Source organism: Peptoniphilus grossensis (assembly GCF_001940285.1).
GTDB lineage: Bacteria > Bacillota > Clostridia > Tissierellales > Peptoniphilaceae > Peptoniphilus_A > Peptoniphilus_A faecalis.
On sequence record NZ_MJIH01000001.1, the window covers coordinates 1 to 57,671 of the forward strand.

The 57,671-nt window shown below is 29.7% G+C and carries 54 protein-coding genes, 1 pseudogene and 2 other annotated features (1 of these 57 running past the window's edge); of the genes and pseudogenes, 50 read left to right on the top strand and 5 right to left on the bottom strand.

Annotation, left to right across the window (positions count from 1 at the left end; genetic code table 11):
* Positions 1 to 348 precede the first annotated feature (348 nt).
* The gene (locus BIV18_RS00005) at positions 349 to 720 is read right to left on the bottom strand and encodes a Fur family transcriptional regulator (RefSeq protein WP_235860737.1); all 372 of its coding nucleotides are present in this window, start codon (positions 718 to 720) and stop codon (positions 349 to 351) included.
* Between the two features lie 196 nt (positions 721 to 916).
* Between BIV18_RS00005 and BIV18_RS10820 the strand changes: the two genes are divergently transcribed.
* From BIV18_RS10820 to BIV18_RS00065, 13 genes and pseudogenes are all read left to right on the top strand, one after another.
* Complete coding sequence (locus tag BIV18_RS10820) at positions 917 to 1,183, top strand: hypothetical protein (protein WP_235860738.1); 267 nt, start codon at positions 917 to 919, stop codon at positions 1,181 to 1,183.
* Entirely contained in the window at positions 1,084 to 1,398 is a 315-nt protein-coding gene (locus BIV18_RS11180) for a metal ABC transporter solute-binding protein, Zn/Mn family (protein WP_268875181.1), read from the top strand. Before BIV18_RS10820 ends, BIV18_RS11180 begins: the two co-directional genes overlap by 100 nt.
* Entirely contained in the window at positions 1,356 to 1,874 is a 519-nt protein-coding gene (locus tag BIV18_RS00010) for a metal ABC transporter solute-binding protein, Zn/Mn family (RefSeq protein WP_268875133.1), read from the top strand. Before BIV18_RS11180 ends, BIV18_RS00010 begins: the two co-directional genes overlap by 43 nt.
* A complete protein-coding gene (locus BIV18_RS00015) occupies positions 1,874 to 2,533 on the top strand; it encodes a metal ABC transporter ATP-binding protein (RefSeq protein ID WP_075658513.1) in 660 nt (219 codons plus the stop codon). The genes BIV18_RS00010 and BIV18_RS00015 overlap by 1 nt, the downstream gene beginning before the upstream one ends.
* A pseudogene (locus BIV18_RS00020) lies at positions 2,533 to 3,323 on the top strand (metal ABC transporter permease). The gene BIV18_RS00015 and the pseudogene BIV18_RS00020 overlap by 1 nt, the downstream one beginning before the upstream one ends.
* A 675-nt stretch (positions 3,324 to 3,998) precedes the next feature.
* On the top strand, positions 3,999 to 5,042 hold the full coding sequence (aroB, locus tag BIV18_RS00030; RefSeq protein WP_075658517.1) for a 3-dehydroquinate synthase: 1,044 nt from the start codon (positions 3,999 to 4,001) through the stop codon (positions 5,040 to 5,042).
* The gene (locus tag BIV18_RS00035; protein WP_075658519.1) at positions 5,035 to 6,270 is read left to right on the top strand and encodes a 3-phosphoshikimate 1-carboxyvinyltransferase; all 1,236 of its coding nucleotides are present in this window, start codon (positions 5,035 to 5,037) and stop codon (positions 6,268 to 6,270) included. The genes aroB and BIV18_RS00035 overlap by 8 nt, the downstream gene beginning before the upstream one ends.
* Complete coding sequence (gene aroC, locus BIV18_RS00040; RefSeq protein WP_075658521.1) at positions 6,260 to 7,345, top strand: chorismate synthase; 1,086 nt, start codon at positions 6,260 to 6,262, stop codon at positions 7,343 to 7,345. Before BIV18_RS00035 ends, aroC begins: the two co-directional genes overlap by 11 nt.
* Positions 7,342 to 8,850, top strand: coding sequence for a shikimate kinase (locus BIV18_RS00045; RefSeq protein WP_075658523.1), 1,509 nt, complete (start codon positions 7,342 to 7,344; stop codon positions 8,848 to 8,850). Before aroC ends, BIV18_RS00045 begins: the two co-directional genes overlap by 4 nt.
* Entirely contained in the window at positions 8,831 to 9,271 is a 441-nt protein-coding gene (aroQ, locus tag BIV18_RS00050) for a type II 3-dehydroquinate dehydratase (RefSeq protein WP_075658525.1), read from the top strand. Before BIV18_RS00045 ends, aroQ begins: the two co-directional genes overlap by 20 nt.
* Positions 9,268 to 11,280: an aminodeoxychorismate synthase component I gene (pabB, locus tag BIV18_RS00055; protein ID WP_083635505.1), complete on the top strand. Its 2,013-nt coding sequence runs from the start codon at positions 9,268 to 9,270 to the stop codon at positions 11,278 to 11,280. Before aroQ ends, pabB begins: the two co-directional genes overlap by 4 nt.
* Complete coding sequence (aroF, locus tag BIV18_RS00060; RefSeq protein ID WP_075658529.1) at positions 11,280 to 12,068, top strand: 3-deoxy-7-phosphoheptulonate synthase; 789 nt, start codon at positions 11,280 to 11,282, stop codon at positions 12,066 to 12,068. The genes pabB and aroF overlap by 1 nt, the downstream gene beginning before the upstream one ends.
* Positions 12,052 to 12,765 (top strand): aminotransferase class IV, encoded by a 714-nt coding sequence (locus BIV18_RS00065; RefSeq protein ID WP_075658531.1) that lies wholly within the window; start codon positions 12,052 to 12,054, stop codon positions 12,763 to 12,765. The genes aroF and BIV18_RS00065 overlap by 17 nt, the downstream gene beginning before the upstream one ends.
* A 70-nt stretch (positions 12,766 to 12,835) precedes the next feature.
* Here the strand turns inward: BIV18_RS00065 and BIV18_RS00070 are convergent, their stop codons facing one another.
* The gene (locus BIV18_RS00070; protein ID WP_075658533.1) at positions 12,836 to 13,177 is read right to left on the bottom strand and encodes a hypothetical protein; all 342 of its coding nucleotides are present in this window, start codon (positions 13,175 to 13,177) and stop codon (positions 12,836 to 12,838) included.
* Positions 13,178 to 13,551: 374 nt separating this feature from the next.
* Here BIV18_RS00070 and ybaK point away from each other — a divergent pair, with 374 nt between their 5' ends.
* The 10 genes from ybaK to ppsA all read left to right on the top strand — a co-directional run bounded on the left by ybaK (position 13,552) and on the right by ppsA (position 24,120).
* A complete protein-coding gene (gene ybaK / locus BIV18_RS00075) occupies positions 13,552 to 14,022 on the top strand; it encodes a Cys-tRNA(Pro) deacylase (RefSeq protein WP_075658535.1) in 471 nt (156 codons plus the stop codon).
* Positions 14,023 to 14,024: 2 nt separating this feature from the next.
* Complete coding sequence (locus tag BIV18_RS00080; RefSeq protein WP_075658537.1) at positions 14,025 to 15,689, top strand: phospho-sugar mutase; 1,665 nt, start codon at positions 14,025 to 14,027, stop codon at positions 15,687 to 15,689.
* Between the two features lie 4 nt (positions 15,690 to 15,693).
* Positions 15,694 to 16,602, top strand: a complete 909-nt coding sequence (locus tag BIV18_RS00085; RefSeq protein WP_075658539.1) for a 1-phosphofructokinase family hexose kinase — start codon at positions 15,694 to 15,696, stop codon at positions 16,600 to 16,602.
* A gap of 8 nt (positions 16,603 to 16,610) precedes the next feature.
* Positions 16,611 to 17,162 carry an isochorismatase family protein gene (locus tag BIV18_RS00090; protein WP_075658541.1) on the top strand — a complete coding sequence of 184 codons (552 nt, stop codon included), beginning with the start codon at positions 16,611 to 16,613 and terminating at the stop codon, positions 17,160 to 17,162.
* Positions 17,163 to 17,230: 68 nt separating this feature from the next.
* Positions 17,231 to 17,383: a hypothetical protein gene (locus BIV18_RS10825; protein ID WP_235860739.1), complete on the top strand. Its 153-nt coding sequence runs from the start codon at positions 17,231 to 17,233 to the stop codon at positions 17,381 to 17,383.
* Positions 17,383 to 18,252 carry a metallophosphoesterase family protein gene (locus BIV18_RS00095; protein ID WP_235860830.1) on the top strand — a complete coding sequence of 290 codons (870 nt, stop codon included), beginning with the start codon at positions 17,383 to 17,385 and terminating at the stop codon, positions 18,250 to 18,252. Before BIV18_RS10825 ends, BIV18_RS00095 begins: the two co-directional genes overlap by 1 nt.
* Complete coding sequence (locus tag BIV18_RS00100) at positions 18,242 to 20,491, top strand: ATP-binding protein (protein WP_075658543.1); 2,250 nt, start codon at positions 18,242 to 18,244, stop codon at positions 20,489 to 20,491. Before BIV18_RS00095 ends, BIV18_RS00100 begins: the two co-directional genes overlap by 11 nt.
* Positions 20,492 to 20,498: 7 nt before the next feature.
* The gene (locus BIV18_RS00105; protein WP_075658545.1) at positions 20,499 to 21,182 is read left to right on the top strand and encodes a metallophosphoesterase; all 684 of its coding nucleotides are present in this window, start codon (positions 20,499 to 20,501) and stop codon (positions 21,180 to 21,182) included.
* A complete protein-coding gene (locus BIV18_RS00110; RefSeq protein ID WP_075658547.1) occupies positions 21,182 to 21,715 on the top strand; it encodes a class IV adenylate cyclase in 534 nt (177 codons plus the stop codon). Before BIV18_RS00105 ends, BIV18_RS00110 begins: the two co-directional genes overlap by 1 nt.
* A gap of 53 nt (positions 21,716 to 21,768) precedes the next feature.
* Complete coding sequence (ppsA, locus tag BIV18_RS00115; protein ID WP_075658549.1) at positions 21,769 to 24,120, top strand: phosphoenolpyruvate synthase; 2,352 nt, start codon at positions 21,769 to 21,771, stop codon at positions 24,118 to 24,120.
* A gap of 137 nt (positions 24,121 to 24,257) precedes the next feature.
* On the opposite strand, the gene BIV18_RS00120 is transcribed toward ppsA, so the two are convergent.
* Genes BIV18_RS00120 through BIV18_RS00130 form a run of 3 tightly spaced genes read right to left on the bottom strand, consistent with a single transcriptional unit; the run spans position 24,258 to position 25,671 of the window.
* Positions 24,258 to 24,560, bottom strand: a complete 303-nt coding sequence (locus BIV18_RS00120; protein WP_211660197.1) for a CC/Se motif containing family — start codon at positions 24,558 to 24,560, stop codon at positions 24,258 to 24,260.
* A 1-nt stretch (position 24,561) separates the two neighbouring features.
* Entirely contained in the window at positions 24,562 to 24,849 is a 288-nt protein-coding gene (locus tag BIV18_RS00125; RefSeq protein ID WP_075658553.1) for a DUF1637 domain-containing protein, read from the bottom strand.
* A 9-nt stretch (positions 24,850 to 24,858) separates the two neighbouring features.
* Positions 24,859 to 25,671, bottom strand: a complete 813-nt coding sequence (locus tag BIV18_RS00130; RefSeq protein WP_075658555.1) for a precorrin-2 dehydrogenase/sirohydrochlorin ferrochelatase family protein — start codon at positions 25,669 to 25,671, stop codon at positions 24,859 to 24,861.
* Positions 25,672 to 25,875: 204 nt separating this feature from the next.
* On the opposite strand from BIV18_RS00130, the gene BIV18_RS00135 reads away from it, so the two are divergent.
* The 27 genes from BIV18_RS00135 to ilvB form a co-directional block, all read left to right on the top strand.
* The gene (locus BIV18_RS00135; protein ID WP_075658557.1) at positions 25,876 to 27,912 is read left to right on the top strand and encodes an S-layer homology domain-containing protein; all 2,037 of its coding nucleotides are present in this window, start codon (positions 25,876 to 25,878) and stop codon (positions 27,910 to 27,912) included.
* Positions 27,913 to 27,990: 78 nt separating this feature from the next.
* On the top strand, positions 27,991 to 29,049 hold the full coding sequence (locus BIV18_RS00140; protein WP_075658559.1) for an S-layer homology domain-containing protein: 1,059 nt from the start codon (positions 27,991 to 27,993) through the stop codon (positions 29,047 to 29,049).
* Between the two features lie 45 nt (positions 29,050 to 29,094).
* Positions 29,095 to 29,775, top strand: coding sequence for a tRNA threonylcarbamoyladenosine dehydratase (locus BIV18_RS00145; RefSeq protein ID WP_169968656.1), 681 nt, complete (start codon positions 29,095 to 29,097; stop codon positions 29,773 to 29,775).
* Between the two features lie 46 nt (positions 29,776 to 29,821).
* A complete protein-coding gene (locus BIV18_RS00150; RefSeq protein ID WP_075658561.1) occupies positions 29,822 to 32,011 on the top strand; it encodes an ATP-dependent helicase in 2,190 nt (729 codons plus the stop codon).
* 10 nt (positions 32,012 to 32,021) lie between these two features.
* On the top strand, positions 32,022 to 34,019 hold the full coding sequence (gene ligA / locus BIV18_RS00155) for an NAD-dependent DNA ligase LigA (protein ID WP_075658563.1): 1,998 nt from the start codon (positions 32,022 to 32,024) through the stop codon (positions 34,017 to 34,019).
* Complete coding sequence (gene gatC, locus BIV18_RS00160; protein ID WP_075658565.1) at positions 34,012 to 34,293, top strand: Asp-tRNA(Asn)/Glu-tRNA(Gln) amidotransferase subunit GatC; 282 nt, start codon at positions 34,012 to 34,014, stop codon at positions 34,291 to 34,293. Before ligA ends, gatC begins: the two co-directional genes overlap by 8 nt.
* A 9-nt stretch (positions 34,294 to 34,302) precedes the next feature.
* A complete protein-coding gene (gene gatA, locus BIV18_RS00165) occupies positions 34,303 to 35,754 on the top strand; it encodes an Asp-tRNA(Asn)/Glu-tRNA(Gln) amidotransferase subunit GatA (RefSeq protein ID WP_075658567.1) in 1,452 nt (483 codons plus the stop codon).
* Positions 35,751 to 37,181 carry an Asp-tRNA(Asn)/Glu-tRNA(Gln) amidotransferase subunit GatB gene (gene gatB / locus BIV18_RS00170; protein ID WP_075658569.1) on the top strand — a complete coding sequence of 477 codons (1,431 nt, stop codon included), beginning with the start codon at positions 35,751 to 35,753 and terminating at the stop codon, positions 37,179 to 37,181. The genes gatA and gatB overlap by 4 nt, the downstream gene beginning before the upstream one ends.
* A 190-nt stretch (positions 37,182 to 37,371) precedes the next feature.
* Positions 37,372 to 38,043, top strand: coding sequence for a response regulator transcription factor (locus BIV18_RS00175; protein ID WP_075658571.1), 672 nt, complete (start codon positions 37,372 to 37,374; stop codon positions 38,041 to 38,043).
* Complete coding sequence (locus BIV18_RS00180) at positions 38,027 to 39,463, top strand: sensor histidine kinase (protein WP_075660346.1); 1,437 nt, start codon at positions 38,027 to 38,029, stop codon at positions 39,461 to 39,463. Before BIV18_RS00175 ends, BIV18_RS00180 begins: the two co-directional genes overlap by 17 nt.
* A 243-nt stretch (positions 39,464 to 39,706) precedes the next feature.
* Positions 39,707 to 40,135 carry a division/cell wall cluster transcriptional repressor MraZ gene (gene mraZ / locus BIV18_RS00185; RefSeq protein WP_075658573.1) on the top strand — a complete coding sequence of 143 codons (429 nt, stop codon included), beginning with the start codon at positions 39,707 to 39,709 and terminating at the stop codon, positions 40,133 to 40,135.
* The gene (rsmH, locus tag BIV18_RS00190; RefSeq protein WP_075658575.1) at positions 40,135 to 41,073 is read left to right on the top strand and encodes a 16S rRNA (cytosine(1402)-N(4))-methyltransferase RsmH; all 939 of its coding nucleotides are present in this window, start codon (positions 40,135 to 40,137) and stop codon (positions 41,071 to 41,073) included. Before mraZ ends, rsmH begins: the two co-directional genes overlap by 1 nt.
* Position 41,074: 1 nt before the next feature.
* Positions 41,075 to 41,482: an FtsB family cell division protein gene (locus tag BIV18_RS00195; RefSeq protein ID WP_075658577.1), complete on the top strand. Its 408-nt coding sequence runs from the start codon at positions 41,075 to 41,077 to the stop codon at positions 41,480 to 41,482.
* 9 nt (positions 41,483 to 41,491) lie between these two features.
* Positions 41,492 to 43,060 (top strand): peptidoglycan D,D-transpeptidase FtsI family protein, encoded by a 1,569-nt coding sequence (locus BIV18_RS00200; protein WP_268875134.1) that lies wholly within the window; start codon positions 41,492 to 41,494, stop codon positions 43,058 to 43,060.
* 23 nt (positions 43,061 to 43,083) lie between these two features.
* Positions 43,084 to 43,914: a PASTA domain-containing protein gene (locus tag BIV18_RS11185; RefSeq protein ID WP_268875135.1), complete on the top strand. Its 831-nt coding sequence runs from the start codon at positions 43,084 to 43,086 to the stop codon at positions 43,912 to 43,914.
* A gap of 64 nt (positions 43,915 to 43,978) precedes the next feature.
* Entirely contained in the window at positions 43,979 to 44,929 is a 951-nt protein-coding gene (gene mraY / locus BIV18_RS00205) for a phospho-N-acetylmuramoyl-pentapeptide-transferase (RefSeq protein WP_075658579.1), read from the top strand.
* A 9-nt stretch (positions 44,930 to 44,938) separates the two neighbouring features.
* Entirely contained in the window at positions 44,939 to 46,258 is a 1,320-nt protein-coding gene (gene murD, locus BIV18_RS00210) for a UDP-N-acetylmuramoyl-L-alanine--D-glutamate ligase (RefSeq protein ID WP_075658581.1), read from the top strand.
* Entirely contained in the window at positions 46,259 to 47,371 is a 1,113-nt protein-coding gene (locus tag BIV18_RS00215; RefSeq protein WP_075658583.1) for an FtsW/RodA/SpoVE family cell cycle protein, read from the top strand. It begins immediately after the preceding gene.
* Complete coding sequence (gene murG, locus BIV18_RS00220) at positions 47,368 to 48,447, top strand: undecaprenyldiphospho-muramoylpentapeptide beta-N-acetylglucosaminyltransferase (RefSeq protein WP_075658585.1); 1,080 nt, start codon at positions 47,368 to 47,370, stop codon at positions 48,445 to 48,447. The genes BIV18_RS00215 and murG overlap by 4 nt, the downstream gene beginning before the upstream one ends.
* A 22-nt stretch (positions 48,448 to 48,469) precedes the next feature.
* Positions 48,470 to 49,327: a cell division protein FtsQ/DivIB gene (locus BIV18_RS00225; RefSeq protein WP_235860740.1), complete on the top strand. Its 858-nt coding sequence runs from the start codon at positions 48,470 to 48,472 to the stop codon at positions 49,325 to 49,327.
* A gap of 102 nt (positions 49,328 to 49,429) precedes the next feature.
* Positions 49,430 to 50,518 (top strand): cell division protein FtsZ, encoded by a 1,089-nt coding sequence (ftsZ, locus tag BIV18_RS00230; RefSeq protein WP_075658587.1) that lies wholly within the window; start codon positions 49,430 to 49,432, stop codon positions 50,516 to 50,518.
* A 158-nt stretch (positions 50,519 to 50,676) separates the two neighbouring features.
* Positions 50,677 to 50,874: a binding site (T-box leader), on the top strand.
* Positions 50,875 to 50,907: 33 nt separating this feature from the next.
* Positions 50,908 to 52,416 (top strand): 2-isopropylmalate synthase, encoded by a 1,509-nt coding sequence (locus BIV18_RS00235; protein WP_075658589.1) that lies wholly within the window; start codon positions 50,908 to 50,910, stop codon positions 52,414 to 52,416.
* A gap of 9 nt (positions 52,417 to 52,425) precedes the next feature.
* Positions 52,426 to 53,793 carry a 3-isopropylmalate dehydratase large subunit gene (gene leuC, locus BIV18_RS00240; RefSeq protein ID WP_075658591.1) on the top strand — a complete coding sequence of 456 codons (1,368 nt, stop codon included), beginning with the start codon at positions 52,426 to 52,428 and terminating at the stop codon, positions 53,791 to 53,793.
* A complete protein-coding gene (gene leuD, locus BIV18_RS00245) occupies positions 53,790 to 54,356 on the top strand; it encodes a 3-isopropylmalate dehydratase small subunit (RefSeq protein ID WP_075658593.1) in 567 nt (188 codons plus the stop codon). The genes leuC and leuD overlap by 4 nt, the downstream gene beginning before the upstream one ends.
* Positions 54,353 to 55,408, top strand: coding sequence for a 3-isopropylmalate dehydrogenase (gene leuB / locus BIV18_RS00250; protein WP_075658595.1), 1,056 nt, complete (start codon positions 54,353 to 54,355; stop codon positions 55,406 to 55,408). Before leuD ends, leuB begins: the two co-directional genes overlap by 4 nt.
* Positions 55,409 to 55,472: 64 nt before the next feature.
* Positions 55,473 to 55,681, top strand: a binding site (T-box leader).
* Between the two features lie 40 nt (positions 55,682 to 55,721).
* Positions 55,722 to 56,492 (top strand): ABC transporter ATP-binding protein, encoded by a 771-nt coding sequence (locus BIV18_RS00255; RefSeq protein ID WP_075658597.1) that lies wholly within the window; start codon positions 55,722 to 55,724, stop codon positions 56,490 to 56,492.
* 1 nt (position 56,493) lies between these two features.
* On the top strand, positions 56,494 to 57,671 hold the 5' portion of the coding sequence (ilvB, locus tag BIV18_RS00260; protein WP_075658599.1) for a biosynthetic-type acetolactate synthase large subunit. Its footprint extends 478 nt past the window's final position; the window shows 1,178 of its 1,656 coding nt (coding positions 1-1,178); it begins with the start codon at positions 56,494 to 56,496; its stop codon lies beyond the right edge, outside the window.

Sequence of the window (57,671 nt, forward strand, 5' to 3'; positions counted from 1 at the left end):
TGAGCATATAAAGGACACTTGTATACCACAAATTTGTTTTTTTGGAGTTCCATTAATCATAATCGGTGGATTTGTTACAACAATAATTTAAAATTAAAAAATAAAAGAGATTCCTGCGGGGTGTACAGGAATCTCCTTTATTTTTGTCAAAATATAAGTAAAGGATGTAAAATAATTATTATTATCTTACTAAGTATATTATAACTCAAGCTCAGTAAAAGTAAAGAAAAATTTTATAATACGAACGATATTCCATATTGTGGAATATCGTAAAATATAAAAATACAATAAATTTATTTAAAAACTATTTATCTTTTTGGCAATCAGGGCAGATGCCACGAAGTTCTACTATGTGATTTGTAACAGTGTAACCTGTTTCCCTTTCTGCAATATTTTCAAATCAGAAATTGGACAATTTTCGATTGCAGAAATTTTTCCACATTTATCGCATACGATGTAATGTCGGTGTCCCATATTTGCAAATTCAAAATAGTAAAGTCCATTGTGATATAAATTCTTTTTAAAATATTTTTTTTCAGTGAGTTCGTTTAACATTCGATAAAGGGAAGTGAAGCTTGGCAAAGATTTTTTATCCACCGCTTCATAAATTTCTTCAGTATTCATTGGTACATGGGAACTGTAAAGTAAATTTAGAAGTGCTAATCTTCCCTTAGTTATTTTCAAATTATTTTTCCTTAGTATATCTTCAAAGCTTTTCAAAAAATCACCCGCTTTCAATGTTTAATATTTATATCAAAATTTATTTAATTTCAAAAATTACTTTAATAATAATAATTAGTGCTATAATAATTAATGGAAATCATTATTATTTAGGAGGAAAAATGAAAAATATAAGAAAATTTTATTTTTATTAGCAGGAATTGTTTTATTTTCAGGCTGTTCCAAGGGTGCAGATATGAAAAATGCTACAAAAGAAGATACAAGTAAGGAAGGGCTAAAGGTATATGCTTCAGTTTATCCAATGTATGATTTTGCAAAGAAAATTGCTGGAGACAAATTAGACGTAAAAATGGTAATGCCACAGGGAATGAACCTCATGGATGGGAACCGGATTCTAATGCAATTAAAAATCTTGAGAATGCAAATATGTTTATTTACAATGGTGCAGGTCTTGAATCTTGGACAGACAAAGTTGTTGATTCTTTATCAAACAAAGATTTAAAAGTTGTGGAAGCATCAAAAGGTGTTGAACTAATTAAGTCAGCTCATGACGAAGATGAAGAAGAACATGAACATGAAGAAGTTGAAAACAACAAAACCACGATGCAGCTAAAGAAAACAACAATCACAGTAATGAAGACGACCATGATCACGAAGATCACGAGCATGGTCCAATGGATCCTCACGTATGGATTTCACCAAAGAATGCAAAAATAGAAATGGAAAACATAAAAAATGCTTTTGTTGAACTTGACAAAGAAAATGCAGATTATTATGAGTCAAATTACCAAAAATATGCTAAAATGTTAGATGAACTTGATGCAAAATACAGTGAATCTTTAAATAAGCTTCCAAACAAGACAATTGTAGTAAGCCATGAAGCTTATGGTTATTTATGTAAAGAATATGGTCTTACTCAAATTGGTATAAAGGGCGTAAACGCAGAAACTGAACCTGATGCAAAGAAAATGGCGGAAATAATTAATTACATCAAAGAAAATAAAATTAAAACTATTTTCACAGAAGAATTAATTGATCCAAAAGTTTCAAAAATTATTGCCGATGAAACTGGATGCGAGGTAAAAGTTCTTTCGCCAATTGAAGGCCTTAGCGAAGAAGAAATTAAAAATAATGAAGAATATTTTAGCATCATGGATAAAAATTTAGAAAATTTAGTGGGTGCTTTAAAATAGTGAAGGAAAAATTGTTAGAAATCAAAAGTCTAAGTTTTAAATACAGTGATGAATTAGTTTTAGATGACATAAATTTTGATGTTTATAGGGGCGACTACATCGCCCTTATAGGTTCTAACGGTGCCGGAAAGTCGACATTAGTTAAGCTGATATTAAATCAACTTAAACCACTTACCGGCACCATTTCTTTTTATACAAAAAATGGATTAAAGGACATTGGATATGTTCCACAACTTTCCATACCATCAAGTATGGAATTTCCAATAACTGTAACAGAACTTTTATCTCTTGCACTTTATCCAAAGAACAAGGGGTTTAAAAAATTAAAGGAATACGACAAAGAAAAAATTATCAATGCTTTAAATCTTGTTGGCATGGAAAAATACAAGGATAGACTTTACACAGAATTATCTGGAGGACAAAGACAGAGAGTTTTAATTGCAAAAACACTTGTGGCAACACCCGAATTTTTAATTTTAGACGAGCCAATGACAGGAGTAGATAAGGAGTCCAAGGATTCATTATTTCATCTCTTGAGTCATATAAATATGAAACACGAAATTACAATTCTAATGATCACACATAATCTTGAAGAAGTTGAAGAAAATGTAAACAAAGTTTTTGAGATAAAAGACGAAAAAATTAGGGAAGTGAAATAATGGAAATTTTTAAGTATTCATATATGATTAAAGCACTAATTGTTGGAGCATTTTTGTCAATAATTATTCCGTGCATGGGAGTTGTAGTTGTAAACAAAAAGATTTCAGTGATTGGAGATGCACTTTCTCACGTTTCCCTTGCTGGTGTAATGCTTGGACTTATTACTTCAATTTCACCAGTGCTTGGTGCACTTTTATTATGTATAGTTGGTTCAATTTTTCTTGAATATGTTAGGAAAAATTTCCTGGGTATCAAGAAATTTCCACTGCAATTTTAATGAGTACAGGAATTGGTCTTGCTTCACTTTTTTCTGGATTTGTAAAAACTAGTGCAAACTTTGAAGAATATCTTTTTGGTTCAATAATTGCTATTCCAGAATTTGATTTTTATTTAATTTTAATAGTTTCAATAATTGTATTTATTTTATTTTTCTATTTATTTACAGACCTCATGTATATTTCCTTTGACGAGTCTTCGGCAAGACTATCGGGAGTAAATGTAGATAGAATAAATTTGATTTTTATGATTTTAATCGCAGTTACAATTTCTGTTTCAGCAAGAACTGTTGGGATTTTAATCATATCATCTCTCATGGTAGTGCCAGTAGCCTGCGCAATGCAATTTAAGCTAGGCTATTTAAAGACGACTATACTTTCGTCTATCTTCGGTTTTATTTTTACAATAATTGGACTTGTATCATCCTTTTACATTGGATTGAAACCAGGAGGAGCAATAGTATTAATTGGAGTTTTATTTTTGACGATTATACTCTTAATAAAGAAAAAATAAGAGTGAGGATTTTGACATGTCCTCACTCTTTATTAATAATTTATGTTTTAATTTTTAACTATGACGACCGTAGTGTACATAATTTTCTTCATAGAAATATTTAAAATAAGAAGATGTTCCTGTTACGGAAAAATACAAATTACCACTCTCGCCAATGCCAACACTTCCTAAATGTACTATTATAGGAGTCTCCACTAATTGAGTAATAAATTCATGGCTGTCCTCCTAAGAAATAAATAATTTTAATTAAAATTAACATAAGCTATAAAATAAAACAAAGAGAAAATTTATTTTCATTATATTTATAATCCAAGATTAATATAATCCAAGATTATATAAACAAATGAAAAAAGCAAAAACAATAAAAGCTATAAAAGTGCAGAGGTATGTAAGAATATAATATTCTTTTTTAAAGGATTTTTTAAAATCAGAAAAACCTAGCTTTCCAAGTATGATAGGGAAAAAGGGTAATAAAATAATTAAAAATTGTCTAAATAAATAATTAGAATAATCGCTCATATAATCACCTCGTCTTAATTGTAATATATTTTTGTTAATATGCAATGATATTTAGATAAAGTGAGAATAAAAATATTTTAGCTTAAAGCTAATAAGATTCTTTATTTATAGGCATCTTTGTTTTATTATAGAGAGAGCAAGGCATAGGAGTGTTTTATGAAAATTCAAGTTAAAGAAAATAATTATACAATTGATATTGTTTATAAATGTGAAGAGAAAATAAAAAATTTTTTAAATAAAAATAGAGATTCAAAATATTTAGTAATAACTGATGAAAATGTCTACAATCTTTACAGTGAAAGATTAAAAAATATTATGTATGGATTAAATTTTTATATTTTCAAATTTCCTGCTGGAGAAAAGTCTAAATCCATGGAAAATTATATAAATATTAATAAATTTTTGCTGGAAAATAATTTTAACAGAGGAGATATTATAATTGCCTTTGGTGGCGGAGTTGTAGGTGATATTTCTGGATTTGTTGCAGCAACATATTTAAGAGGAATTGATTTTATTGCTATGCCAACGACCCTTCTTTCCATGATTGATTCTTCAGTTGGTGGTAAAAATGGCATTAACTTTATGAATTTAAAAAATCAAATAGGATCTTTTTATTTTCCAAAATATGTCTATATTGATTATAGCTTTTTAGAAACTTTGGACGATAGAAATATTAACAATGGACTTGCAGAAATTTTTAAATATTCTGTACTAAAAGATAAAAATCTTTTTTATTACTTAAAGTCCTGTAACAAACTTGATTATAAAAAAATAATTTATGAATCGCTAAATATTAAACTTGATTTTGTGAAAGAGGACGAGAGAGATAAGGGAAAAAGACAAAAATTAAATCTTGGTCATACTATTGGTCATGGAATTGAATCCCTTTCGAACTATAAATTAAATCATGGAGAGAGCATTGGAATTGGAACAATTTATATGGCAAGAGCTGCTTATAAAATGGGCATAGCAAAAAGCGATTTTTCAAAAGAATTAATTTTAGCCTTTAAAAATCACAATCTTCCAACAAGTTATGATTTTGATACAGATGAGATTTTAGAGATTTTAAAACACGATAAAAAGATAAATAAAAATCTTATAAATGTAATTCTTCCAATAAAAATTGGTGAAGTAATAAATAAAAAAGTTACTTTTGATGAATTAAGAGAAATTGTTGAATTAGGTAAGGGAAATGAATAGAATTATTGAAAATAAAAAACTTTCGGGAGAAATTTCAGGGATTACATCAAAATCCTATGCACATAGAGCTATTTTTTGTGCCGCAATTGCAAAGGGAAAGTCAATAATTGAAATAAGCGACCTTTCAAAGGATATTGAAGCTTCAATAAATGTAATAAAATCTTTGGGAGTTGAAGTTATAAAAAAAGATAATAAGTTTTATATAAATCCTTCCAAAATTTACAAAAGTCCAGTGACTTTTGATGTAAATGAAAGTGGAACTACTCTTAGATTTTTACTTCCAATTGTTGCAACACTTGGTCTTGATGCAAAAATCATAAGAAGAGGAAGTCTAATTAATCGAACAAATTCAGTTTATTTTCACGAATTTCCAAAACATGGCGTAGATATTTATGAAAAGGGTGATATGATTTTTGTAAGTGGAAAATTAAAAGACTATAATTTTACGCTTCCAGCAAATATTAGCTCACAATTTGTTTCGGGATTTATGATAGCTTCAGGATTTTATGGCGAAGATTTTAATATTAAAATTACTACAGAAAGGGAATCAAAACCGTATATCGACATGACAATTGATATAATGAGAAAATTTGGAAGTTGTGTAATAGAAAAGAAAAGGGGATATATTTGTAGGGGCAAATTTAAAGCGATAGATTATGTTGTAGAAAAAGATTGGAGCAATGCTTTATTTTTCTTGGCAAGTGGTGTAAAGGTCAAAGGTTTAGATAAAAATTCTAAGCAAGGAGATAGAAAAGCAATTGAAATTTTCAGGGATTTGGGATATGAAAATATTTTAAAAGATGAATTTCAATTTAAAAGAGTTAAAGATCCAAAGAAAAAAATTATTATAGATGCCAAAAATATGCCTGATGCAGTTCCTATTCTTTCAGTACTTGCTGCTGCATCTAATACAGAGACAGAAGTTATAAATATAAAAAGATTAAAATTAAAGGAAAGCGACAGAGTAAAGAGCACTGTTGAGATGCTAAATAATTTAGGCGTAGATGTTAATCTAAGGGAAGAATCTTTTTCTTTTAGTGGAATAGAAAAATTTAAAAGTGCAAAAATTGATTCACATAAGGATCATAGAATTGCAATGGCATCATCTATTGCGGCAACTTTTGCAGAAGGTCCTATTATTATAAATAATAGCGATTGCGTGGAAAAATCCTACAAAAACTTTTTTAAGGATTTTAAATCTTTGGGAGGAATTTCAAATGTCCTATAGTTTTGGCAAAAATTTTAAAGTAACTTTATTTGGTCAATCTCATTCTAAGGGAATTGGTATTTTAATTGAGGGAATAAGTGCGGGCTATAAAATAAATAGAGATTTAATCGCAAAAAATTTAGATAGAAGAAGACCGGGCAAAAATAAATTCTCAACTGCAAGATGTGAACTTGATGACTTTCAAATTATAAGTGGTGAAGTTGATGGAATAACTTGTGGTGCTCCTCTTGCTTTTGTAATTGAAAACAAGGACCAAAGAAGCAGCGACTATGAAAATTTAAAGGACAATCCTCGTCCATCTCACGCAGATTACCCGGCCTATGTAAAATATGGTGGATTTAACGATATTAGAGGTGGCGGACAATTTTCTGGCAGGATGACGGCTCCAATTGTAATCGCAGGTTCTATTGCAGAAGATTTGCTATTAAACAGAGGAATAAAAATTTTTTCAAGAATAAAAAGCATTGGGAGTATAAAGGATGTTGAGATAAATTTAAATAATATTGATGAAGAAGTTTTTTATGACTTAAAAAATCAAGAGATACCAGTTTTTGATGAGCATACAAGAGAAAAAATGGGAAGTGAAATTTTAAAAGCAAAGGAAAGGGAAGATTCTATTGGCGGAATTGTGGAAACTTTTATTTTAAACATGCCAGCGGGAATTGGAGAACCCTTCTTTGATTCAGTTGAATCAGTTATTTCTCATGCAGTTTTTTCTATTCCAGGAGTTAAGGGAATTGAATTTGGGAGCGGATTTGAAGCTGCAAAAATGACGGGCAGTAGCCATAATGATGAATATTATTATGATGATGGAAAAGTTAAGACTAAAACAAATAATCATGGTGGAGTAATTGGTGGACTTACTACGTCAATGCCAATAATTTTTAGAACTGCAATAAAACCAACTAGCTCCATTGGAAAAACTCAATACACAATATCATTAAAAAATAAAACAAGGGAAAAGTTAAATATTCATGGAAGGCATGATCCTTCAATTGTGCCTCGTGCATTAGTTGCCATTGAAATGATTTCGGCAATTGCAATTTTAGATTTAGTTATGGAAGGTGAAAGATGAAAAATTTAGATGAATCGAGAAAAACATTGGATCAAATTGATTCACAAATTGTAGATCTTTTAGAAAATCGAATGAAGATTTCAAAGGAAATTGGAATTTACAAATTAAATAACAATTTAAATACAGAAGATTCATCACGGGAAGATAAAATTATAAAAAAACTGGAAAATAAAATAGATCCTGAATTTAAAAATTCTATAAGACCAATTTATAGTGAAATTTTTAGTGAAAGCAAAAAAATTATTACAAAAGTAAAAAATGAAAATTTTAAATATGGTTTAATTGGAGAGGACTTATCTCATAGTAAATCTAAGGAAATTCATGAACTATTTGAAAAATATAATTACAATTTAAAGAATTTAAAAAAAAGTGATGTTGAAAGTTTTTTTGAAAATAAAAATTTTCTCGGCATAAATGTTACAATTCCTTATAAAGAGATTTCAATGAAATATTTAAATGAAGTAGATGGACTTGCAAAAGAAATTGGTGCAGTGAATACTATTGTAAATAGAGCTGGAAAATTAATTGGATATAACACGGATTATTTTGGATTGGATTACAGTTTAAATCACTATGGAATAAATATTAAAGATAAAAAAGTTTTGATTCTTGGAAGTGGTGGAGCAAGTAAAATGGTACAAAAACTTGCAAAAGACAAAGGTGCAACAAGTGTAATTGTGATAAGTAGAAGTGGCGAAAACAATTACGAAAGATTGGATAAATATAAGGACTACAATATTTTAATTAATACAACACCTATTGGAATGTATCCCTATAATATGGAATGCAAAGTTGATCTCGCTAGATTTCAAGCTTTAGAAAGTGTAATTGATTTAATTTATAATCCACTAAACACAAAATTAATTTTAGATGCAAAAAGACTTGGATTAAAAACTATGTCCGGACTTTTGATGTTAGTTGTGCAAGCTTTTTTTGCTGGTGAATTATTTTTAGATGAAAAACTAGACAAGAGTTTAATAGAAAAAGTTTATTTGAATTTAAAAAAAGATATGCAAAATATAGTCTTTGTTGGCATGCCATCTGCTGGCAAGACTACAATGGCAAAGCTATTGTCAGAAAAATCTAATAGAGAATTTTTTGATACAGATAAATTAATTGAAGAAAGAGAAGGGAAAATTTCTGAAATTTTTAAAAATAAGGGCGAAAAATATTTTAGAGAAGTCGAAAGCAAAATTTTAAAGGAAGTTTCAAAAAAAACTGGAGTAGTAATTGCCACTGGTGGTGGTACACCTTTAAAAGAAGTAAATAGAGACTTAATTTTACAAAATTCAATAGTAATTTATTTAGATAGAGATTTAAAGAACCTTGAAACCGAAGGAAGACCCCTTTCTAAAAATTTAAATAATCTTAAACAAATGTATGAAGATAGACATAAAATTTACGAAGACATCTCTCACATAAGAATAAAAGTAATTGAAGATAAAGAAAAAAATTTAGAGAAAATTTTGGAGGAAATCAAAAATTATGAAAATTTTAGTAATTGACGGTCCAAATATGAACATGCTTGGAATTCGTGAAGTGAATATTTATGGAAGTGAAAACTATGAAACTTTATTAAAATTATTAGATGAAGTTGCTCTTGAAGAAAATATTGATATAATACACTTTCAATCAAATTATGAGGGAGCGATTGTCGATGAAATTCAAAAAGCTTATCAAAAAGTTGATGGCATAGTTATAAATCCAGCTGCCTATACTCACACAAGTGTTGCAATTTTAGATGCTCTTAAATCTGTGAGTATACCAACAGTTGAAGTTCACATTTCAAAAGTTTCAGAGCGTGAAGACTTTAGACAAATAAATTTTATTAAGCCCTATGCAATAAAATCCTTTGAAGGATTTGGCATAGATGGATACAAAAGGGCAATAATATATCTAAAAAATTATTTAAAGGGGAAAAAATGAAATCACTTATAATTGACAATTACGATTCTTACACCTACAATCTTTTTCAATTAATTGGAAAGGTTAGTGGAGTAGAGCCAATTGTAATTAAAAATGACGAGATGACTTATGAAGAAATTTTAGATTTAGACTTTGACAATGTAATTCTTTCTCCAGGTCCCGGAAGTCCAGAAAAAGAAAAAGACTTTGGAGTGTGTAAAGATATTATTGAAAAATTAAATAAACCAATTTTGGGAATTTGTCTTGGACATCAAGGAATATACTACTACAATGGTGGAAAAATTTTAAAGGCGAGAGAGCCAATGCACGGTAGACAAAGTGAAGTGATTCATAAGGGAAAAAATTTATTTAAGGGAATAAAAAATAATTTTAAAGTAACAAGGTATCATTCCTTAATTTGCGAGGACAAAGAACTTGAAAATATAAATATTGATGCAAGGACAAGTGATGGCATTGTAATGGCAATTTCTCATAAGAATAAGCCAATTTATGGAGTTCAGTTTCACCCCGAGTCCATAGCAAGTGAATGTGGAGAAAAGTTAATAGAAAATTTTATAAATATTTGTCAAGAATTTTATAAAACAAGGGAACTTTATTATGAAATAATTGATAAGAGTTTTGATACTAAAAATATTTATGACAAAATTTATAATTACTGTGAAGGAACTCTTTGGCTAGACAGCAGCAAGGTGGAAGAAGGACTTTCGAGATTTTCTATTTTTGGACTTCAAGGGCCTAAGAGCCATACAATTAAATACGATGTTGATAAAAAAATTGTAGAAAAATCCTTTGAAAATTCTTCAGAAGTAGAAATTTATAATATAGATATTTTTGATTTCTTAAAGAAAAATCGCAAAAAGTGGATTTATGACGAATCACTTCCCTTTGATTTTCAATTGGGATATATTGGCTACTTTGGTTATGAATTAAAAAAAGATACAGAAAAGGTAATAAATAAATATTCCTATGAACATCCCGATGCCTATTTTAAATATTGCGATAGAGCTTTAGTTTACGATCATAAAGAAGAAAAATTATATTTTCTTTCTCATGTTGACGATAAAAATTGGATAAATGAAATAAAAAATATTTTAGAAAAAGAAATTGAAATAAAAAAAGGGGATAATACAAAAAAAGATTTTCCAAAATTAAAATTTATAAAGGACAAAAAAACTTACATTAATGACATAAAAAGAATAAAGGAATTAATTTGCGAAGGGGAAACTTATGAAGTATGTCTAACAAATAGACTAGATATTTTTGACAAAATAAATGGAAAAAAATATTATGAATATTTGAGAGAAAAAAGTCCTGGACAATACAGCGCCTACTTGCCCTTTGATGAAATAAAAATTGCGTGTTCTTCAATGGAAAGATTTTTAAAGGTGGACAAGAATAATTTTGTAACTACAAAGCCAATTAAGGGAACTGTAAAAAGAGGAGATTCTTTAGAAGAAGATCAAAAATTAATTGAAGAGTTAAAAAATGAAGAGAAAACGAAGTCAGAAAATCTTATGATTGTAGATTTACTTCGCAATGATTTGGGTAAATTTTGTAAAATTGGTTCTGTTGAAGTGCCAAAATTAATGGACGTGGAGACTTATAAAACTCTACACCAACTTGTTACTACAGTTTCTGGAAAAATTAAAGATGATGTTGATATAATAGATGTGCTGAGAAAAACTTTTCCAGGTGGATCAATGACAGGTGCTCCTAAAAAAAGGACATTGGAAATAATAGATGAATTAGAAAATTATCCACGAGGAATTTATTCCGGAACTATTGGATATATTTCAAATAATTCCACAATGGATTTTAATATTGTAATTAGAACTGCATTAATTGAAGATGAAAAGACTACTATTGGAGTTGGTGGAGCTATTATTATTCTATCAGATGAAGAGGAAGAGTTCGATGAAATTGTTTTAAAGGCAAAGGGTTCTCTTCTTGCACTGCAATCTTATTACAATAATTTTGATGAGATAGATATTGAGGGAAGCAAAGGATAATGAAAGATAAATTAAGTAAAGGAAAAATTGTAAAAATTAAAGAAGTAAAGGTGGGCGGAAATAAGCCTATTATTATAGCAGGTCCTTGCTCTATTGAATCTCGTGAACACATCGTTGACGAGGCTTTATCGTTAAAAGAAATAGGAGTAGACATACTTCGTGGTGGTGCCTTTAAGCCAAGGACAAGTCCCTTTGACTTTCAGGGTCTTGGGTTTGAGGCAGTTAAGTACTTAAAGGAAGCATCAGAAAAAAGCAATCTTCCCATAGTAACAGAAGTATTAAGCGAAGAGCATGTTGAGAAGATGAAAGATTATGTAGATGCCTTCCAAATAGGTTCTAGAAATATGTATAATTATGCTCTTTTAAAAAAAGTTGGGAAAACAATGAAACCAATAATTTTAAAAAGAGGATTTTCTGCAACTTTAAGGGAGTGGGAGATGGCTGCAAAATATATTGAAGCTGAGGGAAACGAAAATATAATTTTTTGCGAGAGAGGTATAAGGACCTTTGAAACTGAACTTAGAAATACATTGGATCTTGCAGGAGCTTATCTCTTAAAAGAAAAAACTGGCTATCCTGTAATTGTGGATCCAAGCCATGGCACAGGCAAAAGAGAATTAATTTTCCCAATGGTAAAAGCTGCGCTTGCACTTGGACTTGACGCAGTGATGATTGAAGTTCATCCAAATCCTGATGAAGCAATGAGTGATGCAGCACAAACTATTGACTATAAGACCTATGAAAAAATAGCAAAATATGTAGGAGAATTTAATGAAAATAGAATTTGACGATGGTTTTTCCTTTGGAAAGGGTGTCTTTGAAACTATAAAAGTAGTTGATGGTATGCCTTTATTTTTAGAAGATCATTTAAAAAGACTAAAAAATTCTTTGGATTTTTTTGAAATAAAAACTGATATTGATGAAAAAAAGATTTATGAATATATAGATAAATCAAATAATAAAAACTTTGCCATGAAAGTGATTATTTCAGATAAAAATTTTATTGTTACTTCAAGAGAAGATAATTATAGGAATGATAATAAGTCTTATAAACTGAAAATTTCCAAAGTCAAAAGAAACTCAACTTCAAAAATAATTTATCACAAAAGCCTTTCCTATTATGAAAATATTTTAGAGCATAGATTGGCGGTAGGTGGTGGTTATGATTCAGCCTTATTTTTAAATGAAAGAGAAGAAATAAGTGAGACCTCTTTCGCCAATATATTTTTTGTAAAAAATGACAAGATTTATACTCCAACAGTTTCTTCGGGACTTTTAAGGGGAACAATGCGAGGATTTTTGATTAAGAATTTTGAAATTATTGAAGATAAAATTTACGCCAAGAATTTAGATAGTTTTGACGAGTGTTTTATTTCAAATTCACTAATGGGAGTTAGAAATGTAGTTTCCATTGACGAAATAAAATTTAACAGGAATGTGAAAACAAAAATAATACAAGATTATTTAAAAAAATTTGGATTTTAAAATATTTAGACTGGAGATCGCAACTTTTTTATACTTTTTAGTATGAATAAACCACTGGCTTATCCAGTGGTTATGATCTGTCCATTTTATATTTTTTATTTTTGTAATAAAACCAAAGGATAATTAAAAAATATATCCCAGTTATAGAAAACAATAAAGTTTGCTCTAAAAAAAGTGCTGTAAAAGCTAAGTAAAAATCTTCAGCCAGCAATAAAAGTATGTGATCTGGATTAATGTCTAATTTAGAAATTAAAACCATTGGAATTATGTTTAATGCTGATATTATAATAAAATAAATGTAAATACTTTCGTGAATTTTATTGAAATACACATGGTCAATATGCGTTAAAGCTAATTTAAGTGAACAATAATAAAAAACATATAAAAGTATTGTAATTATCTTTTTTTTCATGATTAACTTACCAGTTGGGACAGTTATACCATTGACTAACTACTACCGTGTATCTATTTAGATCATTTGTGTCAATATTTTCTTTTGAATTTGCAGCATTGAATTCAATAGCATATGAATTAATAGGAACAATCAAAAAAGCTAAGATTATTAACATTGATATTTTACACAAATTTTTTCTCATAAAAACAGTATACATCCTTTAATATTGTAAAATAAAATGGACTAATAAAAGTAAAATTAATTTTACTTTTAAATAATATTAACACAAGTAGTTTTATTTTTCAAATGAGAAGAAAATTAACACTAACTATTAAATAGATGAAGAAAAGACTTTTTTGTTGTAAAATTAATATAGATGAAAAGGTGATTTTGTGAAAAAAACTAATGCGATGAGAATTCTTGAAAGTGAGAACATAAATTTTGAAATAATTGAATACTCAACTAAGGATGGAATTGGCGGAGTAGATGTTGCAGAAAAGTTGGGAGAAGACAAGGATAGAGTTTTTAAAACTCTTGTGACAGAAGCAAAAGATGGTGAGCATTTTGTATTTGTTGTTCCAGTTTCTAGTGAGCTTGATTTAAAAAAGGCAGCTAAGGCATCAAATTCTAAAAAAATTGAAATGATTCCACAAAAAAAGTTGCTTCCACTCACTGGTTATGTCCACGGCGGTTGTTCTCCAGTTGGTATGAAAAAATCTTTTAAAACTTATATTGATTCATCAGCTGAAAATCTAGACTTTTTTTATGTAAGTGGTGGAAAAGTTGGCATGCAAATAAAAGTAAATCCAAGAGAACTGATTTCTGCAATTGATGGAGAATTTTCGGATATTAAAAAGGAGTAAGTATGTACAGAGATATTTATGAAAAATGGCTTGCAAGTAAAAATGTAGATGAAAATTTAAAAAAAGAACTCATTGACATAAAAGACAATGAAGAAGAAATTGAAGATAGGTTTTATAAAAATTTAGAATTTGGAACTGCAGGGCTTCGTGGAATTTTAGGTGCAGGTACAAATAGAATGAATTATCTAACTGTTGGGAAAACTGCAATTGCACTTTCAAATTTAATCGAAAATCTTGGCGAAGATGCAAAAAAAAGAGGGGTAGTAATTGGACGCGATATAAGACATTTTTCCTACGAATTTTCAATTTTGACTGCAAAAATTTTGGCAGAAAGAGGGATTACCGTTTATTTATTTCCAGGCATTACCCCAACTCCACTTCTCGCTTATTCAATAAGATACTTAAAAACAATTTCTGGAATAATGATTACTGCATCTCACAATCCAAAAAATTACAATGGGTTTAAACTTTATTGGGAGAAGGGGTCTCAAATTTTATCGAACATTGCAGATAGAATGGAAGAAGAGGCACAAAAAGTCGACATCTTAAACTTTGATTTTGCTAGGCTAAAAAAATTAGGCGAATATGAAAATATTAAATTTATTGGTGAAAAAGTTACAAAATCTTTTTATAGAAATACTCTGAAACACACATTGACTGACGATGTCGACAAGGACATAAAGATTATTTACACACCCTTAAGTGGATGTGGCAATAAATTTGTGAGAAAAATTTTAGAACTCCGTGGTTTTAAAAATGTAATTGTTGTGCCAGAGCAAGAAAACCCAGATGGAGATTTTACAAAGGTTACAAATCCAAACCCTGAAGATATAAGGGCCTTTGACAAGGCAATTGAGCTTGCAAAAAAAGAAAATGCCGACATAATTATTGCAACAGATCCAGATGCAGATAGAGTTGCTGTATTGGAAATGAATGGCGAAGTTTTTAGAATAACGGGAAACCAAATGGGTTTTATCCTTGGTAATTTTATTTTGGAAAGAATTAAGGATAAAAATATTGAAAGGGGAGCAATAGTAAAGACAGTTGTAACTTGTGATTTAATTAAAAAAATTGCAGAAAACTTTGACGTTGAAGTTTTTGAAACTTTAACTGGCTTTAAAAATATTTGCAATCTTCCTAATATTTGGGAAGAAAGTCATGAAAAGAACTTTATTTTTGGATATGAAGAGTCCATAGGATATGTAATTGGAGACCATATTAGGGACAAGGATGCCATTGGCACGTCAATGATTGTGGCAGAGATGGCGGGCTATTTAAAGAAGAGGAATTTAAAAATAAAGGATTATCTTGAAGAAATTTACAAAAAATATGGATATTTTGAAGAATATCTAGACTCAATTTATTTTGAAGGCAAAGATGGAAAAATAATCATGGAAAAAATCATGGATGACTTTAGAAAAATTGAGAGCTTTGAAAAAATTGGCGTGCTAAAGAAAAAAATTGATTTTATTAAAGATGAAGAAAACCCACAAGATTTATTAAAATTTTATTTTGATGAAGAAACTTGGTTTGCACTAAGACCTTCAGGAACAGAACCAAAACTAAAAATTTATGCTTATGCAGTTTCAGAAAATAAAGATGAAGCTAATAAAATAATAAATGCAATGAAAGAAGAAATAATGGAAAAAATCGAGGCAAGTAGGTGATTGTATGATATTATTTTGTGACTTTAATCCAAAAATCATTAGAGAATATATATTAAATAGCGAGCTGGAAAATATTATTGAAAGCTCTAAAATTTATCCAAGTGGCAGGGGGATTTATATGTCTCTTTTTGCGAAAAAAATTGGCGTGGACTCAGAAGTTTTTATGCTAAAGGGAAGTGGAAGGGGAAGAGAAATTGCACTTGCTCTAAGTAGACTTGGAATCGACATAAATTACACAGCACTAAAAGACGAAAATGTGGAAGAAGTTATAATAAAGAGTAAAAATTTTGAAAAAAGATACAAGACTAAGGACCCCAGGATTACTATGGAAGATAGAAATGATATTTTAAGTTCCTTTGAGAGAGCATTGTATAATAAAAAAATTGTAGTAATTCCAAAAATTGATTTATTTGGACTTGACGATGAAATTTACGAAAAACTTATTAAAATTTGTTATAAAAACAATACAAAAGTTGCTGTAAATCCAAAAAATCTTGATGCAATAGAAAAGACGAACCCATATATTTTAATGTTTGATAAAGATGACATTGAAGGGGAAAGAAAAATAAATTATACCGGTGAAGTCATTGAATACAATAAAAAATTTATCAAATCAGGAACGAAAATTGTTTTTGTGAATAGCAAGAGAGCAACAATTATTTCCACTGAAGATAAAAATTATAGAGCTTATGTAGATAAACAAAAATTAGAAAGAAAGGAAATCACAGAAAAATTGGATAGCTCCTTATCTCTTGCTGGTCTTGCCATTGCAATCGACAGAGATTATGATTTTATCACTTCAATAAAACTTGCAATATCCTGTGGAGTGTGGGAAAATTTTGTTGAAAAGGATAAGATAGAAATGAGTGCTATTAAAAAAATTATGAATAGCGTTGAAGTTGAAGAAATTTAGGAGGATAAATGAAGAATTTTCACTTAAATAGAGAGGATGTACTCTTTGCCTTTATTGACATTCAAGATAAATTATTAAAGGCAATTTACAACAAAGAAGAAATTGTAAAAAACTCTGCAATTTTGGCAAAAGTTGCAAGTATTATTGGAGCAGAAGCAATTTATACAGTTCAATATCCAAAGGGACTTGGATACACTAATGAAGATGTAAAGGCTCCACTAGGGGACAAGGAAGAATTTGGCAAGTTAACTTTTAATTCCTATGGCGATGAAAATATTAAAAGGGAAATCGACAGACTTGAGAAAAAACAAATAATAATTTGCGGTATGGAAACACATATCTGCGTTTTTCAAACAGTTAGAGCGCTTTTAGAAGCAGGTTTTGAAGTTTTTGTTGTAGAAGATGCACTTGGATCAAGAACAGAAAAAAACTTTAAAAATGGGATAGAACTTCTCCGTGAAATGGGAGCCGTTGTTACAAATACTGAGACAGTATTATTTGACTTAGCAGGCGTTGCGGGTACAGATGAATTTAAAACTTTACAAAAATTAATAATTTGACACTTATGAGCTTCTTGATGGAGCTCTTTTTTAATTATAAACTGTGATATAATTATTTTGGTGATGAAATGAAAATAATTCATGCAGCAGATTTACATTTAAAAAAATTTTATAAGGGCAGACTTCCCCTTGAGATTTCAAATAAACTTTTAGAGGATACTTGGCGTACCTTTAGAGATGTAGCTAATTTCTCAAATGAAGTGGATGCAGATATTTTTTAATTGCTGGAGATTTATTTGAAAGAGAATTTTTTTATCTTAGAGATTTAAGAAGATTTTTAAATATAATAGAAGACATTAAGGCAAAGGTCTTTTTGGTTTTTGGAAATCACGATTATCTTTCCAAGGATAATTTATTTTTAAAGGTAGATTTGCCAGAAAATTTATATATATTTAATAGTGAGCTTGATTTTTATGAGTTAAAGGATTTAAATACGAGAATATACGGCATCTCCTACGACAGCTATAAATTTAAAAAAGATTTTAGCGATGTTAAACTTGATAAAAACTTCATAAATATTGGGCTTTTTCACTCAGATTTGAAGGATGAGAGGTATATGCCCCTTGATGAAAAATTTTTAAGAGAGTTTAACTATGTTGCACTTGGGCATATTCACAAGAGGGTAAAAGTATTTAACAATGCCTATTATTCTGGCTCGCTAATTCCACTTTCCTTTAAAGATGAGGGTGAAAGGGGAATAATTTTTTTAGATGACGAGAAAAAAACCATAGAATTTAAAAATTTTTCAAGGAGAGAATTTATAAATTTAGAAATAAAAATTGATAAGGATATGACTTTTTCTGAAATTTTAAAAAAGGTTCAAGGTAAAATTTCTACTGAGAATCTTTATAGAATTACTCTAAAGGGCGTGAGTCATAATAAAAGGGAAATAGAAAGTTTCCTTCTTGAAAATTTATCTGCATTTTATTTTGAGTTAATTAATGAAATTACAGAAGAAAGAAATCTTGATTTTGAAATTAAAGATAAGTATATTTTAGATTTACTTGGAACTTTTTCTAATAGCGACATTGAAAGGGATGCACGAGAAATCTCTAAGAATTACATTTTGGAGCAATATTATGGTATTTAAAGAATTGGGAATTTTAAGTTTTGGAAAATTTGAAAATGAAATAATAGAGCTTGATGAAGGGATAAATTTAATTTCTGGCAAAAATGAAGGAGGCAAGTCCACAATTGTAAATTTCATAGACGGAATTTTTTATGGATTTAGCAGAGATTCACTAGCCAAAAAAGTTCGTGACGATATTTTTGAAAAATCAAGACCTTGGAATTCAAATTTTTATAGAGGTTATATTGTTTTAAGTGATGGTAAAGAAAGTTTTAGAATAAGTAGAGATTTTAATAGTGATGAAATTTCAATTATAAATACAAACCACGGTGAAGATTTATCAAAGGACGAGAGGAATTATTTGTATTCGAGAATTCCACAACCTGGAGTTTTGTTTTTTGAAATAAGCAGGAAAATTTATAGATCTAGCTTTTTTATTTCTCAAAGGCTTTCACAAGTGGAAGATGATGCAGCAGAGGATTTAAAAAATAAAATCGATAATTTTTCTGTCTCTCAAGATGAAAATATAGATTTAACAAAGGTTTTAGATAAAATGAAAGATGATCTTTATGATTTAGGATCTAAAAGGCGTAAAACTTCAGAAATTGGAAGGATTTATGCTGAACTTGACAAAATTACTACTGAAAAATTAAATTTTATAAAGGTCAGAGAAAATTATGAGAAAACTGCCGAGGATTTTAAAGCTTCAAGGGAAAAATTAAAAACTTTGGAGGATAATTTAAGGGGTAGAAAACTTTTTGAACTTGAAACTTTGAAAAAAAAGTTAAGAGAAATTGAAGAAGAAAAGTCAAAAGAAGATGAAAGCTTAGTTTTTTCAGATTTGGAAAGGGCAATCGAAATAAATAAAACTACGGGGATTTATTTAAGTAAACTTGATGATTTAATTTCACAAGAAGGCAATAGTTATGAGATCGACGACTATGTGGAACAGGATTACAAGAGATTTCGAGACATTAAAGAAGAGATTTCAATTTTAAATGAAAATAATTTTTCTAAAGAGATTGAAATAATTTCTGGCGACATAAAAAACATCGAAAAAACTGTATTAAAATGTTTTTTAAAAATACTTTTTTCTACAATTGGAGGCATAGGGATAGTTTTTCTTTCAATTTATTTTAAAAAATATTTTTTAATAATTTTTTCTCTTTTATTTTTTCTCTATTCTTATTTTAGAATTATGAAGTTTAGAGAAAACAAGGATTTACTAAATAGACTTAGAAGTAAACTCATGGATTTTAAGAAAAAATCAATGGAGAAAACTATAAAGAAAAGAGGATTTGATAAAGATTTTGCAGAGCTTCTTGAAAAATATGACGCAAGAGATATAAGGTCATTATCAGAAATTTTAGAAGAAAAAAGGGAATTAAATTTAAAAAATATTTTTAAAAAGGAGTACAATGAAAGTTGGAAAGAAAAAAACAATCTTGAAATAGAAAAAACTAAGGAAAAAATTACAAATTTTGAAGGGGAACTTAGCAAAATTTTTGAAAAATATTCTGTAAAAAATATAAAAGAACTTAAAAGTTTATTTTACAACTATGCGGGTTTTGATGATAAGAGGGCAAGTGAGTACAAATACAGGATTGAAGAACTTGAAAAAGAAAATTTAAGCGGTGAAATGTACTCACAGGAGTCCCTAGAACTTATTTCAAAAAATATTAAGGAAACAATTATGGAAATTTCGAACTTGGAGGGAATTTTAAATACTCTAGAAGAATCCATGGAAAAACTTAGAACTTTGGAAGAAAAATCCTTTGAGCTAAAGGATAAATTAAAAAAACTAGAGTATAAGAGAAGTTTAATTGAGCTTTCCATAGAAAAGTTTGAAGAATTTATAAAACTAAAAAGAAGGGACACTCTCCCTATTTTAAGAAATAATATTTCAAAATATTTGGAGAAAATGACAAACTTCAAATACAGTGAAATTTTAATTGATGACAGATTTAAAATAAAGGTATATGATAAATTTGTTGACAGTTATGTTGATTTACACAATTTAAGCCTTGGAACTATTGATCAAATTTATCTTGCCTTTAGACTTTCTATTTCAAAAATAATTACAGACAAAAAAATTCCCCTCGTACTCGACAGTCATTTCGACAGTTATGATGATGATAGGTTAAAAAATACTCTTGATGTATTAAGGGATGAGGAGCAAGTTTTGATTTTTTCAAGCTCAAGTCGGGAAAGAGAAATTTTAGATAAGTACAATTTGACATATAAATTTATTAAACTTTGAGGTGTATATGATATTCGCAATAGGAGATCTTCACTTCGATTATACAGAAGAAAAGCCCATGGATATTTTTGGAAATAATTGGGAAAATCACGAAGAAAAAATAATAGAGAATTGGAAAGAAGTTGTCTCTGAGGATGACTTAGTCCTCTTGCCAGGGGATATTTCTTGGGCACTAAAGCTAGATATAGCAATTTACGATTTAAAAAAAATTGACGAACTACCTGGAACAAAGATTATTTCTAAAGGCAATCACGATTATTGGTGGTCTTCGCTAAATAAGATGAATAATTTAGGACTAAAGACGATTCATTTTTTGCACAATAACTCCTTTGAGTACAAAGATTATTCCATATGTGGCACGAGAGGTTGGGCTTCTCGTGATTCCTTTGAATTTTCAGAAGACGATGAAAAAATATATTTAAGAGAAGTCCAGCGACTTAAAAACTCCTTGGATTCTTGTGTAAACAAAAAAATAATTGCAATGATTCACTATCCTCCCTTTAATCAAGATTTAGAACCTAATGAATTTTCACAAACTCTTTCTGATTATAGCGTAGAAAAATGTGTTTATGGACATTTACATGGAAAGGGACATAAATATTCCTATGAAGGAGATTTGCTTGGAGTGGATTATAAATTTGTTGCAAGTGATTTTTTAGATTTTAAACTTAAAATAATTGAGGAGGACTAATGGAAAGGGAGATTGAAGTTAAACTTCTTGACATTGACATATTAGATTTTGAAAAAAAGATCCAAGCTTTGGGAGCAAATTTTGTCAAAGAAGAAGATCAAATAAATATTACAATTAATTCTACTGCACATAAAATTTATAAGAAGCAGGGATATCTTAGAATTAGAATTTCAAAATCAGAGGGTGAAGAAAAAAAATATTTCACTTTTAAAGAAAATATTTCCAATATAAGAGTAAGGGATAATATAGAGCATACTACTGAAATAAGTAGTGTGGATGATTTAATAAATATTTTAAAATGTCTTGGTTATGATAAATTTTACAAGGGCTATAAAAATAGAAAAAAATACAATTACAAAAATCTTGTGATTGATATTGACACTTGGGATGAAAAGACTTATCCAAAGCCATATGTTGAGATAGAAGCACCTAGCATTAATGAAATTTATGCACTTATTGATGAGCTAAAAATAGATAGAGAACACGTATCTACAATGTCCATAGATGAACTTAGAAAATCTTTAAAAAAATAGCGTGACATATATAATTAATGTGTTATAATATTTTTAGCAAATAAGGAGGAAATATGTCTAAGTATAATTATATAAAATGGTTTAATGAAATTGGAAAAAATGATGTAGGAATTGTCGGTGGGAAGGGTGCAAATTTAGGTGAACTAACTAGTTTTGGATTACCTGTTCCTCCGGGATTTTGTGTTACTGCAACTGGATACACTAAGTTTATTAAGTACGCAGAACTTGATGAAGTTGTAAAACTTCTAATGGAAGCTGTTGATGTTGAAAATGTTGATGAACTTACTAATGCTTCAAAGGAAATTCAACAGAAAATAAAAGAAAAAGAATTTGATCCAGAACTTAAAGAAGAAATTTTAAATGCATACAGAGAATTTTCTGAAAGTATTGGAGTTAAAGATCCTGAAGTAGCAGTTAGATCATCAGCAACTGCAGAAGACTTGCCAGATGCATCCTTTGCGGGACAACAAGATACTTACCTGCACATTAGTGGCGAAGAGGAACTTTTAAAACACATAAGAGATTGTTTTGCATCACTTTGGACTTCAAGAGCTATTTATTATAGAGAAAAACAAAATTATGATCACTTTGATGTTGCTCTTTCAGTAGTTATTCAAAAAATGGTTAATTCTGAGAAATCCGGTGTAATGTTTACAGCAAATCCTATTAACAATAGCTCCGATGAAATGATGATTAACGCAAGCTATGGACTTGGTGAAGCTGTTGTATCTGGAATTGTAACTCCTGACGAATATATTATTGACAAGAAAACTAAAAAAATTATAGAAAAGAATATTTCTGAAAAAGAATACATGGTTATTAAAAATGAAAATGGAATTGGAACTAGAGTTGTAAATGTTAAAGATGTTTTAGGTGTTGATGCAATTAAAGCTGAGGCACTTTCTCCAAAGGAATTAGATACTTTAATCGAAAGAGGACTAAAAGTAGAGAAACTTTATGGTTCAGTTCAAGATACTGAATGGGGTTTTGATAGAGATACGAAAGAATTTTATTTCTTACAATCAAGACCTATCACAACTCTTGAAGATAAAGAAGAAGAGAAGGAAGAAAAACTAATTACTCTTGTTAAGGGACTTCCTGCTTCTCCGGGAATTGGCAGAGGTAAAGTAAAATTAATTAAAGACATTTCTGAAATCAACCTTGTTGAAGAAGGAGATGTTCTTGTAACAGCAATGACAAATCCTGACATGGTTCCTGCTATGAGAAAATGTGCTGGCGTTGTAACTGACGAAGGCGGAAGAACTTGCCACGCAGCCATAGTTTCTAGAGAATTACAAATACCATGTATAGTTGGAGCAAAAACTGCAACTAAAACTTTAAATACTGGCGAAATTGTAACAGTTGACGCAGTAAGAGGAATTGTATATGAAGGTGAAGTTCTAAAAGAAAAAGAAGAAAAGAAACATGAAGATACAGCAGGTGTATCTAGCATTGCAAATTTAGATGAGCTTAGAAATCTTTTCGCACCAACTACTGCGACTAAAATTTATATGAATCTTGGCGAACCAGAATTAATTGAAAAATATAAAAACTTACCAATGGATGGCATTGGTCTAATGAGAACGGAATTTATTTTTACAAATATGATTGGTGCTCATCCAATGTATTTAGTGAAGACTGGTCAAGGAAGCCTTATGGTAGATAAATTAGCTGAAGGAATTTCTAAAGTGGCACAAGCAATTTATCCAAAAAATTTAGTTGTAAGAACTAGCGACTTTAGAACTAATGAATTTAGAGGTCTTAAAGGTGGAGATGAAGTTGAGCCAATTGAAGCCAATCCAATGATTGGATGGAGAGGTGTTTCAAGATATATTTCTCCTGAATATGAAAAGGGATTTAGGTTAGAGTGCCAAGCAATTAAAAAAGTTAGAGAAGAATATGGACTAACAAATGTAATTGTAATGCTTCCCTTTGTTAGAACTCCTGAAGAACTCAAAACCGTTAAGGGAATAATGGCTGAAGAAGGACTTGTGCAATCTAAAAACTTTAAGATTTGGATTATGGCAGAAGTGCCAGCAGTAGTTCTACAAGCAGAAGAATTTGCAGAATTAGTTGACGGATTTTCCATTGGTTCAAACGACTTAACTCAACTTGTAATGGGTGCAGACAGAGACTCTGGAATCCTTAACAACATGGGTTATTTTGATGAAAGAAATGACGCAGTAAAAATTGCATTAAAGACAATTATTGATGCAGCAAACAAAAAGGGAATTACTTGTTCAATTTGTGGACAAGGACCTAGCCAATATCCAGAACTTGCAGAATTTTTAGTTGAATGTGGCATCACTTCCATCTCAGTAAATCCTGACACAGTTGAATACACAAGAAGACTTGTTGCAAGTGTTGAACAAAAGATTATTTTAAAGAAACTTAGACAAATATAAATTATAAATAAAAAGATCTCATGAATGAATTTAATCTCTAAAAGTTAGGTTTAAAAACCAACTTAAGAGATTAAATTCATTATGAGATCTTCTTTTTGCAAAAAAATTTGTGAAATTCATCAACAGATTTTAAAAAATTAAATTAATTTGTCGTAGTCCAAAAAATTTGAAACAAGAGATTTTGTGAATAAAAGTTTTACTAAATCAATTATACACAAATCATCTTTAAACTTTAAGGACTTGTCAATATTTATTTTTATACCATTGTTTAGAAAAATAAAATAATCTCTATCACTTCTTCTGGGAATTCCAATATATGTTTCAGAAGAAGGTAGACCGCTACCACAACATTGTTTAGATGTAATATAATCAATGGTTATTTCTTTTGCCCTTTTATCCTTTAAAAATTCAAAAGCATCTTCTGTAATTTTTATTTTCAAATTAATTATCCTTTTTTATGAGAGTTACAAAAAACTCACTTGGCTCTATTGCTTCAATGGTGATATAATTTTCACCATCGAATTTTAAAACCTTACCTGGTGTAAACTTTCTATCCTCATCGTCATTTAAAATAACTTTAATTTCACCTTTAACAATAGTTACAAGAACAGTAAATCCGGGGTGATTGTGCTTGTCAATAGTTTCACCAGAAGCCAAAACTTTCTTCACTAGAGTAAATTCGTTTTCGCTAAAAACTTTTCCCGGCATACTTCCCACATAACCAATCATTTAATTACCTCATTTCTTAAATTTATCTAAATCATGAAAACTTTCTAAGTTCAAATCACTATTACTAAGATCTTTATCTCTTGAGAAATTTTTTGCATCATCTAAATTCTTTTTGATGATTTGCTCTTCTTCTAAAGTACTTTCTTTTTCAACTTTAATTTCTTCACCACTTATGATGTGATTAATTAAATCTTCAGAAGATTCTAAATCTTCAATTTTGTATTGAGGCATCTCCTCTAAGAAAGTAGAAAGATTTATAGTTTCACTTTCGTAAAGCTTTCTAATGATTTCATCTATATTTTGTGAATTTTTACGGACAAGTTCCGATCTAATTTCGCTTAAAATATTTAATTTTTCCAAATTATATTTTTCAGAAAATTTTTTTAAATCTTCAAAGATAATGTCTGTAATAGTTGGGTTTAGTCTTGAACTATTAAGGGAAAAAGTAAGGGGTCCCCGTTCAATAGACTTATTTATGGACATCAATGATTTTGAAAAGATGTCAAATCTTTGGTAAATCATATTTCTTGAATTTGCTCTTTTCTCCAAAGCTTCATTTAGTTCAAAATCTTCTGTTGCAATAAGAACATAGTCGAATCCCATAAATTTAAAATCCTTTTCTAAAATATGTTCCTTTAATTTAATTTTGCCATTAGATTCATCAGATTTTTTAATTATATCTGTAGTAAAACTATCTGCAATCATATAAATTTCTGCTTCGGTATCTAATACAGATTTAAGTGCAGATAGAGCAAGGTAGCCTCCGCCTAAAATTAAAATCTTTTTTTCAAAAGTATCAATACTTACTGGAAGGAAACGCATAATATCACTCCTTTATAAAAAACTATTTACAAATATATGTAGTTCTTAGCTTAATTATACCAAATATAAAACTAAATTAAGCAAAATATTACATTATTTATAAATTTTCAATTCTAATTATGAAATTTTAACATTTTTAAAATTTAACAGTTTAATATATGTTATAATAAGGAAAACATGCTATATAAAAATGGAGGTTTTATAATGAAGTTTAAAAATTTAAGGAGAGTAGCTTCGATTGGGCTTGCAACTGTTATGCTTGTACCAAGTGCAACTTTTGCTAAAGAATTTAAAGATGTCAAAAAGAATAATAAATATTCTTGGGCTTACGACGCAATTGACATATTAAGTGATAAGAATGTTATTAATGGACATCCAGATGGTGAATTTAAACCTGGAGATTCAGTTTCTCTTGAAGAACTTTTACAACTAATAAAACAAGTATTAAATCCAAGTGATGAAGAATTAAAAACTGCACGTGACAAATATTCAAAAATTGCTAAAGAAAATGGAGTTAATTCTTGGGCGGAAGATGCAATATGTTTAGCACTTCATAGAGATTACTTAAATGAATCTGCACTAAAAAAAGCTTCTGAAAGAGGATTTTTTAAAATTAATCAAAGAGAATATCCTAGTAGGGGAGATATTGCAATTTTCTTTGCAAGAGCTCTAAACTTAAATGCCAAAGGAAATACTAATCTTTTAAAGCATAAAGATCAAAATAAAATGAGTGACACTTTAAAGGGTTATTTAGCTTCTCTTGTTGATGTAGGAATTTTTACAGCAACTGGTTCTGATGGAAATTTTGAAGGAGACAGACCTATTACTCGTGCTGAAACTGCAATAATTACTAAAGCATCCTTTGATTATGCATCAAAGAATACAATAAGTAATAAGACTGAAAAGAAAAAGGGAACTGTAATTCTTTCTTCAAAACTTAATAATGTCAATGTTATTATAATTGAAACAAATAATCAAAAGTTTTCCTTTGATATTGACAACAACACAAAATTTAAATTAAAGGATAAAGACATTAAATTAGAGGACATTAAAGCTGGTCAAGAGGTTGAAATTGAATATGTAAAGAGTAATAATAACGATAGAGAAGGTACAGCTAAATTAATCAATGTTACTAATGCGAAGCTTGATATGGTTGGATATGTAAATTCTAAGGGAACAAATGAAATTACTTTAAGATATAGAGATAATTCAGACACATTAAACTTTAGAACAACTTCAAAAATCTCAACTTCCGACACAAAGACTTTTACTCTTGATTCAAATGCAAAGATCAAAGCTTATGGAAAAGATTTAAAACTTGATGATATTAAAGTTGACGATTTAGTTGAATTTAAAACAAATAATGACAACAAGATAACTGAAATGACAATTTATCCTAAAGAAGCACAAGTAAGTGGAAAAATTACATCACTTAATACTTCAGACAAGGATAAATCTTCTCTAAAAATTAGACTAAAAGATAATAAGGATTATGAACTATATATTACCAATGAAACTAGAGATTTAGATAAAATTACATTAAATGACAATGTGGATCTTTATGTAAATTACAAAGTTGTAATGGGACTTTCTTCAAATTATAGGGATGGAGATATCTCAGGAGAAGTTGTCGCTTTTAGTGGAGATGAATCTTCTTTTACAAATAGAAGATATAATCGCTATATAGGCATTAAAGATAAATATGGTTACACGAAAAATTATTATTTAGCTGACAGATTTGAAATTAAATCTTATAATGGAGCTAAACAAAATCAAATAACAGAAAATTATCTTAGAGGAAAGAATGTAATTTTAACATTAAATAATTATGGCGAAGTTGAAACTATTACTATAATAGATTCAAGTCTTCAGTTTAGTGGAATGTTCCAAGTAGTTAGCAATGAAAGAATTGGTAGAAGTTTTAATATTTATAAAATAGGACTTCGAGTTATTCAATCAGACAATGATAATTTAAAGCCTGGAAAGACACTTTATTTCCAAACTAGCCAAAATTTGGAACTATACGACGTTCTATCTTTTGATGGTTATTTAAATTATGATGGAGAAATAATTTCAGATTCAAATAATAAATTTCTTGGAAATCCTAGAGAATATTTAAATACTGCAAATAGGACTACAAGAAAAAGCGATTTTGAAGACTACAGATTTTTCTTAAATAATAATCGCTATTATGACAATAAAAACAATGAAAGATTATCAAATCTTAATAAATTTTATTAATGCTTTTCAAAATAGAAACCCATGTGGTTTCTATTTTTTTACATAAAATTATGTTATAATTTACTTCGGAGTGATTAAATGAAGAAAAAAATTATAATAATAAATTTAGTTTTATTACTTTTATTTGCACCGGCAAGTCTTTTTGCAAAAACTTTTACAGATGTTAGTAAAAATGGAAATTCTGCTTGGGCATATAAATATGTAGATGAATTATCAAATAAAAATATTTTAAAGGGTTATGATGATGGAAGTTTCAAGCCAAATAATCCCGTTAGTTTTTTAGAAATAATGCAAATTTTAAAAACTGTATTAAATCCAAAGGAAGAGGAAATGAAATTAGCGAGAGAGGCTAATTTGGAATTTGTAAATTCCATGGGTATCATTGACTGGGCAAAGGATGCTCTTTGTTATAATTTATATCACGGTACGGTGTCTAAAAAGACAATTGAAGCTGCTCGTGAAAGAGGATTTTTAGAAAACAAAGTTTATCCAAATAGAAATACAATTGCAGTTTATTTTGCAAGAGCATTTAGAATTGAGAAAAACAAGGATTTATCAATTTTAAAGTTTAGGGATATTGATAAAATCAATGCTGAAACGTTAGAATATTTGCCAAATCTTGTTAAATTAAATATTTTTACTAGCTCTGGTTCTGATGGGAAATTCAATGGGAATTTTGCAATAAGGAGAAGTGAAATTGCTGTAATTACTTCAAGGGGATTAAACTATGTTGAAGCTAATAAAGATAAAATTAATAATCAAAATAATAATATAGATGGCGAAGATCTTTTAATAAAAAATAATGATAATATTTCTGAAAAAAACCTAGATAATGAAATAAACAAGGCTGAAAACAATAATTCAATTTTAGGGACTTTTACTGAAGAAGAAAACACAGAAGAATTAAAACCGGCAGAGGCAGGTATAATTGTAAATTTTAAAGGTAAAGTTACTGAAGTAATTGATGGAGGAAATGTCAAATACATTAGAATTAAACTTGGGGAAACTGATTCAAATAAATTTATGCCAGGAAATATTATTACTGTTAATACCTTTAGAAATCATAAAATCGATGACAATGTTGAAGGTAGCGGAATTTTGGGCGAAAATAGTTTAACAAATATAAAATTAAAATAATTATTAAGGGCTGTTTAATGACGGCCCTTTCAAATTGGAGGAAAATTGAAATTTCTAAGTAGAATGGAGAGAATGCTCTCATCTGAGGACATTAAAAAAATAAATTCAAGATCTGTATTAGTCTTTGGATTAGGCGGCGTTGGTGGTTCATGTGTTGAAGCACTTATAAGGTCTGGAGTTGAAAAAGTTGGCATAGTTGATGGTGATGAATACGAGATTACAAATTTAAATAGACAAATCTTTGCTACTATGAAGACTATTGGTATTAGAAAAGTAGATGCTTGTGAAGAAAGAATGTTGGAAATAAATCCTAAATTAAAAATCAAAAAATATGATATTTTCGTTACAGAAGAAAACATATGTGGAATTGATTTTGAAAATTATGATTATGTCGTAGATGCAATTGATACAATTACATCAAAACTTTTAATAATAAGGGCTGCATATGAAAAAAACATCAAGATAATTTCTGCTATGGGTGCTGGGAATCGTCTTGATCCGACAAAGTTTGAAGTTGTAGACATCGAAAAGACCAAAAACGATCCTGTTGCAAGGATTATAAGGAAAAAATTGAAAGAAATGAATATAAAAAAATTAAAGGTAGTTTGTTCAAAAGAGATCCCAATAAAAACTCATGACAGGACTCCTGGTTCAATTTCTTTTGTGCCACCTGTTTGCGGCATGGTTTTGGCATCTTATGTGATTTCTGATATTTTAAAAAGTTGAAATGATGGCGAAAAAAACATATAATAATTAGCAGTAAGGAGAAGTCATGGATATAAATACATTAAATGATAAACAAAGAGAAGCACTTTTAGCTACGGAAGGTCCTCTATTAATATTAGCAGGAGCGGGATCTGGAAAGACGAAAGTTGTAACTTCAAAAATTGCATATCTAATAGAAGAATTAAATGTTCCTTCATGGAAGATTTTGGCAATAACTTTCACTAATAAAGCAGCAAAAGAAATGCAAGATAGAGTTCGCAAGTTAATAGATAGAGACATCTCCTCAATGTGGATAGGTACTTTTCATTCAATTTGTGTGAGAATTTTAAGAAAAAACATTGAAAGAATTGGATATAATTCAAATTTTACTATTTATGATAGAGATGATCAAGTAACTGTTGTAAAGGAAGCTATTGCAGAACTTGATCTTGATAAAGATATGTATAAGCCAAGATCTATTGTAAATGATATTTCCAATATAAAAAGTGAAGCAATCTCACCAATTGAATACATTGAGTTAAACGATGATAATTTTTTCAAAAAAAATCTTGGAAAAATTTACGATCTATATGAAAAAAAACTTAAAAAAAACAATGCCTTGGACTTTGACGATTTATTAATAAAAACTGTGGATATTTTAAATACAGAAGATGATGTTAGAGATTTTTATAAAAAAAAGTTTGAATATATTTTTGTAGATGAGTATCAAGATACAAATAAAATTCAGTACAATCTTATAAGATTAATTGCAGGTAAAAATCCAAATTTAACAGTAGTTGGCGACAATGATCAATCCATTTATAAGTGGAGAGGGGCAGACATAAACAATATTTTAAACTTTCACAAAGACTTTCCTGGTGCAAAAATTGTAAAACTTGAGCAAAATTATCGCTCAACTCAAAAAATATTAGATGTTGCAAATAAAGTCATTGAAAACAATGCTACTAGAATAGAGAAAAATCTTTGGACTTCGAGAGATGAGGGTAAAGATGTAATTTATCGTGAATTTCCACATTCAAATGAAGAAGAATATGGTGTTGTAAATAAAATTATTTCACTTAATTACAAGGGCGAAGACTTTAAAGATATGGCGATTCTTTATAGGACTAATGCACAGTCAAGAGGATTTGAAGAAGCCCTTGTGAAAGAGAGAATACCCTATAAAATTGTGGGAGGACTAAAGTTTTACGATAGAATGGAAGTAAAGGACGTCCTTGCTTATCTTCGAATACTTAATAATACCAATGACAATGTAAGTCTTGCACGAATTATAAATAGACCAAAAAGGGGAATTGGAGACACATCTTTATCCGATTTGCTAGACTATGCAGATAATAACGCTCTTTCACTATATGATGTGGTTACAAATATTGACAAGTTTGAAGATCTTAATATTAGAGCAAGAAAAAACATCAAAGAATTCGGAAGCATTCTTAAAATTCTAAAGGATAGAGCGGAAAATCTTTCTATTGGAAAACTTTTTGAAGATGTTTTATATGAAAGTGGATATGCTCTTGATTTAAAGAACCAAAACACAATAGAAGCAAAGACTAGGCTTGAAAATATTGAAGAGCTTCACTCAAATATTATGGAATACGACAGAGAGGGAGTTGAACTTTCAGAGTATTTAAATGCTCTTTCACTTTTATCTGATGTGGATAAAACTTCTGAAGATAGAGGAGTGAATTTAATGACAATGCACGCTGCTAAAGGGCTTGAATTTGATACTGTGTTTTTAGTTGGACTTGAAGAAGGGCTCTTTCCAACTAGCAGATCTCTTGAAAACGAAGAAGAAATTGAAGAAGAGAGAAGGCTTTGTTATGTAGGTGTAACTCGTGCTCGCAATAATTTATTTATTTCATCTTCAAGGACTCGTTCCATGTATGGAAAATTAACTCCTGCAAAGAGAAGTAGATTTATTGAAGAAATGGGCGACAAAATAGAAATCATCGAAGACAAGAGTAGGGAACTACTAGAAGTAAAAGATTACAATCAAGGTACTTCTATTACTAGACCTAAAAAATTCTTTGGTATTGAAAAGAAAGTTGAAACTACAAAAAAATCTGATGATAAAAATATAAATATTGGAGATAAAGTAAAGCACAAAATTTTTGGAAATGGAATGGTAGTTCAAAAGAAGGAAAAAAATGGTGATTATGAAGTTGTGATTTCCTTTGATAAAAAGGGCTTAAAGAGACTTATGCTCTCAGTTGCTCCTATAAAATTAATTGATTAGTTGGTGAAATATGATTGATAAAATAAAAGAAATGGATGATTTAATTTCGCAAATAGACAAATTAAACTATCATTATTACACATTGGATGATCCACTTCTTTCAGATGCTGAATACGATAAAATTTATGATAAACTTGTAAACCTTGAGAATGAAACGGGAACAGTTTTATCCTATTCTCCAACTACAAGGGTTGGCGGATCGATTTTAGATAAATTTGCCAAGCACACACATCTAGGAAGACTATACTCAATGGATAAAGCACAGGGAGATGATGCTCTTCTTACTTGGTACAATCGAATTGAAAAATTTGTAAAAGATTATAATTTAGTAAATATTAATAAACTTCCTGAACCAGAATTTATTGTAGAATTAAAATTTGATGGACTTACAATTAATCTAACTTATGAAAATAAAAATCTAGTAATGGCATCGACTAGAGGCAATGGAATTATAGGTGAAGAAATCTTGGAACAAGTGAAGACAATATATTCCGTTCCACTTCGTATAAATTATGCTGGTAAAATTGAAGTTCAAGGTGAAGGTTTGATGCCACTATCTGAACTTCAAAAGTATAACGAAAAATTTGATGATAAATTAAAAAATGCAAGAAATGCAGCAGCGGGTGCTCTTAGGAATTTAGATCCAAAAGTTACAAAAAAGAGAAATTTAACAGCTTTTTTCTACAATGTTGGATACATTGAAGAAGAGTTGTTTAACTCAGATGACGATATAAAAGAGTTTTTAAGAGAGAATAATTTTAAAGTTTCAAAATATAATTTTAAGGTAAAAAAATTTCAAGAAATAATAGATAAGATTCGTGAAATAGGAGATAATAGAGATAAGCTTGATATATTAATTGACGGAGTTACTATTAAAGTAAATGATATTACAACGAGAAAAGCTCTTGGCTACACAAATAAATTCCCACGTTGGGCAATTGCCTATAAGTTTGAAGCAGAGGAAATATCGACAACACTATTAGATGTTGTCTGGAATGTGGGTAGGACTGCAAAGGTAACGCCATCTGCAATACTTGAGCCAGTGGACATCGGAGGAGTTACGGTTCAAAGGGCAACACTTAATAATTACGATGACATACTTAGAAAAAAAGTTAAAATAGGTTCAAGAGTTTTAATAAGGAGATCTAATGACGTAATTCCAGAAATACTTGGAACTTTACCTAGTGACAATGAAACTCGTGAAATTGAAAGACCAAAGACTTGCCCCTATTGCGGTTCACATTTGTATCAAGATGGAGTCCACATATTTTGCCCCAACACATTATCTTGCGTGCCTCAACTTGTGTCAAGGCTTACGCATTTTGCATCGAGAGATGCCATGGACATCGAGGGTTTTAGTGAAAAGACAATTGAAAAATTAATGAAGGCAGTGAATTTAAAAGAAATTCCTGATATTTACAAATTAAAGTATGATGACATAATAAAAATTGAGGGTTTTAAGGAAAAAAGGACAAAAAATCTTTTAAGGGCAATTGAGGATTCTAAGAGCCCACATCTTTCAAATTTTATTTATGCACTTGGAATTCCAAATGTTGGAATAAAAACTGCTAGAGATCTTGCAAAACACTTTAAAGATTTTGATAAATTAAAAGACTCTAAGGAAGAAGAATTAATTTCAATTGGCGATATTGGAAGTATAACTGCTGAGGAAATTGTGGATTTTTTTAATGATGATAGAATAGTAAGGGCAGTGGATGAACTTTTTGAACTTGGAGTTTCTCCAAAGTTTGAAGATGAAGATGATGCTCCAAAACCACTTCTTGATAAGACAATTGTAATAACAGGTACATTGGATTTGCCACGCAAGGAATTGGAAGAAAAACTAATTTCTTTTGGAGCTAAGGTAACGGGCTCTGTTAGCAAAAAAACAGATTATGTAATTGCTGGCGAAAATCCAGGGTCAAAATACGATAAGGCAAAGTCCTTAAATATAAAAATTTTAAGTTTAGAAGAACTTGAAAAATTAGTAGGAGGGTTAAATGAATAAAGAAGATATAAGGCATATTGCAAATATTGCTCAAATTGATTTTTCTGACGAAGAGTTAGATAAATTTGCACCAACCTTTGATGAGAACATTGAACTTGTAAATAAAATTAAAGAAATCGACACAGAAGGTGTTGAAAAAGTTTTTCAAGTTAATGGTACAGAAAACAATATTCGTGAAGATAAAACTGGAGAGTCTCTTTCACAAGAAGAGGCACTTGAAAATGCCGCTACTACAAAATACGGTTATTTTAAGCTTATTAAATTTGTGGATTAGGAGGGACTCATGACTTTTAGTAATTTAAGAGCCTGGGAGATAGCCCAAGGATATAGAAATAAAGATTTTTCTTGTGAAGAAGTTACAAGAGAATTTTTAGATAATATTGATAAAAAAGACAAGAATATTAACGCATATATTACTGTTACAGAAGAAATGGCAATGAAAAAAGCAAGGGAAGTTGACGAAAAATTCCACAACAGAGAAGAAATGTCCCTTCTTGCAGGAGTGCCAATTTCAGTAAAAGATAATATTTCAGTAAAAAATATCAAGATGACTTGTGCATCAAGGATGCTAGAAAATTATATTGCTCCTTACGATGCGACTTTAGTAAAAAAAATAAAAGATAATGATGGAGTAATTCTTGGCAAAGTAAATCTTGATGAATTTGCCATGGGTGCTTCAACAAAAACTTCTTATTTTGGAGTTACAAAAAACCCCCTTGACTTAACAAGAGTTTCCGGAGGTTCATCAGGTGGTTCTGCTGCATCAGTTAGTGCAAATATGGCTGTAATTTCCATTGGTTCAGATACAGGTGGATCAGTTAGACAACCTTCAAGTTTTTGTAAAACTGTAGGAATGAAACCAACTTATGGTTCTATTTCAAGATTTGGCATGGCGTCAATGGCAAATACTTTTGACCAACCAGGTGTAATTGCAAAGGATGTTAGAGATCTTACGATTATGTTTAACGTAATCGAAGGACGTGACGAAAGAGATGCAACTTCTGTTGGAAATCCAGGGCTTAAATTTGACTTTGACTTTTCTGATGATGCGATAAAAAATTTAGAAGGTAAAAAGTTCGCAATTCCAAAGACTTATTTAGAAATGGATTTAAATAAAAGAGTAAGGGGAGAACTCGACAAAGCAATTGAAATTCTAAAAGAAAATGGTGCAATAGTTGAAGCTTATGACATCAACTCACTTAATTACACAATTGAAACTTATAATATTTTGGTAAATGGTGAAATTGCATCTAACCTTGCTCGTTTTGATTCTATTCGCTATGGCCACAGAACTGACAAAAAATTTGACACAGTCGAAGAAATGTATCGTGCATCAAGAAGTGAAGGTTTTGGAGAAGAAGTTAAGAGAAGAATAATGATTGGAACTCACATTCTTTCAATGGAAAATGCCGACGAATTTTATTACAAGGCATTAAAGGTTAGAGGACTTATAAAAAGAGATATGGATAGAATGTTTAAAGATTATGACTTTATGATTTGTCCAACATTCCCAGTTTTACCATTTAAAATTGACGACGAGATGAGTCCAATTGAAATGTACCAAGCAGATTTGTTTACAATCCCTGCAAATATGGTAGGCTCACCATCAATTTCACTTCCAATGCCAGCGGCAGAAGATGGACTTTCTGTTGGCATTGAATTTACTGCAAGGAGATTTAAAGATAAGGATTTGCTTCAAGCATCACTTGCTTTTGAAAGGAGTTTAAATAAATGAAATATAAAACAATTGTAGGTTTGGAAATTCACGTTGAACTTTCCACAGAAACAAAGGCTTTTTGTTCATGTAAGAACTCCTTTGGAGATGAACCGAATACAAATGTATGTCCAGTATGTTTAGCACTTCCAGGTGGTATGCCAGTTTTAAATAGAAATGTTGTAAATTATACAATAATGGCTGGAACTGCATTTAATTGTAAAATAAATAATAAATCAAAATTTGATAGAAAAAATTATTTTTATCCCGATTTAACTAAGGGTTTTCAAATAACGCAAAATGACAATCCAATTTGCACAGATGGTTATCTTGAAATCGAAACTGATGAAGGAAATAAAAAAATTGGCCTTTTTCAAATTCAAATGGAAGAAGACACTGCAAAAAGTCTTCACACAGAGGAAAATGAAACACTAATGGACTACAATAGATGTGGTGTTCCATTAATTGAAATTGTTACTAAACCTGATATTTCAAGTGGCAAAGAAGCTCGTATATTTCTTGAAAAATTAAAATCAACATTAAGGTTTTTAAATATTTCTGATTGTAAAATGGAAGAGGGTTCTCTTAGATGTGATGTCAATGTCAATGTCAAGGATATGGAAACAGGAAAAAAGACTGCTATAACTGAAGTAAAAAATCTTAACTCTTTTAGAGGAGTTGAAAAGGCAATTGACTTTGAAGTAGAAAGACATATTAAACTTCTTGAAAATCACGAAGATGAAATTAGAACTACAAGAAGATGGGACGATGCGAAAAACGAAACTGTTTTAATGAGAGTTAAATATACAGCTAGTGATTATAGATTTGCACCTGAAGGGGATCTTCCTATAGTTCATATCACTGATGAAGAGATAAAAGAAATTGTCGACAAAATGCCTGAACTTCCAGCACAAATGATTGAAAGATTTGTAAAGGATTACGGCATTACAAAAGAAGATGCAATAGTTCTTGCATCATCAAGAGAGCTTGCCAAGTTTTTTGAAGATATAGCAGCTGACTTTAAAGACTACACACTTCTTTCAAACTGGATTCAAACAGAAATTTTAAGAAGAGTAGAAATTTCTGATGATGTAGAATTTAAACTTCCCTTTGCTAATAAAGAATTTATTGAACTTTTAAATTCAATTAAAAATGAAAAAATTAGCAATAATGCCGGCAAAAAAGTTTTACGTGAAATGTTTGAGACAGGAGAGGGTGCAAAGGAAATTATTGAAAGGCTTGGTCTTGTTCAAATGACAGATGTATCTGCAATAGAAGAAATTGTAGATGAAGTTCTAAATGAAAACGAACAATCAATTATTGATTTCAAAGAAGGAAAGGACAGAGCTTTAGGATTTTTAGTTGGACAAGTAATGAAAAAATCAAGAGGTAAGGCAAATCCAAAAATCGCAAATGAAATGCTTGTAAAAAAATTAAGAGAAAGATAATTTAAGGTGTCGGAGATGACACCTTTTTTTATTTGCAATTTAAAACTAAATTAAAAATAAATATTTTACAAATTTATTAGAAGTATTGATATAATTAGGTCATCTAAAAGACAAATTTTTATTATTATAGACTTAACAAAGTTGTCATTAAATATTCACAAATTTTTACTATAATAAAGCGGGTGATTAAATGTTTAAGATTTTAGTTGTAGATGATGAAAAAAGCATAAGAGAAGTTATTAGAACTTATGCAGAATTTGAAGGTCATGAAGTCGTTGAAGCCTCAGATGGACTTGAAGCAATAGATAAAGTACGTGAAGAAAATTTTGATGTAATAGTAATGGATATTATGATGCCAAAGCTTGACGGGTTTTCTTCTTACAAAGAGATAAAAAAAATAAAGGACATTCCAGTTCTAATGCTTTCTGCCAGAGGTGAAGAATATGATAAACTATTTGGTTTTGAAATTGGAATTGACGATTATGTTACAAAACCTTTTTCTCCAAAGGAACTTATGGCTAGATTGAATGTAATTGTAAATAGAAATAATAAAATTGAAGAAAATAATACTATGGAGTTTGAAGGTTTAAAAATTGATTTAGATGGAAGAGTTGTTTTTGTTGACGATGAAATTGTTGATTTAACACCTAAAGAGTACGATCTTTTAGTTTACATGGTAAAAAATAAAAACATTGCTTTATCTAGGGACAAACTTTTAAATCAAGTTTGGGGCTACGATTTTTATGGAGAAGACAGGACAGTTGACACTCACATAAAAATGTTGAGAAATTCAATAAAAAAATACAGAAAGTTTATTATTACTGTAAGAGGAGTTGGATATAAATTTGATACAAGAAATTAAAGAGATAAGGAGAGTTAAAATCGACAAAAATAGCATTCTATTTAAGTTATGGAAATATTTTGTCTTTTTTGCTGGACTAATTTTAATTTCTATTTGGCTTTTTCAAACAGTTTTCTTGTCGAGCTTTTACGAAACAATGAAAATCCGTGAAGTTACAAAAGTTGGCAACGAACTTAGAAGCGACTACGATTCTAAGGACTTTGAAACTAAACTATCTAATTATGCAAATACAAAGGGATTAGAGATAAAAGTATTAGATGAAAATGGTGCTTGGGTTTACCCCTTGAGATTATTTGATGAATTTATAGAAAGACCTAGGATGATTTGGGAAAATTTCGATAAGTTTTTTGGATCCCTTAAAAGAGATAATAGGACTTATAAAATTTATACAGTTAGGTATGAAAATTTAAAGGATCCTTCAATTATTTATGCAGGTTATCTTGGAAATACAGATGGAGAAGATTATTATCTTTATATAAATTCCGTGTTAAAACCAGTTGATGCAACAGTTGATGTTATAAGAAGGATTTTAATTATTATATCTTTTTTGGCTCTTATTTTTGCGTCTATTACTGCATACTTTGTTTCAAAAAGACTTTCAGGACCTCTTGTAAGGATGTCAAATACGGCAAAGGAACTCGCTAAAGGTGATTACAAAGTTCAGTTTAGAAAGGGCGAATACACAGAAATCGATGATCTTTCTAATACTCTTAACTATGCAAAAGATGAATTAACAAAGACAATTGAAATGAGGAAGGATTTAGTGGCAAATGTAAGTCATGATTTAAAAACTCCCCTTACTGTTATAAAATCCTATGGCGAGATGATCAGGGATATCTCTGGTTCAAATGAAGCCTTAAGAAATAAACATTTAGAAACAATAATTAGTGAAGCGGATAATTTAACTGCTTTAGTAAATGATTTATTAGATTTATCAAAAATTGAATCCAATCTTGAAGAAATAAAAAAAGAAGAGTTTTGCCTTGAAGATTCAGTATACGAGGTTCTTGACAGATTTAAAGTTAACAAAAATTATTCTGATTATAAATTTGAAATTGATTCAAGTGGAGATACAAGGATTTTAGGCGATAGATCAAAGATAAATCAAGTTATCTATAATTTAATCAATAACGCAATAAATTATTCTCCAGTGAACAAGGATATAAAACTAGTGATTAAGGGCGACAAAAATAAAACTGAATTTCACTGCATTGATAAAGGAATTGGCATTAAAGAAGAAGATATCAATGGGATTTGGGACAGATTTTATAGAGTTAGAAATAATCACACTAGGCCAGAAATTGGAACAGGTCTTGGTCTATATATTGTAAAGACTATTATGGAACTTCACGGATACGAGTATGGCGTTCATTCAAAAATAAATGAAGGTTCAGACTTTTATTTTATTGGAAATAAGTAATTAGAAAATTTAATAAAATTTTGAAATCGGCTAGAAATAGTCGATTTTTTTGTGCCATTTTAATAAAAATAGTTATTTTTGTTCAATTTAAGTTTTTAGTTAGGAGGAAAAATAATGCCATTAGTCCCATATTAAAAAAAGAAATTAAAATACTAGAAAATAGCAAGCTTATGTAGTAAAATTAATCTAAGTGGAGCAAAGTGGATTAAAAAGTAATATAAATGGAATAAAGTGGAGAATAAAATGCTAATAGGTGAATTCAGACACAATTTAGACCCAAAGGGCAGAATTACAATTCCATCAAAATTTAGAGATGACCTTTCTGTATTTGTAATGACAAAGGGTTTAGATAATTGCCTATTTTTATATCCAAAGGATCAATGGGAAAAGATTGAAGATAAATTAAAGGAGCTACCTATGACAAATAAAGCAGTCCGATCCTTTGTGAGAACATTTTTCTCCGGTGCAGTTGATTGTGTATTAGATAAACAGGGAAGAGTGCTCATTGCAGAAAATTTAAGAGATTATGCAAGTTTAGAGGACAAGTGTGTAATCATAGGGCTTTCCAATCGTGCAGAAGTATGGTCTGAGGATAATTGGAATAAATACAACGAAGAGGAAGCACTTTCTTATGAAGAGCTTGCTGAAAAAATGTCGGAGTTGGGAATATAATGGATTTTTCGCATAAAAGTGTTCTTTTAAAGGAAACAATTAACGGACTAAATGTCAGAAGGAATAAAATTTATATTGATGGAACTCTTGGAGGAGCTGGCCACAGTTATGAAATTTTAAAAAAATTAGATGGTACTGGGCTTTTAATAGGAATTGACCAAGATGTAGAAGCACTAAAAGCAGCTAAAGTTAGACTTTCTGAATTTAAAAATGTTGAATTTTTTAATTTAAATTACATAGATTTTGAAAAAGCACTCGATGCACTTGGTATAGATAAAATTGATGGAGTTCTATTAGATATTGGAGTTTCTTCCTATCAATTTGACAATCCAGAAAGAGGGTTTTCATATAGATTTGATGCACCGCTTGATATGAGAATGGATAAGAGTTTAGAAATCTCTGCTAAAGATATTTTAAATACATATAGTGAAGATGAAATTACAAAAATTATAAAAGAATATGGTGAAGAGAAATGGGCTTCTCGAATTTCTAAGTTCATTGTAGATTATAGAAAAAACAGAAATATTGAAACTACTTTTGAACTTGTTGAAATAATAAAAAATGCAATTCCTGCATCTGCTAGAAGAAAGGGGCCTCATCCTGCAAAGAGAACTTTTCAAGCTCTTAGAATTGAGGTTAATAAGGAGTTAGATGTTCTTAAGAATTCAATTGACAGATTTGTAAATAGATTAAATCCTGGTGGCAGAATTGCTATAATTACTTTTCATTCCCTTGAAGATAGAATTGTAAAAAACTCTTTTAAATATTTGGAAAAGGACTGCATATGTCCACCTAATTCTCCAATATGCACTTGTGATAAAAAAAGAGAAATTAAAATTATTACTAGAAAACCCATTACTGCAAGTGAAGAAGAGTTAAAAGAAAACAATAGATCTCATTCAGCTAAATTGAGAATTGCCGAAAAATTAGAGGTGTAAAATGGCAAAAAAATCAACTAAAATCTCAAATAAAAGTTATAATAGATATAAAGATCAATTTTTAAATAATAAGCCTTTTATTTTCACTTTGGCAATTGTTACAATTATTTTTATTGCGATTTTAATTTTATACTCTCAAATTGCAGGTCTTGACAGAGAGATTTTAAAACAAAAGGCTGAAATAGATGAATTAAATAAAACTAAGATAACTCTTGTAGGTGAAATAAAAGCTGTAAAATCTTCTGCACAAATTGCTGAAGAAGCTATGTATAAACTTGGAATGGTTTATCCTTCTGAAGATCAAATAGTTTATATTGATTCAAAGGAAGAAAAAAATTTAGGAGATATTAATTACAATGTATTTTTGAGTCCTATCGTATCTGTTTTAAGGTCCTTTACAAGAGATTAGGAGGATATATTGAAAAATAATAAGATCAAAGCTAGAGATAGAAAAAGGGAAGGTGGATTTAAAAGGCACACTAATAACGCCAATAAATTCATATTTATATTTTTTATCTTTCTAGCTTTTTTATTTGTAACTGTAATCGCAAAACTTTTATATATTCAAATTGTTCAGTCAGAGGATTTAACCATTGCTGCTCTTAACCAACTTACTAGGACTGAGGTTATAAATTCTAATCGTGGCATTATTTACGATAGGAATAAAAAAGAGATGGCTATAAACATTACTAAGTGCAATATTTTTTACAATTTGGATTATTTGACACAATTTAAGGATGAAAGTAATAGCGATTTTAAAAACAGAAAAGAAAAATTATATGATGAAGATGCAAAAATCATTTCTGATATTACTGGATTAGATTACGATGAAGTAAGAGGAAATATGATTGGCGATAAAGTTGTGAGAGTTGCCACAAATGTTGATCGAGCAAAGGCAAATGAGTTAAAGGATTTAAGAACAAAAATTGCAAAGGAAAATCAAAACAAAAAAGACAATAAAAATTTGAATTTAATGGCAATTTCTATTGACGATGTAACTAGGAGACTTTATCCTTTTAATAATCTTGCTTCTTATATAATTGGATTTACTAATGACGAAAATGTTGGGCAATATGGAATTGAGGCTAGCTATGACGAAGAACTTTCTGGAATTTCTGGAAAAAGTGTTTCACTAAAGGATAATGCATCAAATAAGATCCCTTTGACAGATGAGGAAACTTATGCTCCAAAAGAAGGTTATTCTGTAGTTTTGTCAATTGATTCAAACATTCAACAATTTGCAGAGACTGCTGCAGAAAATGCAAAAAAAGATAATAATGCAGATAGAGTTTCTGTAATTGTTCAAGATACTATGACAGGAGAAATTTTGGCAATGACAACTAAGGACGACTATAATCTAAATGATCCAAGAGCTCCTATAAATGAAAAACAAGAAAAAGAATGGAACAATTTAAATGAAGAAGAAAAAATGAATGTGCTATACGAAAATTGGAGAGATTTTAATGTAAACGATCAATACGAACCAGGTTCAATTTTTAAACTCATTACGGCAGCAGCTGCTATCGAAGAAAACACTTCTCAACCAGATTCACAGTATTATTGTAATGGGTGGATAAAGATAGGAGATAGAAAATTATCTTGTACAAGTCCAACTAGGGGAATGAAAACTCTTGCAAAGGCGATTGAAGAGTCTTGTAACATGACTATGATACAAGTTGGGCAAGGTTTAGGAGCTGAAAAGCTTTTAAATTACATCAAAGCTTTTGGGTTTGGTAGAAAAACTGGTATAGAATTATATGGTGAGTCTATGGGGTTAATTCCAGCATCTGCTAATGAGATTAGCAAAGTAAAACTTGCAACAATGTCTTATGGTCATTCAATTGCAGTTTCTCCGCTTCAACTTATAAATGCAGTAAGTGCAATTTCTAATGGTGGTTTTTTAAACAAGCCAACACTTATAAAAGAATTAGTGGACGCCAATGGAAATGTAATTGAAAAAAGAAAACTGATCTCAAAAGAAGGGTAATTTCCGAGGAAACTTCAGATAAGATGAAGTATATGATGAAGAGAGTAGTCGATAGTGGAATAGGAAAACTTGCACAAGTACCAGGTTATCAAGTTGGCGGAAAATCTGGTACAGCAAATATTGCAACACCTACAGGTTATTTAGATGCATATAATTCATCTTTTGTCGGAGTTGCTCCTCTTAATGCTCCTAGATTAACTGTACTTGTTATAGTAAATAATCCTAAGGGTGCAATACTTGGTAGTGCTGTTGCAGCACCAGTAGTACAAGAAATTTTAAGTAAATCTTTGAATTATATGAAAATTCAAAAAACTGAAGAAGTTGATGAAAAAGAAGATTTTGTATCAGTGCCAGAAGTAGAGGGATTGCTTTTAGAAGATGCTGGGAAAATTTTACTAAAATCAGGGCTTAGATTTAACACTAATGCTGAAGGAGTAGAAAATTATTCTGTAGTAATAAATCAAAGTCCGTCACAGGGATCTTATGTAATAAAAAACACCATAGTTGATCTAGCAATAAATGATAAAGACAGTGGTATTTTGATAATGCCTAATTTATCAAGAAAGAGTAGAAAAGAAGTTGAATCTATTTTAAATTCTATGAATATAGAGTATAATATCAAAGGAAATGGCGACTTTATTTCACAAAGCCCTAGAGCTGGCAAAAAGTTATCAGGAGATGAAACTGTTACAATTAATTATTCGAAAAGAGATGACGAAGAAGTTTTGAATGAGGAAAATTCAAAAATTAATAATGGTGTCAATGCGAATAATAAAAATTCAACAGAGGAAAATTCTAACAATAAGAAAAATTCGTTGATAAATAAAGGAAATAATGTAAAAAAAGAAAAATAGAGAATAATAAAAGTTTAAATAGAGTACATTATAAAAAATAAAAGGGATTAGGATAAAAAATATTATGAATTATTTAGTTAATTTAGCGTTGGGTTTAATTTTCTCATTAATTTTTGGAAGAATTTTAATTCCAATATTAAAAAACTTGCACGCAGGTCAAAGTATAAGAGAAGATGGCCCACAAAGTCATATGATAAAAAGCGGCACGCCAACAATTGGTGGATTAATATTTTTATCTTCTGCAATAATGACAACTTTACTTACAAGAAATTTTAAAGTTTCTGTCCTTATGATACTTTTTTCTACACTTGCCTTTGGAGCAGTGGGATTTATAGACGATTATATAAAAGTTGTTATGAAGCGGAATTTAGGACTTCGTGCTTATCAAAAACTTCTTTTACAAATCATAGCGGCTATAATTTTAATTGTTTATCAGTATAATTCTAAAAATATGGGAACGGATTTATACATTCCTTTTTTAAAGGATTATAGATCCATTGGACTTTTTTATATTCCTTTTATAATTTTTGTAATCGTAGGAACTGTTAACTCAGTAAATTTAACTGATGGTCTTGATGGACTTTCTACTAGTGTGACAATTATTTGTCTATTGTTTTTTAATGTAGTTTCTGTTAAGTTTCAAAGATATGAGATTGCAACTTTCTGTATTGTGCTTGCAGGAGCCTTAATTGGTTTTTTATTTTTCAATAAATATCCAGCCAAAGTTTTTATGGGCGATACGGGATCTCTAGCACTAGGTGGTGCAATTTCTGCAATAGCTCTTCTTTTAAATGTACCCTTAATCCTACCAATAGCTGGAGGAATATATTTTATAGAAACTCTTTCTGTCATTATTCAAGTCCTAAGTTTTAAGACGAGGGGAAAGAGAGTATTTCTCATGTCGCCACTTCATCATCACTTTGAACAAAAGGGGTGGCACGAGAAAAAAATTGTTGCAGTATTCTCATTAGTTGAACTTATACTATGTGTAATTTCATATTTAATATTATTTTAGGTGATAGAAATGTTAGAAAATAAAAATATTCTTATATTGGGCTTTGGAGTAACGGGAAGAGCTACTTTAAAATTTTTAAAGGGATTTCCATGTAAAATTTATATTTTCGATAGTAATAAAGATCTTCAAAAGTTAAATATAGACGAAGATTTTATAATTTTTAAGGAAGAAGATTTAGAAAAAATTGATTTAATAGTAAAAAGTCCAGGGATTTATCCTTTCCACGAACTTTTAGTCAAAGCAAGGGAAAAAAATATTGAAATAATTTCTGATATTGAATTAAGTTATAGAAATTTAAAAACTAATAATGTAGTTGCAGTTACAGGAACTAATGGGAAAACTACAACTACTACAATTATTGGCGATATTTTAAGAAGAAAGGCAAAGACTTTTGTAGTTGGAAATATTGGAAAGGGAATTTTAGAAATAACTGAAGAAGTAAATGATGATGACTATATTGTTATAGAAGCTTCATCCTTCCAATTAGAAGATACGAAAACTTTTAAGCCACATATTGCACTTTTAACTTATGTTACTAGCGATCACTTAGATTGGCACAAGACAACACAAAACTATATTGATGCAAAATTTAAAATTTTCGCAAATCAGGATTGTGAAGACTTTGCAATTTTAAATTATGAAAATAAAGAGCTTGCCCAAAATTATAATTTAAAGGGCGAAAAATATTATTTTTCAATGAATAAGATTTCAGAAAAAGGAACTTATGTTGAAAATGGAAAGATTTATTTTAACGATGGCGAAAATATCGAGGAGATTTTAGAAACAAGGGATGTTAAAATTCCTGGAAAGCACAATATTAAAAACATTATGGCGGCAATTATTGCCACAAAACTCTTAAATATTGATACGGATACTATAAGAAAGAGCATTATTTCTTTTACTGGAGTTGAACATAGAATTGAATTTGTAAGAGAAATTCACGGAGTAAAATATTACAATGATTCAAAGGGAACAAACCCAGATTCAACTGAAGTTGCAGTTGCTGCAATGGATGGCAATGTGATTCTTATAGCAGGTGGATACGACAAGGGTGCAAATTTTGATGAGTTAATAGAAAAGTCTAAAAATAAATTAAAAACTGTAATTTTATTTGGACAAACTGCAGAAAAATTTTCTAATTCTTGCAAAAAGTCAGAAGTTGAATTTTATATTGTAAAGGATCTAAATAGGGCTGTTGAACTTGCAAATAAATTGGCAGTTAAGGGAGATGACGTTCTCCTTTCTCCTGCATGTGCATCATGGGATATGTATAGTGATTATGAAGCTAGAGGAAGACATTTTAAAGATTTAATTAGAGAGTTGGTATAAATGAAGTTAAAAAAGGAGATGAAAGATGTTGATCTAATGCTTTTAGTTAGCATGATACTTTTAGTAGTAATAGGTCTTATTGCGGTTACATCAGCATCTTTTCCCACTGCAAAAAAATACAATTTAAATAGTTTTCACTATCTAATTAGGCAGGGAATGTTTCTAATTTTAGGAATAGTCTCCATGATTTTAATAATTCGTGTGCCTAGAGCAGTAATTTATAAGAATATTTCATGGTTATTTCCTTTAAGTGTAATATTAATTTTATTGCTATGGACACCTCTTGGATCTGCGAAAAAGGGTCAAGCAAGGTGGTTGGACTTTAGGGTAATACCTCTTAGATTTCAGCCCTCAGATATTTTAAAAATTTCATCTATTATTTATTTGTCAAAATATCTTTCAAGAAATATCTATAGCCTTAGAGAACCAAAGACATTTATGACAGCCGTTGCTATAATGGGTATATCTGTAGGACCAATTATGATAAAGGATTTTTCTACGGCAGTTGTAATAGGAGTGGCACTTTTTGCGATACTTCTTGCAGCTGGCATTGATAAGAAGCAGTTTTTATTTTTAATAGTATTGGGTGCTGTCTTTATATGGCTTGTTCTAAAGGATCCAGAAAATAAGTTTAGAATTAAAAGAATTTTAGGATTTGTATCCGATTCTACAAATTATCAATCAGCAGATTTATACCAAGCAAGACAATCTCTTTATGCTTTTGCTCTCGGTGGTTATTCAGGTGTTGGACTTTTTAGATCTAGACAAAAATACACAAATTTGCCAGAAGCATACACTGACTTTATTTTTTCAGTGATAGCAGAAGAATTTGGATTTATAGGAACTTTTGTAATTATTTTGCTTTTTATAGTCTACATTTATAGAGGTTATATGATTGCCTTTAAAGCAACAAATTATTTTGATAAATTCACAGCAATTGGTATGACAACTTATATTGGTATACAGGCATTTTTTAACATGGGAGTATGTGCAAAACTACTTCCTGTAACTGGTATTACACTTCCTTTTATATCCTATGGAGGAACTGCACTTGTAATAGCAATTGCATCCACAGCAATTTTACTTAAAATATCGAAAGAAGGCACTATATGAAATATATTTTATCTGGTGGAGGAACTGGTGGACATATTTATCCAGCTCTTGCCATAGGAGAAGAAATAAAAAAACAAGACAAAGAGGCAAAAATTTTATATGTAGGCAAGAAAAATTCTTTAGAAGAAGAACTTGCAGAAAAATATAATTTTGACTTTAAGGGAATAGATATTTCTGGTCTACCTAGAAAAAAGTTAAATAAAGACACTGTAATTACATTTTTTAATTTAATGAAGGGATTAAATCAGTGTACAAAAATATTAAATATATTTAAACCAGATATTGTTATTGGGACTGGTGGATATGTATGTGCTCCAATAGTTTTTAAAGCACAACAAAAAAAGATAAAGACGGCTATCCAAGAGCAAAATGCATATCCTGGAAAGACTAATAAAATTTTGGCAAAAAAAGCAGATTATGTTTTTATAAATTTCATGGAAGCGAAAAAACATTTAAGTAACGAGAATATTATTTTTACAGGAAATCCAATAAGGGATGTTTTTTCACATCTTGACAGAAACAAATCAAGAGAGAAATTAAAAATAAAAAATAATGAAAAATTTGTGTTTTCCTTTGGCGGAAGTGGTGGACAAGAATCTACTAATGACGCAATTTTAGAAATATTGAACAAAAAAGAAAAATTACCTTTTAAGTTAACTCATATAACTGGAAGAGAACATTTTAAATCATTTATGGAAAAATTAGGGAAGGTACCTGAAAATGTTGAAATTTTAGACTATACTCATAATGTTTATGATTATCTTTCCAGTGCAGATCTTGTAATAGCATCTTCATCTGCAATGACATTGGCTGAAATTTCAGCAATAGGAATAGCATCAATTTTAATACCAAAGGCGTATACTGCAGGAAATCATCAGTATTACAACGCTATGAGTTATAGCAATATGGGCGCAAGCTTTGTTATTGAAGAAAAAAACTTAAAGGGAGATACCTTATTAAGAGAAATAGAAAATATATTAAATAATTGTGAAGGAAGAAACATAATGGCAGAAAATGCAAAAAAGCTGGCAAGTCCTGATGCTGTTTCAAAAATTGTTGATTTAATTTTAAAGTGATTTTATGAAAAAGATGAAAAAGATGAAAAAGAAAAAAAGAAAACTAAATAAGAAAAGAAAATATTTTAGAATTTTTACTAGGTTTTTTTTATTTTTTTTCTTCGTTTTTTTGTTGATTTTTGCATTAAAAAATTCTAATCTATTTAATATAAAAAGTGTAACTATTGAAGGCAATAAAAAGGTTGCCTCTGCCACTATAAAAAGGGTTTCTGAATTAAAAAAGGGAAATAAATATTTCTTGATTTCAAAAAAGAAAAGACAAGAAAGCATAAAATCTATTCCATACATAAAGGATGCAAAAATATCATTTAATGCCATTGGAAATGTCAAGATTAAGGTAACTGAAAGAGCTCCTTATTATCAAATGGAAACAAACGAATATCTTTTGGTTGACGAAGATTTTAGAATATTGGAAAACTCAAAGAAGAAAGCTGACAATTTAATAAATTTAAGTGGTTTTAATTTAGAAGATCAAAAACCAGGCAATTATATTTTAAAGAATAAAGAAGATGAGGAAAAAAAGGCTCTTCTTCTAGAGATTAAAAAAGACAAATATTCACTAAATGGAAATATAAAAGAAATTGAATTAATGGACTCTATTGCGACCTTTACAACAGTTAGCGGAATTAAAATTGAATTCGGGTCTTATAATAATACAGCTTATAAATTAAAAATGCTCTCTTTAATTTTGGATGATATTAAAAAAACAAATAAAAACGCTGTCATTATTCAAATGGAAAAGGGTGAGAGTCCGATTCTTATTACTAATGATGAGAATGAAGGCGACAATAAAAACAATAAAGAAGTGAGAAGAGAAAATTCTAAAGAGAATAATGAAAAAAGTTACAAGGAAATAGAAAAAATTAGTAAAAACAAATAAAAGTAAGCAAATGACCTTTATATATTGACTATTTGCGACTATTTCTATAAAATAATAGTAATGAATAAAAAAACAATTAATTAGTATAAGAGGAGGATGTTTATGTTGGAATTCGATATGGATCAAGACGAATTTGCCAAAATTAAAGTAGTTGGCGTTGGTGGCGGCGGAAACAACGCTGTTAATAGAATGATTAACGCTGGTGTTAAAGGCGTAGAATTTTTAGCTTTCAATACTGACAAACAAGCATTAAAAAGCTCACTTGCCGAAAACAAGATTCAACTTGGTGAAAAAATAACTAAAGGTCTTGGAGCAGGTGCGAATCCTGAAGTAGGAGAACAAGCAGCAGAAGAATCAATTGATGAAATTAGAGAAGCTCTTGAAGGTGCTGACATGGTGTTTATCACTGCAGGTATGGGTGGAGGTACTGGTACTGGTGCAGCTCCTGTTATAGCTGATGTTGCAAAAGAATTAGGCCTACTAACAGTTGGTGTTGTTACAAAACCCTTTACATTTGAAGGTAAAAAAAGAGCAAAATCTGCTGAATTAGGAATAAACTCTCTAAAGGGAAAAGTTGATACATTAGTTATAATTCCAAATGACAGACTTCTTAGCGTTGCAGACAAGAAGACTAGCTTCTCACAAGCTTTTGAAATGGCTGATGACATTTTAAAACAAGGTATTCAAGGTATTTCAGATTTGATTTCTGTACCTAATTTAATCAACCTTGATTTTGCTGATGTTAAAACGATTATGTATGACAAAGGCGTTGCTCATATGGGTATTGGTCGTGCTTCAGGTGATGATAGAGCTACAGAAGCTGCAAAACTTGCAATCAATTCTCCTCTACTAGAAACTTCTATTGAAGGAGCAAAATCTGTCCTATTGAATATTACTGCAGGATCAGATCTTGGTATTTTTGAAGTTAATGAAGCAGCAGATTTAATTAGAGATTGTGTATCTGAAGATGCAAATATTATCTTCGGTGCAGGAATTGACGAAACACTTAAGGATGAAGTAAAGATAACAGTTATTGCAACTGAATTCGATAAGTATAAAGATGAAAAGAAGGATAAAAAAGAAAGCAAAACTGAAGTTTCAGGGAAAAGCCCCCTTGAATCTCTTGAAGATACTGAAGAAGATAGTGGCGAACTTAAAATCCCTTCTTTCTTGAGAATTAATAGAAAATAATAGAATTATTTTCGCAATATAACATTTTGGACATTGGAGACAATGTCCTTTTTTATTAAATTAAAAAAAATAAATTAATAAATTTACTTGACAAAAATAAAATTGAACATTATAATCATTCATTAAATATTGAGATAATATTGTACAACTTTGAATACTATATAGCTATGAGAAAAAGCGCAAAATTTATCTAAGTTTAAGAGAGATGTTATTTGGTGAGAAACATTACTTGAATTTTTTGCAACTCATTTTCTCGCATCACTATTGAATAAAGTAGGTAGTGACGTATAACTACGTTAAAAGTTTCAAGTGGCTGTAAAGCAATTTAGGTGGTACCGCGATCATTCGTCCTGAGATTATTCTCAGGACTTTTTTATTAGGAGGAAAAGATGAAAAAGATAGTAAAAATTTTTGATACTACATTGAGAGATGGAGAGCAATCCCCGGGATGTTCAATGAACAGAAAAGAAAAAGTTCAACTGGCTTATCAAATAGAGAAGTTGGGAGTAGATGTTATTGAAGCAGGTTTTGCTGCATCTTCAGTGGAAGATTTTAATTCCATAAGAGAAGTTGCAAAAATAGCAAAAAATATGACAGTAGCTTCCCTTGCAAGATGCAATAAAAATGATATAGATAGAGCTTATGAAGCTTTAAAGGATGCGAAATATAAAAGATTGCACATTTTTATTGCTACAAGTGATATTCACATGGAATATAAACTAGAAATGACTAGAGAGGATGTTAAAAATTCCGTTAGAAAGCATGTTACTTATGCAAAAGAAAAATTTTCTGATATTGAATTTTCATGTGAAGATGCTACAAGAACAGATGTAGATTTTATGATAGAGGTAATTCAAATTGCAGTAGATTGTGGAGCTACGACAATAAATATTCCCGATACTGTGGGTTATATTATGCCAGATGAGTATTCAGATATCATTAAAAAGGTAAGAGAAAATGTTGTAGGAATTGAAAATGTAGACATATCAGTACATTGTCATAATGATTTAGGGCTTGCTGTTGCAAATTCACTTGCAGCAATAAAGGCAGGGGCAACTCAAGTTGAATGTACAATAAATGGTATAGGAGAAAGAGCTGGCAATACAGCGATGGAAGAAGTTGTAATGGCATTAAAAACAAGAGGGGATTTTTTTAATATAGATACAAATATTAATACTAAAGAAATAATGAAATCTTCAGAAATGCTTTCTTCAATAATTGGAGTTAAAATAAGTCCAACAAAACCAATTGTCGGTAAAAATGTATTTAGTCATGAGGCTGGAATTCACCAACATGGAGTTTTTAAAAATAAAGAGACTTATGAAATTATGGATCCTTCAATGATAGGTTATAAAGCAAATTCTTTTGTACTGGGCAAGCATTCAGGAAAACATGCATTAAAACAAAAACTAGAAGAATTAGGTTTTATTGTAAATGATATAGAGATGAATGATATTTTTGAAAAATTTAAAGAGGTATCCGATGTTAAAAAAGAAATTTATGATGATGATTTAATTGCGATTATGAGTGCCAACAATAAATTAGTTCCTGGAGGATATGAGTTTTTAGATTATCAATCTATGACAAGTAATGGAAAAGATTCTAAGACAATAATAAAAGTTAAAAAAGATGATAGAGAAATAGAGATGCTAGGTACTGGTAAAGGCCCTATAGATGCTGCATTTGATGCAATGAGAAAGATTACATCTAGAAATATTAAATTAAAAGATTTTTCTATAAACTCAGTTACGCAAGGAAAGGATGCACTTGGGGAGACTATAATTAGAGTATATGACGAAGATACAAATAGGACACTTGGTGCTAAGGGATTAGACAATGACATCATAAAATCGGGAATATTATCTTATATAAATGCAGTAAATAGAATTGAAAGATGAGGATAGAATATGAAAACACTATTTGAAAAAATTTGGGATAGACATGTAATTACATCGAAAGATGATAAAGACTTATTATACATTGACCTTCATTTAATTCATGAAGTTACATCTCCTCAAGCTTTTGAAGCATTAAGAATTAAGAATAGGAAATTTAGAAGACCTGACTTGACTTTTGCTACAATGGATCACAATACGCCTACAAGAATAGAAAATAGAAAAAATATATCAGAAATTAAAGATAAACTTTCAAAAGAACAGTTAGAAACTTTAGAAAAAAATTGTAAAGAATATGGAATAGAGCTTTTTGATATGAATTCAGAAAATAATGGAATAGTCCATATGATTGGACCTGAAATGGGTCTATCTCTTCCGGGAAAGACAATAGTGTGTGGAGATTCACATACTGCAACACATGGCGCTATGGGTGCAATAGCTTTTGGAATAGGTACAAGTGAAGTTGAAGATGTATTTGCAACACAATGTATTTGGAATAAAAAACCTAAAAATATGGGAGTTAAAATTACTGGACAGCTTGGCGAAAATATAAGTTCAAAGGACATTATTCTAAAATTAATAAGTAAGTATTCAACATCTTTTGGTAGTGGATATGCAATAGAATTTTTTGGCGACACAATTGAGAATATGGAAATGGAACAGAGACTTACACTTTCTAATATGGCAATTGAAGGTGGTGCAAAGTTTGGGATTATAAAGCCTGACAACAAGACTATAGAATATATTAGAAATAGGAAATATACACCTAAAGGAAAAGCTTTTGAAAAATATTTGAAATCAATTGAAGATTTATATACAGATGATGAGAGTTGCTACGATAAAATAATAAGTTTAGATGTTAGCAATTTAAAAAGGCAAGTAAGCTATGGGACAAATCCATCTATGACTTGTGATATAGATGAATACTTTCCAAAAATTAAATCAGAAGAAGATAAAAAATCCTATGAATATATGGGAATAAAAGAAAATATGAGAGCAAGTGAAATAAAAGTGGATACAGTTTTTATTGGTTCATGCACAAATGGAAGAATTGTAGATATGAAAATAGCAGCAGATGTTATTAAGGGAAATAAAGTAAAAGATGGTATACGTTGTATAATTGTTCCGGGTTCTATGGAAGTGAAAAGATATATACATGAGAAGGGATTAGATAAAATATTTTTAGATGCTGGATGTGAACTTAGAGAACCGGGATGTTCATATTGTTTAGCTATGAACGATGATAAAATTGATGAATTTAAACATTGTGTATCTACTTCAAATAGAAATTTTGAAGGGAGACAAGGTAGACTTTCTAGGACACATCTAGTATCACCTTATACAGCAGCACTTTGTGCAATAGAAGGGAGAATAGTATGAAAAAGATAGAAGTAATGAAATCAAAACCAATAATTATTTTTAAAGACAATATTGATACAGATATACTAATTCCCAAAAATTATTTAAAGACGACTAAGAGAAAGGGTTTTGAAAAGGCACTATTTTCGCCTTGGAGATATGATGTGAAGGGAGATGAAATTAAGGCTTTTCCTCTTAACATTGATAAAAACAAAGATAGAAATATTTTAATAACAGGGGATAATTTTGGATGTGGTTCTTCACGCGAGCATGCAGCATGGGCTCTTATTGACTACGGAATTGATGTTATTATAGCGGGGGGATATTCGCCTATATTTTATATGAATTATATAAATAACAATAGACTCCCAATTATTTTAGATGAAAAATACAGAAGAGAACTTGTAGATGATATTGAAATAGAAATAGATCTTATAAACAAAAAGATTACTCAAGAAGATAGAATTTATAGTTTTGAAATTGAAGATTCTTTCAGAGAAAAACTAATAAATGGAGAAGACAATATTTCAGAAATTTTAAAATATGAAGAATTAATAAGCTCATATGAGGAGAGTAAAATATGAAGGAAATTTTAGTTTTAAAAGGAGATGGGGTTGGAGAAGAAATCATAAACTCCGCTTTAAAAGTTTTAGAGGAAATTTCAAATAAAAGTGATTTCAAATATAATTTAAATTTTGCTGAAATAGGTGGAGATGCCATTGATAAATATGGAGATCCCTTTCCAGAAGAAACAAAGGAGATGCTTAAAAATAAAGATGCAGTCCTCCTTGGAGCAGTTGGAGGTCCAAAATGGGATAATATTGAAAGCGACAAAAGACCGGAAAAGGGACTTTTAAGACTTAGAAAAGAAATGGGAGTCTATATTAATCTTAGACCTGCAAAAATTTATGAAAAATTACTAGACAGATCTCCAATAAAAAACGAAATAGTAAAAGACTTAAATATTTTAGTTGTGAGAGAACTTCTTGGAGGAATTTATTTTGGCAAGAGAGATATCTATGTAGAGAAGGGCATAAGAAAGGCCTATGATGTAGAATTCTACGATGAAAAGGAAATTAAAAGGATTGCAAAATATGCTTTTATAGCAGCAAGAGATAGAAGAAAAAAATTAAGTTTAATAGATAAGGCAAATGTTCTTGATTCTTCAAAACTATGGAGAGAAGTTGTAAAGGAAGTTCATGAAGATTTTAAAGATGTAGAACTTGAATTTTTGTATGTAGATAATGCCTCTATGCAGCTTATTAAAAATCCTCGAAATTTTGATGTAATTCTGACAAATAATATTTTTGGAGATATTTTATCTGATGAATTAAGTGAGATAACAGGATCTATTGGCCTACTTCCTTCGGCATCAATTGGAGATAGTATATCTCTATATGAGCCAATACATGGTTCAGCGCTAGATATTGCAGGCAAAAATATTGTAAATCCAATTGCAACTATTCTTTCAGTAGCAATGATGCTTAAATTTTCCTTTAATAGAGAAGATTTAGCAAAAGAAATAGAAGAATCTGTTAAAAAAACTATTGAAAAAGACATTTTAAGCTTTGATTTAAATAAAGAAAATTACTATACCACAAAAGATATAACAGACGAAATTATTAAAAATTTATAAAAAAACTTGACACTTTTAGAAAATTAAATTAATATAATTAACAATACAAAAAAAGAGTTATATTAATTTTGCGCTAAAGAAAAAGGGTAATAATTTAGAAAACATTAAGAGAGTTGCAGTTTGGTGGAATGCAATTGTTTTGATTATTATAGATCATTTTCTAGCATCATTTCTGAAGTAAGTAGGAAGTGACGGTTAAAGCCGTTATTTAAAATAAGTGATTAAATTTTTTGATTTAATAATTTAGGTGGTACCGCGAATTTCGTCCTGAGAATATCTCAGGATTTTTTTATTAGGATTATTAGGAGAAAAGATGATAGAGTTTTGTGGAGTTTCCTTTATTAGAGATGGAAAAACTATTTTAAAAGATATAAATTTAAAAATAAAAAGTGGAGAAAATTGGCTTGTATTAGGGCCAAATGGCAGTGGGAAAAGTACACTTTTTTCAATGCTTATGGCATATAGAATTTCTACAACAGGAAGAATAATGTGTTTTGGAAGGGAATTTGGAAAAGACAATTGGAGTCAAGTAAAAGATAAAATTGGAATCATTTCATCAACAATGGAAAAATTCAATCCAACATTTTTCAATATGACTGTAAAAGAAATTTTAATTTCAGGTATAAAAAAGACAATTGGAATTTATGACGAAGTTACAAAGGAAGAGGAAGAAACTGTGGAAGAATATATAAAAGAATATAATCTTTCTAAGTTAAAAAGTGAGTACTTCAAAAATTTATCTTCAGGCGAGAGAAAAAAAGTCTTAATTGTCAGAAGCTTAATTCAAAAACCAGAAGTTTTGATTTTAGATGAACCTTGTGCATCATTAGATATATGCGAAAGGGAAAATATTTTAGACACATTAAGAAAAGCTAAAACTGATCTAATTTATATCACACATGATGTAGAAGAAACAATTCCAAAAATAACAAATGTACTATTATTAAAAGATGGAAAAATTTTTAAATGTGGAAAGAAAAGTGAAGTTTTAAATTCGGAAAACTTAAAAAATTTATATGGCATAGATTTGAATTTAACCAAAAAAAATAATTATTACTCAATAGAAGTTAACGCTAGGAGGTAAAATGAAATACACAGGAAATGAAATAATATTAAAGACACTTATAAACCTTGGGATAGACACTATATTTGGATATCCCGGAGGAGCAGTAATTGATTTATATGATGCTATTTATGATCACAAAGATATTATTACTATAACAAATTCGCATGAGCAATCAGCAGCACATAGTGCAGATGGATATGCTAGAAGTTCAGGGAAAACTGGAGTATGTATTGCAACAAGTGGTCCTGGTGCTACAAATTTAGTAACTGGAATTGCAACAGCTTTTATGGATTCAGTTCCTATGATAGCTTTAACAGGCAATGTATCGACAACTCTTTTAGGTAGAGATTCCTTTCAAGAGATTGATATTGTGGGCATGACAATTCCAATTACAAAGCATTCATTTTTAATAAAAAATATAGAAGATTTAGAGTATTCAATTGTAAGAGCTTATGAAATAGCAAATGATAAGAGAAAAGGTCCTGTTCTTATAGATATTCCAAAGGATATATTTTCTTCAAAGGCAGAATTTAAAAATATAAAAGCAAAAAAAGAAGGAAATGGCGTTGTTCCTAATAGAGATGATTTATTGAAGATTTCTGATTTAATAAACAATGCAAAAAAACCTGTTGCCTATGTTGGTGGAGGGGTTAAAAGCTCTGGAGCATATTTAGAACTTAGGAAACTTTTAAAAAAGGGAAAAATCCCAAGTTGTCATACAATTACTGGTAAGGGCGTACTAGATCCAAAGGATAATTTAAATCTTGGTCTTGTTGGGATGCATGGAAATCAAAGTGCAAACTATGCAATTGAAGAATGTGATTTATTAGTCGCTATTGGAGTTAGATTTTCTGATAGGGTTGCACTTAATAGAAATAAATTTGCTCCAAATGCAACAATTATTCAAATAGACATTGATGAAAGTGAAATAGACAAGAATGTCTTTGTCGATATAAATATTGTATGTGACATTAAAGATATTGTTTTCGAATTAGAGTCCTTAATTCTAGAGAAAGATAGATGCTCTTGGCAAAATAGAATTACTGAATTAAAGGAAAAAGATAGAGAGCTTGTGAACAAAGAAGAAGGAATAAAACCCTTTGATTTAATTGACATTATTAATGAAGATATGGATGAAAATACAATAATAGTCACAGATGTTGGACAACATCAAATGTGGACTGCACAAAGGGCAAA

Bases quoted from the DNA above. Each gene is read 5' to 3' on its own strand.
- mraZ (WP_075658573.1), top strand. From the start codon at position 39,707: ATGCTAATAGGTGAATTCAGACACAATTTAGACCCAAAGGGCAGAATT.
- leuD (WP_075658593.1), top strand. From the start codon at position 53,790: ATGAAAAAGATAGAAGTAATGAAATCAAAACCAATAATTATTTTTAAA.
- BIV18_RS00105 (WP_075658545.1), top strand. From the start codon at position 20,499: ATGATATTCGCAATAGGAGATCTTCACTTCGATTATACAGAAGAAAAG.
- BIV18_RS00065 (WP_075658531.1), top strand. From the start codon at position 12,052: ATGAAAATAGAATTTGACGATGGTTTTTCCTTTGGAAAGGGTGTCTTT.
- BIV18_RS10825 (WP_235860739.1), top strand. From the start codon at position 17,231: ATGAAAATAATTCATGCAGCAGATTTACATTTAAAAAAATTTTATAAG.
- BIV18_RS00045 (WP_075658523.1), top strand. From the start codon at position 7,342: ATGAAAAATTTAGATGAATCGAGAAAAACATTGGATCAAATTGATTCA.
- BIV18_RS00035 (WP_075658519.1), top strand. From the start codon at position 5,035: ATGAATAGAATTATTGAAAATAAAAAACTTTCGGGAGAAATTTCAGGG.
- murD (WP_075658581.1), top strand. From the start codon at position 44,939: ATGTTAGAAAATAAAAATATTCTTATATTGGGCTTTGGAGTAACGGGA.
- BIV18_RS00150 (WP_075658561.1), top strand. From the start codon at position 29,822: ATGGATATAAATACATTAAATGATAAACAAAGAGAAGCACTTTTAGCT.
- BIV18_RS11185 (WP_268875135.1), top strand. From the start codon at position 43,084: ATGAAGTATATGATGAAGAGAGTAGTCGATAGTGGAATAGGAAAACTT.
- aroQ (WP_075658525.1), top strand. From the start codon at position 8,831: ATGAAAATTTTAGTAATTGACGGTCCAAATATGAACATGCTTGGAATT.
- BIV18_RS00175 (WP_075658571.1), top strand. From the start codon at position 37,372: ATGTTTAAGATTTTAGTTGTAGATGATGAAAAAAGCATAAGAGAAGTT.
- BIV18_RS00080 (WP_075658537.1), top strand. From the start codon at position 14,025: ATGTACAGAGATATTTATGAAAAATGGCTTGCAAGTAAAAATGTAGAT.
- BIV18_RS00100 (WP_075658543.1), top strand. From the start codon at position 18,242: ATGGTATTTAAAGAATTGGGAATTTTAAGTTTTGGAAAATTTGAAAAT.
- ftsZ (WP_075658587.1), top strand. From the start codon at position 49,430: ATGTTGGAATTCGATATGGATCAAGACGAATTTGCCAAAATTAAAGTA.
- BIV18_RS00130 (WP_075658555.1), bottom strand. From the start codon at position 25,671: ATGCGTTTCCTTCCAGTAAGTATTGATACTTTTGAAAAAAAGATTTTA.
- murG (WP_075658585.1), top strand. From the start codon at position 47,368: ATGAAATATATTTTATCTGGTGGAGGAACTGGTGGACATATTTATCCA.
- leuC (WP_075658591.1), top strand. From the start codon at position 52,426: ATGAAAACACTATTTGAAAAAATTTGGGATAGACATGTAATTACATCG.
- mraY (WP_075658579.1), top strand. From the start codon at position 43,979: ATGAATTATTTAGTTAATTTAGCGTTGGGTTTAATTTTCTCATTAATT.
- rsmH (WP_075658575.1), top strand. From the start codon at position 40,135: ATGGATTTTTCGCATAAAAGTGTTCTTTTAAAGGAAACAATTAACGGA.
- BIV18_RS00235 (WP_075658589.1), top strand. From the start codon at position 50,908: ATGAAAAAGATAGTAAAAATTTTTGATACTACATTGAGAGATGGAGAG.
- gatA (WP_075658567.1), top strand. From the start codon at position 34,303: ATGACTTTTAGTAATTTAAGAGCCTGGGAGATAGCCCAAGGATATAGA.
- BIV18_RS00090 (WP_075658541.1), top strand. From the start codon at position 16,611: ATGAAGAATTTTCACTTAAATAGAGAGGATGTACTCTTTGCCTTTATT.
- BIV18_RS00225 (WP_235860740.1), top strand. From the start codon at position 48,470: ATGAAAAAGAAAAAAAGAAAACTAAATAAGAAAAGAAAATATTTTAGA.
- BIV18_RS00255 (WP_075658597.1), top strand. From the start codon at position 55,722: ATGATAGAGTTTTGTGGAGTTTCCTTTATTAGAGATGGAAAAACTATT.
- gatB (WP_075658569.1), top strand. From the start codon at position 35,751: ATGAAATATAAAACAATTGTAGGTTTGGAAATTCACGTTGAACTTTCC.
- aroF (WP_075658529.1), top strand. From the start codon at position 11,280: ATGAAAGATAAATTAAGTAAAGGAAAAATTGTAAAAATTAAAGAAGTA.
- BIV18_RS00140 (WP_075658559.1), top strand. From the start codon at position 27,991: ATGAAGAAAAAAATTATAATAATAAATTTAGTTTTATTACTTTTATTT.
- BIV18_RS00085 (WP_075658539.1), top strand. From the start codon at position 15,694: ATGATATTATTTTGTGACTTTAATCCAAAAATCATTAGAGAATATATA.
- BIV18_RS00215 (WP_075658583.1), top strand. From the start codon at position 46,259: ATGAAGTTAAAAAAGGAGATGAAAGATGTTGATCTAATGCTTTTAGTT.
- pabB (WP_083635505.1), top strand. From the start codon at position 9,268: ATGAAATCACTTATAATTGACAATTACGATTCTTACACCTACAATCTT.
- BIV18_RS00135 (WP_075658557.1), top strand. From the start codon at position 25,876: ATGAAGTTTAAAAATTTAAGGAGAGTAGCTTCGATTGGGCTTGCAACT.
- aroC (WP_075658521.1), top strand. From the start codon at position 6,260: ATGTCCTATAGTTTTGGCAAAAATTTTAAAGTAACTTTATTTGGTCAA.
- BIV18_RS00110 (WP_075658547.1), top strand. From the start codon at position 21,182: ATGGAAAGGGAGATTGAAGTTAAACTTCTTGACATTGACATATTAGAT.
- BIV18_RS00125 (WP_075658553.1), bottom strand. From the start codon at position 24,849: ATGATTGGTTATGTGGGAAGTATGCCGGGAAAAGTTTTTAGCGAAAAC.
- BIV18_RS10820 (WP_235860738.1), top strand. From the start codon at position 917: ATGAAAAATGCTACAAAAGAAGATACAAGTAAGGAAGGGCTAAAGGTA.
- BIV18_RS00195 (WP_075658577.1), top strand. From the start codon at position 41,075: ATGGCAAAAAAATCAACTAAAATCTCAAATAAAAGTTATAATAGATAT.
- BIV18_RS00070 (WP_075658533.1), bottom strand. From the start codon at position 13,177: ATGAAAAAAAAGATAATTACAATACTTTTATATGTTTTTTATTATTGT.
- ppsA (WP_075658549.1), top strand. From the start codon at position 21,769: ATGTCTAAGTATAATTATATAAAATGGTTTAATGAAATTGGAAAAAAT.
- gatC (WP_075658565.1), top strand. From the start codon at position 34,012: ATGAATAAAGAAGATATAAGGCATATTGCAAATATTGCTCAAATTGAT.
- aroB (WP_075658517.1), top strand. From the start codon at position 3,999: ATGAAAATTCAAGTTAAAGAAAATAATTATACAATTGATATTGTTTAT.
- ligA (WP_075658563.1), top strand. From the start codon at position 32,022: ATGATTGATAAAATAAAAGAAATGGATGATTTAATTTCGCAAATAGAC.
- BIV18_RS00010 (WP_268875133.1), top strand. From the start codon at position 1,356: ATGGATCCTCACGTATGGATTTCACCAAAGAATGCAAAAATAGAAATG.
- leuB (WP_075658595.1), top strand. From the start codon at position 54,353: ATGAAGGAAATTTTAGTTTTAAAAGGAGATGGGGTTGGAGAAGAAATC.